Origin of the sequence: Gordonia sp. 852002-50816_SCH5313054-c, from assembly GCF_001665925.1 — a bacterium.
Classification (GTDB): domain Bacteria; phylum Actinomycetota; class Actinomycetes; order Mycobacteriales; family Mycobacteriaceae; genus Gordonia; species Gordonia jacobaea.
Genome location: NZ_LZTE01000047.1, coordinates 1 through 57,671 on the forward strand (window position 1 = coordinate 1; position 57,671 = coordinate 57,671).

Genomic DNA, 57,671 nt, shown 5'->3' on the forward strand with positions numbered 1-57,671 from the left:
TGTTCTGGCTGCTCGGGAGTCTTGCTGCGGCAACATGGCATTCGGTCGTGTTGGTCGCGGTGGTGGGGGTCAGCGGGGGAGGTAGGCCACGGCGAAGGTGCGGCGGTAGGGCAGCACCGTGCCCCAGTCGCGGGCGGGGTAGGCCGCGCGGAGTCGGAGCTTGAGTTGTTCGCTGAACTCGTCACGCAGTTCGTCGGGAAGCGCCTCGAGGAAGGGACGCGCGCCGGTGCCGGAGATCCAGTCGAAGACCGGGTCGTCGCCCTTGTCCTTGAGTATGTGCAGATACGTCGACTCCCACGCGTTGACCTCGTAGCCGCGCTCGGCGAAGAAGTTCAGGTAGAAGTCGGGCTCGAGCCAGGGGAGTCTGCGGACGTCGCCGAGGTACTGCGCGTACGGCTCCTCCTCAGCGAGTTCGTTGAGGCTGCGATAGGTGGCGGCACCGGTGTTGTTGGGAACCTGGATTGCGAAGGCGCCACCGTCGTTGAGGTGGGGCAGTAGCCGCTCGATCGCGACTTCCTGATCGGGGACCCACTGGAACACCGCGTTCGACAAGAACAGGTCGACGGGTTCGGGAGGTGTCCACTCGGTGAGGTCGGCGACGTCGTAGTTGGCCAGCCCGTCCATGTTCTCTCGGATGGCCTCGGCGATCATCTCTGTCGAGGCGTCGATCCCGAGGACCAGGGCTTCGGGCCAGCGTTCGCGTAGGTGCTTGGTGTGCTGCCCAGGCCCGCATCCGAGATCGACGATGGTCGACGGATTGGTCGGCACCTCGGCGATCAGATCGAGGAAGGGGCGGGCACGAGCGTCGGAGAATTGTAGGTATCGACTCGGATCCCAGACCGGCATGCAACCAACTCTATGCAATTCACAGCGATCATGGCAGTGGGTAACCTGGGAGGAGTGTCAGAGACTCTCGTGAACGATGGTGACAACGCACTGGTGACGGCCGCATCGGCTGCCGCAGACGTCGTCGAAATTTCTACCGATGGCGCCTGCCTGGGGAATCCCGGGCCGGGCGGATGGGGTGCGGTTCTGCGATACCGCGGTCATGAGAAGGAAATCTCCGGCGCTGAACCCGATACCACCAATAACAAGATGGAATTGACGGCAGCGATCGAGGGACTCGCGGCACTGACCAAGCCGTCGAAGGTGATCCTCTACACCGACTCGAGTTACGTGCGAAACGGCATCACCAAGTGGGTGAGTGGCTGGCAGCGCAACGGCTGGAAAACAGCAGACAAGAAGCCCGTGAAGAATGCAGACCTGTGGCGCCGCCTCATCGAGGAGGAGAAGGTGCACGAGGTGACCTGGAAATGGGTGAAAGGTCATGCGGGAGACCACTACAACGAGATCGCCGACACGCTCGCAACATCTGCCGCAAAGAAACTCGCTGGGCGTGAGTGATGAGTTCGGCCGCCTCGCATACTGATTCGACGATCTCGGTCGCCGTCCTCCCCGAGCGCGATCAATACATCGCCGCGGCACTCGACGACGCCGACGCGACGCAGACCGACCTCGACGCCGCACGGGTTCTGATCTGGCTGGGAGGCGCGGCGGGGTTCCCCGATCTCCCCGACACAGTCGAATGGGTAGCACTGAAGACGGCGGGGATCGAAGAGTTCGTCGCCGCGGGTGTTCTCGACGACAAGCGCGTGTGGACGAATGCGTCCGGCTTCTATGCCGAGAACGTCGCCGAGCACGCACTCGCGCTCTTGCTGGCCGGTCTTCGGCAGATCAACACCTCGGTGCGGTGGGGCTGGGACAAAGACCACATCGACCCCGCGGTGCGCACACTGCGCGGGGCGACCGTGGCGATCATCGGTGCGGGTGGCATCGCGAGATCGCTGATTCCTCGTCTGAAGGCCTGTGGCGCTTCGGTTCTCGCGGTCAATCATTCGGGACGCGAGGTCGACGGCGCCGAGCGCACGTTGCCGTCGTCGCGGATGGATGAGGTGTGGTCGTCGTGCGATCACGTGGTCCTCGCCGCCCCGTCGACTCCCGAAACCCATCACCTGATCAACGGAAAGGTGTTGGCGCAGTTGCCTTCCCATGCGTGGGTGGTCAACATCGCACGCGGACCTCTCGTCGACCAACAGGCGCTGTACTGGGCGCTCAAGGGGCATGAGATCGCGGGCGCTGCACTTGACGTGACCGATCCCGAACCGCCTGCGCGAAACGATCCGCTGTGGTCGCTATCGAACGTGATCATCACACCGCACATCGCCAACCCATCGTCGGGTCTCACTCGCGAGCTCGCGCCGTGGATCGCGGAGAACATCCGCCGGTTCCGCGCAGGAGACGATCTTGTGTCCACCGTGGCGGCTGGTCGCGATTACTGAGTCCCCCATCGTCGTCTGCGGTGTGTCGGGGTGTGGGAAGAGCACGGTCGGCGCGGCGCTTGCTGCACGGTTGAAGGCGCCGTTCGTCGACGCCGATGACCTTCATCCGGCCGCGAACATCGCGAAAATGGCTGCGGGACATCCACTCACCGACGCCGATAGGATGCCCTGGCTCGAGGTGGTCGGTACCTGGCTCGCCGAGCATGACGACGGCGTTGCCGCCTGTTCGGCACTGCGTCGCAGCTATCGGGATCGACTGCGCCGTAAGGCGCCCGGAGTGTTCTTCGTGATGCTCGCCCTCGACCGTCACGCTGCACTGACACGCGTACGCGGGCGGCGAGACCACTTCATGCCCGCGGCGCTCATCGACTCGCAGTTCGCCGCACTCGAACCACTCGGACCCGACGAGCAGGGGATGACCGTCGACGCCACGCTGCCGCTCGAGGTGATCGTCGATCAGGTGTTGCGTTAGAGCGCGCTCTAAGGCCTAGCGTTGCTGTCATGAGTACAGATCACCTCATGAGCAGGGCGTTGGCCACGTTGAACGAACTCGACGGTCCGCTGTCGGTCGAGGTCATCCACCGCCTGGTCGAAGCGGACGAGATCGACGAACCGCTGACCATTGCCCAGGCGGCGGAGATGCTCGACGTCTCGGCGCACACACTGCGGTACTACGAGCGGATCGGACTCGTCTCCGTGCCCCGCGATGCGTCGGGAAACCGGCGCTACGACGCCGACGCCGTGCGGAGGCTGGTCTTCCTGACACGAATGAGGCTGTCGGGCATGGCCATTCGTGACCTCCAGCACTACGTCGAACTGGTCGACGAGGGCGAAGACACCGTCCCGGAGCGGCTCGAGATGTTGCTGGAACATCGCGACACGATTCGACGCCAGATCTCAGAACTCACGCTCTCGCTGGCAGCAACCGAATACAAGATCGCCACCTACGGCGGAAGGACTCAGCCATGACCGCATCAACAGACTCGACAACCGCGAACCGCAGGCGCATCGGCTCCCTTGAGGTCTCACCGCTCGGATTGGGTTGTATGGGAATGAGTTTCGCCTACGGCGAGGCCGATCAGGACGAGGCGAGGTCGACGCTGCATCACGCTCTCGACGTCGGGGTCAACCTGCTCGACACCGCAGACGTCTACGGTGCGGGAGCCAACGAAGAACTTCTCGCGGGAGTTCTGGCCGACCGCAGAGACGACGTGGTGCTCGCGACCAAGTTCGGCATCGTGCTCGACCCCGAAACCGGTTATCCCAACGGCGAAGTCGACGGTTCGCCTGCGTATGTGCGGTCGGCGGTCGACGCCTCGCTGCGACGTCTCGGCGTCGACACCATCGACCTCTACTACCTGCATCGTGTCGACCCGAAGCTGCCTATCGAGGAGACTGTCGGGGCGATGGCAGAGTTGGTGGCCGCCGGAAAGGTTCGGGAACTCGGGATCAGCGAGGCCAACGCCGACACCCTGCGTCGCGCAGCGGCGGTGCATCCCATTGCCGCGCTGCAATCGGAGTGGTCGTTGTTCAGCCGGGACGTCGAATCGTCGGATGTTGTCGCCGCACGCGAACTCGGCGTCACGATGGTCCCCTACAGTCCGCTCGGCCGCGGCATGTTGACGGGATCTGCTGCGGCAGTGCAGGTTTCCGACGGTGACTTCCGTTTGACGCTCCCGCGGTGGCAGGCCGAGAACCTCGACCACAACCTCGCGCTGGTCGACGAGATACGTGCAGTGGCAAGCGAGGTCGACGCCACCCCGGGGCAGGTCGCGTTGGCGTGGCTGCTCGCTCAGGGTGGCGACGTCGTGCCGATCCCCGGCACCAAGCGCACTCGCTACCTCGACGAGAACCTCGGCGCGCTGTCGGTGGAGCTGAGTTCGGATCAGCTCGAGCGATTGTCGACGCTGCGCCCCGCGGGCGACCGCTACCCCGACATGGACTGGGTGGCGGGCAGGTCGTCGTAGTCCGTGCCGCACTCCTGCGCCAAAATCTAGAACGTGTTGCAGTTCTGTGGCATTGTCGGGAGTCGTGATCCTGGACAGATTCCGACTCGACGACACCGTCGCGGTCATCACGGGCGCGGGCCGCGGCCTCGGAGCGGCGATCGCTATCGCGTACGCCGAGGCGGGCGCCGACGTGGTGATCTCAGCACGCAGCGAAAGCGAACTGGAGAAGGTGGCCGCGCAGGTCGCCGACCTGGGCAGGCGTGCGCGCGTCGTCGTCGCCGACCTCTCCAATCCAGACGCTGCGGCAGCCCTCGCGCAGACCGCCGTCGACGCGTTCGGACGGCTCGACACCGTCGTGAACAACGTCGGCGGCGCGATGCCACGACCGCTGCTCGACACCTCGCCAAAGAATCTGAGCGACGCCTTCGGTTTCAATGTGGCCAATGCTCATGCGCTGGTGACGGCCGCGGTTCCGCTGGTGTTGGAGACGGCCGGCTCGGGATCGATCATCAACATCACCTCTGCGATGGGGCGGCTGCCGGGCCGTGCGTACGCGGCGTACGGAACGGCCAAGGCCGCGCTCGCGCACTACACGCGGCTCGCGGCGATGGACCTCAATCCGCGTATCCGGGTCAACGCCATCGCGCCTGGGGCGATCCTGACGTCGGCCCTCGATATCGTGGCGGCCGACGACACGATCCGGGCGGCAATCGAGAACTCGACACCGATGCATCGGCTCGGCGAGCCCGAAGACATCGCCGCCGCGGCCGTCTACCTCGCGTCGCCTGCCGGTGCCTACGTGACCGGAAAGGTTCTCGAGGTCGACGGCGGAATCATCGCTCCGAACCTCGATCTCCCGATCCCCGATATGTAGGACGGGTTCGCCTTACGACGGCCGTTCGTTGCGGGATGCACGCTCGACGATGGTCGCGATGCGAGCGGACTTGGTCTCGGGTTTGCGTGCCATCGCGATCTGGGTGAGCGCCAGCTTCCGCGCACTCGGCGGAAACGCGTCCCAGTGCTCGCGCGCCTGCGGCGTCGCGTCGAGTGCCGCGGTCAGCTCGGGGTGCTCAACACCCGCCTCCGCGTCGTCGAGGAGATTCCAGAGGCCGCGCGCCTTGGCGTCGTCGATCACGGCCTGGCCGGCGGGTTGCATGCGGCCGGCGGCGCGGAGTTCGGTCACCCGCTTCTTGTTCGACGCCGACCACGCGCTGGAGCGGCCCCGGCGCGTGAACCACATTCCGCGACGCTGCTCGTCGAGTGTGCGGGTGTGGCCGTCGATCCATCCCCAGCACAGCGCCTCGCGGACGGTTTCGTCGTAGTCGAGGGCGACGCGGCCGGAGTCCTTGCGCCAGAACACCAACCAGATTCCCGACGACGAATCGTGGTTGTCCGCGAGCCAGTTCCGCCAGTCGTCGATGGTGTCGAAGACGTGCGTAGGGGCGTCCGCTTTGGCCATGTCCACACGGTAGTCGCGGCCGCTGACGTGGGTACTGTTGTCTCATGGATCAGTTCTTGCACTTCATGGGCAATAACTGGTGGCTGATTTTCCCGATTGGCGGAGTTATCGGCGGTTGGGCCGGGTCGGTCGCCCGCTACAACGAGAAGCGTCGACGCGACAAGATCGAACTCGCCCGGGTCAAGGCGAGTGCGCAGACCGAGCAACTACGACTCACCCAGGCCGACAAGTCAGCCATCACCAAGGTGCTCGAGAAGCACGACGCGATAGATCAGCGATGGTTCGATTTTGAACTCGACCTGGCGACACTGATCGAGTTCCCCATGATGACCGACATGCGCGAGCCGCTGACGCTGGCGTTTCATCGCGCGAAGATCCGCGCCGACGATCTGCGCCCGGCGTCGGCCGACCAGAAGCTCGACCCGCTCGAGTTCGAGCGCTACCGCGACGCCGTCGGCGACTACGCAGCGGCCTTCGACGCGGCCGAACGCGAGGCGCGGCGTCGCAAACAGTCCGACTTCTCGCCCATCGAGCGCGAGTCGCTCGACCGCGCGCGCAAGCTGATCTCCGTCGCCGCAGACGCCGCCGCCACACCCGCGGAACGCCAGGCCGCCTACCGCAAGGCCCGCCAGGAGCTCGACGGACTCATCGACGTCCCGGATGTCGCCGCCGCCCAGATCGAGCAGCGAATCGCGGGCGAGCTGGAGCGCTGAGCGGGCGCTGCGTCGAGGAAACACGTGTTTCTGACAGATGCGCGCGGAACTTCGCGCGCATGTGTCAGACGCGCGTGTTTCTTTCGGCCCGGCTGTCGGTTGTGCACAGGCCCGGAATCGGGTGGATCCAGATCGGCGTTGTCGACGTCGGATATGCATGGACACTTTCCCGGTCAACGAACACGGATTGATACTGCGACGCACGGCGCTCGACGCGGGCGCCTCCGATCGACAACTCACGCGAGCCGTCGACGCGGGCACTCTCGTGCGGGTGTGGCCCGGCGCCTACGTGCTGCCCGACAAGAGCCGCACGCCGGAGGTCAAGCATCGGCTGAAGGCGGTCGCGGCAACGCTGCTGTCCGAATCCGACGTGCCGCTGAGCCATCAGTCGGCGGGAGTGCTCCACGGGATGTCGCTGTTGTTCCCCGACCTGTCGCGGGTCCACCTGACCACCGGGCACAAGACCGGCGGGCGCATCGAAACCCAGCGACATCTGCACTCCGGTCGTCTGGGGCCCGACGACGTCACGGCGATCGACGGCATCACGGTGACGTCGCTGGAGGTCACCGCCGTCGACATCGCGTGCAGCGGCAACTTCTTCCAGGCACTGGCCGTGCTCGACTCCGCGCTCCGGCTCGGTGCTGACCGCGAGAGGATGTCGGCGCTCCTCGATTCTCGACGTCGTGGTGTCGCCGTCGCACGAAGGGCGCTTGCGTTCGCGAGCCCACTGGCCGACAACGCGGGCGAGTCGTGGGGCAGAGGTCAGATGATCGTCGCCGAACTGCCGGTCCCGCGTCTGCAGCGAGAATACTTCGACGCCGACGGCCGATTCGTCGCCAAGGTCGACTACGACTGGGAGGGCAAGCTCGTCGGCGAGTTCGACGGTATGCGCAAGTACACCAAGGATCTGGGCGACGACGAGACCGCGCTCGACGTGATGAAGCGCGAGAAGGCCCGCGAAGATGGCGTCAGGCGCCTCGGGCCGATGGTGATCCGATGGGTCTGGGCCGATCTGCGACAAAACCGCATGGTGCCGATGGTGCGAGAGTGGCTGGAGCGCTTGGAGATTGGCGGAATGGGTAGCGCTCAAGCCTCCGAGTCGACGGCCCCGGCGAACTGGCTGCGGTACAGCCGGCAGTACGCGCCCTGAGCGGCGAGGAGCTCGTCGTGGTTGCCCTGCTCGACGATGTGCCCATCCTCCATCACCACAATGACGTCGGCATCGCGGATGGTCGAAAGGCGGTGCGCGATAACGAAACTCGTACGGTCGGTGCGCAGTGCCGCCATCGCCTTCTGGATGAGCAGCTCGGTGCGGGTGTCGACGGAGCTGGTGGCCTCGTCGAGAATCAGGATGGTCGGGCGTGCGAGGAAGGCGCGCGCGATCGTGATGAGCTGTCGCTCACCGGCACTCACGCCGCCGCCCTCGTCGTCGAGCATCGTCTCGTAGCCGTCGGGCAGGATGCGGACGAAGTGGTCGACGTGGCTCATGCGCGCGGCCTCGAGGACCTCCTCGCGCGACGCGGTGGGGTCGCCGTAGGCGATGTTGTCGTAGATGGTTCCGCCGAACAGCCACGAATCCTGCAGCACCATTCCGGTGCGTTCGCGTAGGTCGTCGCGGGTCATCTGACGGGATTCGACGCCGTCGACGGTGATGGTTCCGGAGTCGACGTCGTAGAAGCGCATGATGAGGTTGACCAGGGTGGTCTTGCCCGCGCCGGTCGGCCCGACGATGGCGACCATGTGGCCGGGACGCGCGACGAGTGAGAGGCCGTCGATGAGCGGCTTGTCGGCGACGTAGCGGAACGAGACGTCGTCGAATTCGATGAGCCCACGGTCGTGCTCAGGCGTCTTGGGGTTCTTCGGGTCGGGGGTCTGCTCGTCGGCGTCGAGGATGTCGAAGATGCGCTCGGCCGACGCGACGCCGCTCTGCAGCAGGTTGACCATCGACCCGATCTGCGTGAGTGGCTGCGTGAACTGTCGCGAGTACTGGATGAACGCCTGCACCTCGCCGAGGCTCAACGCACCCGATGCCACGCGCAGTCCGCCGACGACCGCGACCGCCACGTAGTTGAGGTTGCCGAGGAACATGATCGTCGGCATGACGGTGCTCGAGATGAATTGTGCACGCCAACTCGACTGGTAGAGCTTCTCGTTGCGCTCGTCGAATTCCGATTCGACGTCGGCCTGGCGGTTGAACGCGGTCACCAGTTCGTGCCCGGTGAACGCCTCTTCGACCTGTGCGTTGAGCTTGCCGGTCGACGACCACTGCGCGAGGAAGTGCGGCTTGGAGCGTTTGGCGATCAGCGCGGTTGCACCCGCGGCGAGCGGCACGGTGACGAGCGCGATGAGCGCCAGCAGTGGCGAGATCCAGAGCATCATCACCAGGATCGCGATCACCATCAGGATGGAGTTCAGCAACTGGGAGATGGTCTGCTGCAACGTCTGTGACAGATTGTCGAGGTCGTTGGTGACGCGACTGAGCAGATCGCCGCGTGCGGTGGTGTCGTAGTAGCTCAGCGGGAGGCGGTGGATCTTGGCCTCGACCTCTGCGCGCAGATGCTTGACGGTTCCGACGACGACGATGTTGAGCAGATACGCGCCAGCCACGACAACAGCGACGAGCCGATGTAGAGCGCCAGCACGATCAGCAACACGCGGCCGACGTCGCCGAAGTCGATGCCCACGCCCGGGGTGACGTTCATCGAGTTCACCATGTCGGCGAGGGTGCCGTTGCCGCGCTCACGCAGCCCCTCGACGGCCTGCGCCTTGGTCGTTCCCGCGGGGAGCATCTTGCCGACGACGCCGTCGAAGATGATGTTGGTGGCGTCGCCGAGCACTCGCGGTGCGAACGCCGTGAGGATCACCGATCCGATGATCGACAACACGACGACGCTCATCGACGTCCGGTAGGAGAACAGCAGTCCGATCAGCCGCTTGATCGACGGACCGAACGATCGCGCCTTCGCCACGACCGGCCCCGCAGCCATCGGGCCGCGGCCGGGCCCCGGGGATGCGGGGGCGCCGCCGCCAGCGCGGGTCATGCCGACTCTCCGATCGCGAGCTGCGACTCCGCGATCTCGCGGTACGTCTCGGAGGTCGCGAGAAGTTCGTCGTGTGTGCCGATCCCGACGATCCGACCGCGATCGAGCACGACGATCTGCTCGGCGTCGACGATGGTCGAGATGCGTTGGGCGACGATGATGACGGCGGACTCCGACGTCGCGGGCGCGAGTGCGGCGCGGAGGCGGGCGTCCGTGGCGACGTCGAGTGCCGAGAACGCGTCGTCGAAGAGGTAGACCGACGGTTTGCGCACCAACGCGCGGGCTATTGCGAGGCGCTGACGTTGACCACCCGACACGGTGGTGCCGCCCTGGGAGATCGGGGTGTCGAGGCCGTCGGGCATGCGCTCGACGAAGTCGGCGGCCTGCGCGATCCGCAACGCCTCCCATATCTCGTCGTCGGTGGCGTCGGGTTTGCCGTTGCGAATGTTCGACGCGACGGTCCCCGAGAACAGGTACGGGCGCTGCGGGACGAGGCCGATGGCGTCGCGCAGGGCGTTGGGGTCGAGGCGTCGGACATCGGTATCGCCGACACGAACCTCACCGGCGGTGACGTCGATGAGTCGGGGCACCAGACCGACGAGCGTGGTCTTGCCGGAGCCGGTCGAGCCGACGATGGCGGTCGTGGTGCCGGGTTCGACGCGAAAGCTGATGTCGGACAACACGGGATCGTCGGCGCCCGGATAGCGGAACTGAGCCCCCCGGAACTCCACAGTCGACGGTTGCGCGGCGAAGGGCACCGGGTTTTGCGGTGCTCCGACGGAGGTCTCGGTGTCGAGGACCTCGCAGATGCGCTCGGCACAGACCGTCGCGCGTGGCGCCATCATTGCGAGGAACGACGCCATCATCACCGACATCAGGATCTGCATGACGTAGGTGATCATCGCGGTCAGCGCACCGATCTCGATGCTGCCGTCGGACACCAGGTGGCCGCCGAACCAGATGATCGCGACGATCGTGACGTTCGTGATCAGCATGACGGCGGGGAACATCAACGCCTGCATGCGGCCGACACGCAGCGTGGCCTGGGCGAGGCTGTCGTTCGCGGTGGCGAAGCGGTCGATCTCGTAGCGTTCGCGCACAAACGCCCGGACCACTCGGATGCCCGTGATCTGTTCACGCAGAACACGATTGACCGCGTCGATACGCTCCTGCATCGCGCGGAAGCCGGGAATCATGCGCGCGATGATGACCCCCATCGCGACCGCGAGAACGGGCACCGCCACGACGAGCACCCACGACAACTGCGACCCCACTTTGATGCCCATGATGATGCCGCCGATGCACATGATGGGCGCCATCACCAGGATGGTGGTGCTCATGACGATCAACAACTGCACCTGCTGGACGTCGTTGGTGGTGCGGGTGATCAACGACGGCGCGCCGAACGTCCCCATCTCCCTGGCCGAGTAGGTGTTGATCCGGTGCAGCAGGTCGTGCCGGATGTCGCGTCCGGTCGCGAGCGCTGCCCGCGAGCCGAAGTACTGGGCGATGATGGTGCACACGATCTGGGCGATCGTGATGACGAGCATGACCGCACCGATGCGCAGGATGTACGACGTGTCGCCCTTCGCGACGCCGTTGTCGATGATGTCGGCGTTCAGCGTCGGCAGGTACAACATGGCCACCGTCGCGACGAGCTGCAGTATCACGACGGCGAGCATGTGCCAGGGGTACCGCGAGAGGTATGTCCTGATCAGGCGGGTCAGCATGTGGCGCTCACTCACACGACGCTAGCAAGGTGTGCCGACACGGTGCGAGGGAAATACCCCGGGGGCTCGCGTCAGGCGGACGTCAATGCGACTGCCGCTTCACCGGTGTAGGTGAGGTAGGTGAAGGACTCCTGGAAGTACAGGTTCACCACGTCGGCGTCGTGCGAGTCGTAGCCGATCGAGACATCCTGGCCGATCGTCAGCTCGAAATCGCCTCCACGCGTGGACAATACGAACGCTCCGGTGATCGCGGGCGCCCACACGATCTCGCCGTCGATCAGACGCTGAATGTGCTGGCGGACCGGGTAACCGTGATTCGACGTCTCGTTGACGAGGTTGTACACATCGGCTGCGAGTGCGATGGAGTACGGCCCGTCGATCGACGCGAGCTTGAGCGTCGAGAGCGCCGCGCTGAACGCCTCGGGGTAGTCACGCACGTCCTCGGGCAGCGGGATGGGGGTTGCGGTGGCCTCGGCGCGGATGCCCGAGATGCCTGCGGCGGCGTAGCCCTCGAAGATCGCGCGGTCTTCGGCCAGCGCGAGTTCGCGCGCGGCGTCGACCACCGGATCCCAATCCGAATCCTCCGCGCCGCGGTCGACGTCGTCGATGGCCTCGCGCGTGACGGTGAACGGCACCTTGAGTTCGATCAGCGGCTGAACGCTGCGCTTGAACGCCTGGATGCCGTCAGCGGGGGCGTCGATCTTGGTGCGGTGTCCGCGCGTGACCGACGACGCCTCGAGTCCGAGCGGTCCCTTGACGTCGACGAGTCGACGGCCCGCGATGTTGCGCTTGAACGACCGAGCCGCCTCTTCTTCGATGGCCTCCCAGGCGGACGCGGAGATGGGGGCGAGTTCGCGATGCAGATTGTTCATGGTGCGTCTCCTGGTAGTCGGTGTTGGTGGCGGGTTGTGTTGTCAGGCAGAAGGTGCGGAGGAGTCACGAGGGGCGCAGTGATCCGATTCCCAGCGACCCGTCGCCGGGGTCAGTCGGCTCGGGTGGTGGAACCGGCGATGCGGCGTCGAGCGTGACCGGCGCGGGTGCGTCGTGGGGAGCGTCGTCGTCGGAATCCGACTCAGCGGCGGGTGGGGCATCGGGGAGGTCGTCGAAGAAGTCGACGGTCGGGGTGAAGAACTGTGCCCCGGTGACGGCGGTGGTGAAGTCGAGCAGCCTGTCGTAGTTTCCGGCGGGATCGCCGATGAACATCTTGCGCAGCATTTCCTCGGTGACGTCGGGTGCCGAGGAGTACGCGATGTAGAAGGTGCCGGAGTCGCCGATGCCGGAGGCCTCGCCGTAGGGCATGTTGTCGCGGACGACGTCGATCTGCTCACCGTTGACGTCGTTGACCACATTGAGTGCGATGTGCGAGTTGGTCGGTTTCACGTCGTCGGACATCTCGATGTTGTCGAGTTTGGTTCGCCCGATCGCCGCCTCCTGGTCTTCGACGGAGATCGAATCCCATTCCTTGAAGTCGGTGACGTAGCGCTGGATGGCGACGTAGCTACCGCCCGCGTACGCGGGGTCTTCGTCGCCGACCGTGATCGCGTCGATCGCGGCCTGGCCGACGGGATTCTCGGTGCCGTCGACGAAGCCGATGAGGTCGCGTAGGTCGAAGTAGCGGAAGCCGTGCACCTCGTCGACGACGGTCACGGCGTCGCCGAGTTCACTCATCAGCATGCGGCCGAGCTCGTAGCAGAGGTCCATCGCGTCGGCCTTGAGGTGGAGCAGGAGGTCGGCGGGAGTCGCTGGGGCGGTGTGGACATCGCCCGCGTACTCGACGAAGGGTCGAAGCGACTTGGGGCGGTTGCCCGCGAACAAGCGGTCCCACGCGTCCGAGCCGATCGACACGATGCCCGCAAGTGCCTGCTCGGGCGCTCGGGACGATACGGAGTTGATGCGTGACCCGAGGACGTCGAACATTCCTCGGACAGCGTCCTCGCCACCCGCGTTGATCGTCAGGACGAGGAACAACGCGTGCTTTGTCTTGCGTGTCAGAATCGTCTGCGGTACGGGCACGGTTTTCACTCTAGTGCAGCGCGCAATGCGCGCCGGTGAAAGTGTGTCCTCACAAAACTCAGGTCAGGCACGCCTGGTCGTGTACGACAGTTGTCGGTTCAGCCGCGCGCGACCGCTCGTCCGGCGGCGCGGCCGGAGAAGATGCAACCGCCGAGGAATGTTCCCTCGAGCGCGTTGTATCCGTGCACGCCACCGCCGCCGAATCCGGCGACCTCGCCCGCGGCGTACAGTCCGTCGAAGACCGAACCATCTGGTCGCATCACGGCCGACTCGAGGTTGGTCTCCAGACCGCCCAACGTCTTTCGCGTCAGGATGTTCAGTCGCACCCCGATCAGCGGCCCGTGTTCAGGGTCGAGGATCTTGTGGGGCTTGGCCACGCGCACGATCTTGTCGCCGAGGAACTGGCGAGCGTTGGTGATCGCCATCAGCTGCGCGTCCTTGGAGAATTTGTTGTCGATCTCGTTGTCGCGGGCGGAGATCACGCGCTCGACATGCTGCAGATCGAGCTTGGGGCCGCGAGTGATCTCGTTCATGCCTGCGACGAGTTCTGCGAGATTGTCGGCGACGACGAAGTCGCTGCCGTTCTTCAGAAAGGCCTCGACAGGACCGGGCGCGCCCTTCGCGAAACGACTCTTCGCGGCGAACTTCAGGTCTTTGTCCGTGATGTCGGGGTTCTGCTCCGAACCCGACAGCGCGAACTCCTTCTCGACGATCGACTGCGTCAGGATGAACCACGAGTAGTCGTGGCCGGTCGCGAGGATCTCGCGCATCGTCGAATTGGTGTCGAAGCCGGGGAAGTTCGGCGGCTTGAGTCGATTGCCGTTGGCGTCGAGCCAGAGCGACGACGGCCCGGGAATGATGCGGATGGCATGGTCGGGCCAGATGGGATCCCAGTTGTGGATGCCCTCGGTGTAGTGCCACATGCGGTCGCGATTGACGAGGCTTGCGCCCGCCTCCTCGGCGATGCCGAGCATGCGGCCGTCGACGTAGGCGGGGACGCCGGAGATCATCGTCTTCGGTGCGGGCCCGAGACGTTCCGTCGGCCAGTTCTTGCGAATCAGTTCGTGGTTGTGGCCGATGCCGCCGGTCGTCACGATGACCGCACCGCCGCGGATCTCGAAGTCGCTGATCTCGTCTCGGTTCGACGCCTCGCCGCGCCCGGCGGCCGTCGGAGCGAGCTTTGACCCGCGCACACCGACAGCGGTGCCGTCTTCGACGACTATCTCGTCGACGCGATGTCGGAAGCGGAACTCGACGAGTCCGCGACGCTCGGCGTCGAGCACGGGCTCGGCGAAGATCCGGACCACCTCGGGTCCGGTGCCCCAGGTCAGGTGGAAGCGGGGCACCGAATTGCCGTGGCCGTCGGCGAAACCGCCGCCGCGTTCGGCCCAGCCGACGACCGGCGTGATGCGCAGGCCGAGGTCATGCAGGTACTGACGCTTCTCGGTGGCTGCGAAGTCGACGTAGGCACGAGCCCACTGTCGAGGCCAGTAGTCCTCGTCGTCGCGGTCGAAGCCCGCAGAACCCATCCAGTCCTGAAGGGCGAGTTCCGCTGAATCGTGGATGCCGAGTCGACGCTGCTCGGGAGTGTCGACGAGGAAGAGTCCGCCCAGCGACCAGAACGCCTGCCCACCGAGGTTGTTGCGGTTCTCCTGGTCGACGACGATCACCCGACGACCCGCCTTGGTGAGTTCATAGGTCGCGACGAGTCCGGCAAGGCCGGACCCGACAACGATGGCGTCGGCTTGTCCTGCATCCACGTGCGCTGTGTTCACGAGAGCCTTCCTCGATATGTCCTGCTTGTGGGATCGACCCTATCCCCGGAGCCCTCGGTGAGGTAGCGCCGACGGGTATCGAGATGTGACGACCGACATGTGACAATTGGGCGCCCTGTGACCTAGTTGACGCAGCGCAGGTATGGACCGCGCGTGTGACGTGGGTAATGATCATCTGCGTGTCTCAACCGACGGTCAAGGGTCGATGTACCTTTTGCTGCTGCGTTATGCAGCCGTTACACTCTGTCGCGTTGGGGACCAACTCAGTCGGTATGGCCGCTGACCCCCATTTCCTGCCCGTATGAACGAGGCCCGTCCGGGTCAAGATCGTAAGGACTCTTCTCATATGTTGACTCGTGCGCGCAAGCGCCTCGTTGCCGCTGTGGGCGCCATGGCGGCGCTCGGCGGCCTGACCATGGCCGTGGCCCCGGAAGCCCACGCGGCCGGCCAGACCGAATACGTGTACTCCGCATCGATGCACAAGAACATCCCGGTTCGCATCGTCGACGGTGGTGGCGGCGGCCCCAAGCCCACCCTCTACCTGCTCGACGGTCTGCGGGCTCCCAACAACACCAGCGGTTGGCTGCAGAACAACACCGGCGCCGACCGCTTCATGGCCGGCAAGGGCACCAACCTGGTCATCCCCTTCGGCGGTGGCGGCAGCTTCTACACAGACTGGGAGCGTCCCGACCCCAAGCTGGGCGTGAACAAGTGGGAAACGTTCCTGACACGCGAACTGCCCGCGTACATGAAGAAGAACCACAACTCCGACAACCGTCGTAACGGCATCGCCGGTCTGTCGATGTCGGGAACGTCGGCGCTGAACCTCGCGTCGCGGCACCCGGGCTTCTACAAGGCGGTCGCGTCCTACAGCGGCTACCCGACCGTCACCTTCCCCGGCTTCACGCAGGGCATCCAGGCGTCGGTCGCGACCATGGGCGGCGACCCCAACAACATGTGGGGCTTCTACCCGGCAGGCCAGTGGTTCCAGAACGACCCGTTCCTGAGTGCCAACAACCTGGCCGGCGACTACGTGTACCTGTCGTCGGGCACCGGACTCGGTAGCAAGTTCGACAGCTCGATCAACCCGACGAGCGCGAACTTCAACCCGGTCAAGTTCTCGCAGATGGTTCCGCTCGAGGTTGCCGCATCGGTCAGCACGCGGCTCTACATCCCGCGCGTCGCAGCGGTCCCGGGCGTCAAGCTCACCACGCACGTGACCCCGGACGGCGACCACTGGTGGGACTACTGGCAGGAGAACTTCCGCCAGTCGTGGAACACCACCTTCCGCCCCGCGTTCTTCTGAGCCGCGGCCAGGTAGCTGAACGACTGAACAACTGAACACGACGAGGGCCGGCGATCGGATCGATCGCCGGCCCTCGTCGTGTGTGGGTGCTGCGTTGGGTGGTGCGGTGTGCGGGTGAGTGGTTTCGACTCGGCTGCTCGCTTCGCTCGCGGCCGCTCAACCAGCGGTAAAGGCGGCTCACCCAGCGGGGTGTGGCCGCTCAACCAGCGAGAGAAGTGGCCCCGGCTCAACCAGCGAGGGTGAGCCGGCCCGACCAGCGGCGAGCTAGCTGCGGCCTACTCGCCCGAGTCCTGCGTGCCGCGGCGGCGGAAGGCGCGGGCCTCGTCGAGCGCGGAGCGCGGGGTGTCGGATGAGTCGTCATCGACTGCGGGCACCTGGCGGGTCGGCTGGTCGTCGCCCTCCGGGGCGTCGGAGGCCGTGGGACCTTCGACGCGCGGGATGCGCTGAGTCGGGCGGTCCCACATGTACGCGTCGTCGTCCTCGTCGGCGTTCGCTTCCGTCCCGGTCGCACCGATCGACGTCGTCGCGGCGTCGTCCGTGTCGTCGGCCGCGGCGTGGCGGTTGCGGCCAGCGAGGCCTGCACCCGCGGCTGTTCCGGCGAGGGCGGTCGTTGTCGCGGCGCTGCTGCGGTCGGACTCGCGTTTGTCGAAGAAGCCCGGTTCGTCGTCGTAGACGTCGGGGTTCTCGAGGTTCTTGTCGGCGCTGTTACGTGTCCGCCAGATGATCAGAAGCCATGCGAGAAGTAGCAGTGCTCCGACGATGCCGAGGATGAGCGGCAACCAGAATCCGCCGAGCTTGAGCAGATTCATGTAGTGGCCAGCGCGATCGGCCTGCGCGTTGACGGTGCCGTCCGCCCACTGGAACGTGGCCTTCAGGGCGTCGAGCTTGAAATCGCGGACCGGTGCGGGCGTTCCGTCGCTCTGGTCGGGCGACTTGAAGTACTGGCGCTGGTCCTCGCGGCCGTTGACGATGGTGCCGGTCTCGGGCTCGACGAAGACGTGGCGCGTCGCCGATGCGTAGCGGTGCATCGTGATCTTGTCGTCGGGCTTCACGCCGCGCCCGGTGATTCCCCACCACTTCGCGGGCATCGTGAGCATCGTGCCCAGCGCGGCCTCACCCTGTGCGTTGGGCAGCGACGAGAGGTCGGTCTCGGGAACCTCGGAGACGAACTCGTAGGTCTTGACCCCGTTGAAGGTCTTCTCGCCGACGTACTTGGCAGGCTGATCCTGGCGGGTGTTGAGGTCGTAGTACAGGTACGACCGCTTCTTGACGTTGAAGCCGAACTTGTACTGGAACCCCTTACGGTCGGGCAACTGGACCGACACGTCCTTGACGTTCACGCCCTCCGGTGCGGCCTCGAGCTGCAGAGCGCTGACGGTGCCGTTGGGCACCGATGTCTTGCGGTTGACCGAAACCCTGTCGATGGTTGCGGTGAGCAGGCCGTCGTCGCATTTCAGGTCGCCGTCGGCGCGCGGGGCCGGTGGGTCCGTCTCCTTGCCGTCGGCGTCGCGGATGCGGTCGATCTGGACGGTTTGCGCCGACTGCAGAGTGGCCTGTCGCTTGTCCGAAGGCTCGATGATCACGCTTCGACGCTGCTGCGTCAGGTGTGCGTCAAGCGTGCGGGCCTTGGGCTGTGAGACCGAGCAGCGATCGAAGATGACCGCCGGGAATCGTTCGCCGGCCGATCCGTCGGCAGGAACCGTCGAGGCAACAGACGTGATATCGAGATCGAGTGGCACCACCCGCAACTGAGGCACCAGGAACGCCGGGATGGCGATCGCCGCGGTGATGCAAGCAACCCCGAGGAATGCCAGCAGCGCCAGCCAAACTCGTCTCATTCTCGACTCCTGTGCGGTTCGGCCTGGCCCGTCGTGTCGACGAGCAGGCCACGGTCAACGCTCTCACCCTAATGGTCGGCCAACGGGAATCAGCCCATGCCGGTGCGATCGGCACGCCTGTCCCGTTCGGCTTCTTTCATGATTCCGGCCATGTAGCCGTAGATCTCCGCGTCCGACATCGCCTTCCAGCGCGGTGCCAGCAGCTTCATGTACTTCTCGACGTAGAGCAGTTGCTTTCCGACGAGCACCAACTCGCGCGGCAACCGGGCGTCGTGTGCCCGTGCGACCGCCGCGAGTTGTCGCCCGAGGTCGGTGTAGCTCATGTCGCCGAGATCCGTGGTCGACAGCGGTGTGGTGATCTTGCGGATGTCAGCCCCACCCTGCGTCGTCGAACCGGGGTTACGCACAGCTCCCAGCAGGAAGATGGCGCGACCCGCCGATTCGTAGTCGTTGCGGACGATGAGGTCGACGACGAGCTGACGCAGGATGCGTCGGGTGCGTGGTGTGAAGCGTCCGACGATGCCGAAGTCGAGCAGCACCAGCCGACCGTCTGCGTCGACGAGGACGTTGCCCGCGTGGAGGTCGCCGTGGAACAAGCCGCCGTGGAACGCCGACTCGAGCAGCGACAGCAACAGGTTTCGGCACAGCGCGACCCCATCATGCCCGGCGGCGCGCACAGCGGCGACGTCGTCGATGCGGGTGGCGTAGATGCGTTCCATCGTCATGACGCGCGCGGTGGTCAGGTCGTCGTAGACGTGGGGAACGCGGACGCGATCGCCGAACTGTCCCGGTTTGAGACATTCGTACCATTCGCGCATGGCGTCGGCCTCATTGCGGAAATCGAGCTCGGCGTCGAGACCGTCGGCAAAATCCTCGACGACGTGTCGCGCCGACAACATCCGGCCGTACTCCGAGATCTCGGCGAGGCTCGCGAGTCGTTCGAGGATCGCGACGTCGGGTGCGAGGCGCTCGGCGATTCCGGGACGTTGGATTTTGACGACGACCTCGTCGCCGTTGTGCAGCCTCGCGGTGTGGACCTGGGCGATGGATGCCGATGCGATCGGCTCGGGGTCGAACTCGGCGAAGACGTCCTCGGGGGCGCGGCCGATCTCGTCGATGAAGACCTGTCGGATCTCACCGGGGTCGGCGGGCGGCACGCTGTCGAGGAGCGACTCGAACTCGGACGCCAACGTCTCGGTGAAAACACCGGGACTCGACGCGATGAGTTGTCCGAGCTTTACGTAGGTGGGGCCGAGATGCTCGAAGGTCGCGCGCACCTGCGCCGCTGCGCGCTTCCCGCTCGGTGCGCGCAGATGCACTGCGTCGAATGCGGTGTCAAGGAGGAATCTGCCGACGCCCAGCGTTGCGTGGGCGGTGGTCACACCGAGGCGCGTGACCTCGGCGATCGGCGACGCCGGGCGTAGACGCGCGTGGCGACCGTCGTCAACTGTGCTGTCCATATTCCCCCCCTGCTCGTCGTGCTTGCGGGTTCCCGCGTCGCGCCCAGTGTAGGAGGTCGGTGTCGGGAATCGGACAAGGCGTACGAACGGCCCAGGTGTCGGGTCGCGCCTCAGCCGTGCTCGGGCTCCCCTGAAACGCGGTGGTCGGCGTGGTTGAGAGCCTCGGCGATGACCCTGCCGACGTGCCCGTCGCGTAGACGATAGATGATTCGACGCCCCTCGCGTCTGGTGTCGACGAGCCCGGTGAAGCGCAGTTTTGCCAGATGCTGACTGACCGCAGTCCGCGACGCTCCGACGGCCTCGGTCAGAGCCGTGACGTCACGCTCCTCGTCGCGCAACAGCCACAGGATGTGCAGCCGAGTGGGGTCGGACAGCATGGTGAAGAGCGCTGTTGCGGTACCGAGGAGCTCGGGGTCGGGGCTGACCCGGTGCTCGAGGCTCGGGGCAGGGGTGGCTGCCTGTTTCATCGGCGGTGATCACCGTTCGTCGGCGGTTGCGGTTGCTCGGTTCATCGTAAGTGAGATCCGCGGGTGGATTCGTAGGTTCGCCGGTCGTGTGTTCGCTGTTCGGGTGGCAGTCGCTGGTCGCCAGCTGTACGCGGCGCCGACAAGTCCGAGCAGCGCGAGCGCCGACAGTGCGAGTGCACACACCACTTGCCCGCTGGTCGAGGCGCCGAGACCGGCGAGTGGATAGGTCACCAGGAACGCGGCATGCGAGAGCGAGAACTGGGCGGTGAACACCTCGTCCCGGTCGGCGTCGGTGCTGTGATCGCGCAGCACACGTGCGGTGCCGGTCGAGATGATCGACGTCGCGGCACCAAGCACTGCCCAGAGTGCGAGCAATGTGATGTACGACGACGCGCCCAACCAGACAGCCATCGCCCCGACGCCGATCACGCAGGCGAGGGCGCAGGCCAGCATCGGCCGCGAGGTTCCCGCGCATCGGAAGATCGTCGGGCCGAGGAGCGCGGCGGCGATCGACCCCGCGCCGAACACGGCGAGCGCCACCGCGACCGCCGTCGCGGAACCTCCGAGGTCGGCGCGGACGAAGACCACTGTCCCAACCATGACAAGCGCTGTGGCCGCTGCGACGACGACGTTGATCCACAACACCCCGCGAAACGAACCGCGCGCCAGCATGATCCGACAACCCGCGAGGGTTCGCCTGGCGAAGCTCTCGGCGGTGGAGGTGGGCCTTTCTTTGATGCTGCGGCGGCACGAGATGACGAGGACGGCGGACGCGGCGAAGCCGAGCGCGGTGCCGACGAACAAAGTCGAGTACGACACGACGGTCAGCAGCGCCGCTGCGATCAGCGGGCTGCCGACGGATTCGAGGTCGTAGGCGATCCGCGATGCCGCGACGGCCGACGAATAGTCGTCCCGGTCGTCGACCACACGCGCAACGGTTGCCGAGAAGGTCGGCGTGAAGGTCGCCGATGCGGTCTGCAAAGCGAACACCAGGAGATAGATCTGCCAGACGTGGCCGACCCATGGCAGACAGCAGGCTATTGCGACACGTACGACGTCTGCGCCGACGAGCACTCGCGAGGCCGGTAGGGCGGTGACGAGCGCGCGCATCACCGGGGCCATCACGACGTACGCGACCATCTTCACCGCGAGTGCCGTGCCAAGAACCCGACCGGCGTCGGGGCCCACGAGGTCGTAGGCGAGCAGACCCAACGCAACGGTGAGCAGGCCGGTGCCCAGCAGCGACACCACCTGCGCGCCGTAGAGCCGACGGAAAGTCGGATAGCTGAATGCCCGCACGGGGCGATATTAGCTATATGTGCGCATCTGCGCACATATATTCGTGCGATATATACCCTAGGGGGGTATAAAGAGGATATGGAAACGCACGGGCACGCGGCCAAGGGCGCAGAACCAGGTAGCGACGAACACATGGGCCACGAGCACATGGACCACGGCGGCATGGACCACGGGGATATGGCGCACGGGCACATGGACCACGTCGCGATGTTCCGACGGTTGTTCTGGATCATGTGCGTGATCGCGATCCCGGTCGTTGTGGCTTCGCCGATGTTTGGGTCGATCGTCGGCTACACCGTCCCCGACAACGCGGTGCGCCTGATCTCGCCGGTGCTCGGCACGGTCATGTACCTCTGGGGCGGACGGCCGTTCCTGACCGGTGCCGTGAGCGAACTACGTTCGCGCACACCCGGAATGATGACCCTCATCGCGCTGGCGATCACGGTCGCATTCGTCGCGTCGTGGGGTGCGTCGCTTCACCTGCTCCCTCACGATCTCGACTTCTGGTGGGAGCTGGCACTTCTCATCGTCATCATGCTGCTCGGGCACTGGATAGAGATGCGCTCGATCGCGCAGACCACGTCGGCACTCGATTCGCTCGCATCACTGATGCCGGACGAAGCCGAGCGCGTCGTCGGCGATCCAGGTGGTGGGCAGACCGAGACGGTCGCCCCGGCCGACCTCGTCGAGGGCGACGTGGTGATCGTGCGTCCAGGGGGCAGGGTGCCCGCGGACGGTGTAATCATCGACGGCACAGCAGAACTCGACGAGTCGATGATCACCGGAGAGTCTGATCTCGTCACCCGCAAGGTCGGCGACAAGGTGGTCGCAGGAACGGTCACCGCAGACTCGGCGATCACGGTGAGGGTCAGAGCTGTCGGCGACGACACGACGCTCGCGGGCATCCAGCGCCTTGTCGCGCAGGCGCAGAATTCGACGTCGCGTGCGCAACGACTCGCCGATCGTGCTGCGGGCTGGCTCTTTTGGTTCGCGCTTGGCGCCGCGGCGCTGACCGCCATCATCTGGACGGCGATCGGACAACCCGAGGACGCAGTCATCCGCACGATCACGGTGCTGGTCATCGCGTGCCCGCACGCACTCGGACTCGCGATACCGCTGGTGGTCTCGATCGCCACCGAACGTGCCGCCCGGATGGGTGTGCTCGTCACCAATCGGATCGCGCTCGAAACCCTTCGGCAAATCGACGTCGTCTGCTTCGACAAGACCGGAACGCTTACCCGTGGACGGCCCGAGGTGACCGATATCGTTGCGCGCGAGGGGTATTCGAAGGAGGAGCTTCTCGGTCTCGCAGCGTCGGCCGAAATGCACAGCGAGCACCCGCTCGCCCACGCCATCGTGCGTGCCGCGCAGGACGAGGGTGTGCGCACCGCGTCGTCGAAGGATTTCAGTACGCACGCCGCAACGGGTGTGCGCGCTGTCGTCGACGGTCGGCAGGTGTCCGTCGGAGGTCCGAGGCTCGTCGAAAATGTGTCTGTCCCAGATGATCTCGCCTCGGCTGCACGGGATGTTCGGGGAAACACGGTGCTGTACATCATGATCGATGACGAGGTAGTCGGCGTGATCGCACTCGCCGACGAGCCGCGTCCCGAATCGGCCCAGGCGGTCGCCGAACTCCGTGACCGCGGCATCGAGTCGGTGATGATCACCGGCGATGCCCGAGACGTCGCCGACCGGGTGGCCAAGGCGGTGGGCATCACCGAGGTACACGCGCAGGTGCGGCCGGAAGACAAGGAGCAGATCGTCTCCGAACTGCAGAAGCAGGGCCACACCGTGGCTTTCGTGGGTGACGGCGTCAACGACGCCCCAGCCCTCGCGCGCGCCGACGTCGGTATCGCAATCGGCGCGGGTACCGATGTGGCGATCGGGTCGGCCGGCGTCGTGCTCGCCGGAGACGACCCGCGGACCGTCGTGTCGGCGATCGAACTCTCACGCAAGGCGTACCGCAAGATGAAGCAGAACCTCTGGTGGGCCGCCGGGTACAACCTCATCTCTGTGCCGCTCGCGGCGGGCATCCTCGCGCCGATCGGCTTCGTGCTCCCGATGGCGGTCGGAGCCCTGCTGATGTCGTTGTCGACGATCATCGTCGCGCTCAACGCCCAACTCCTGCGTCGAGCCGATCTACACGAACCGCGAATCTCGGCGTAGTCTTCGTGGAGGGTTTTCGACTGTGGGTCGAAAACGCTCAGGGTCGACAACATCGATTCGGCGAAGGAGCACGCACATGGGGCTCGGTCTGGCACGTGCCGATCTCGTCGTGGTCGGGGCGGGGGTCGCGGGACTCACCGCCGCACTGCACGCAGCAGAGCTCGGGCTGCGCGTGGTGATCTGCAACAAAGGTGCTGCGTACAGCCCTGAATCGCTTCAAAATGCCGGATCGCTTGAACATGCGGGACCGGTCGAACACAGCACGTCGACGTACTACGCGCAGGGCGGCGTCGCGGTGGTCGCACCCGACGATGTCGACGACAGCGTCGAATTGCACCTGCACGACACCCTGGCCGCCGGTGCAGGACTCGGCGATGCCGAGATCTCACGGGAGATCCTCGCGGACGGATGGTCTGCGGTGTCGCGCCTGCTCGGATGGGGTGCGCAGTTCGATCGCGATGCCTCGGGGAGATTCACCCGTACGCGTGAGGGCGGGCACAGCGTGCGTCGGATCATCCATTCCGGCGGCGACGCCACGGGCGCGCAGATTCAGCTGGCACTGTCGGAGGCGGTCTCCTCCGTAATTCGACGCGGCGATGTGCGCGTTCTCGACGACTGCACTGTCACCCGCGTACTCACCGTGAACGGACGCGCCGTTGGCGTCGCGTACCTCGGCGCGGACGGACCGGGAGTGGTGCATGCCCCGACGGTGTTGCTCGCGACGGGCGGCAGCGGACACCTCTTTGCCGCGACCACCAACCCGGCGGGCGCCACGGCAGACGGCCTCGCGCTCGCACTACGCGCGGGTGCCGACGTTGCCGACCTCGAGTTCGTGCAGTTCCACCCGACGATGCTGTACACGCCGGGAGCGCGAGGTCGGCGCACGCTGGTCACGGAAGCCATCCGAGGCGAGGGCGGACGTCTCGTCGACGCCGACGGAATGTCGGTGACCGAGGGCGTCCATCCGCTCGGCGACCTGGCACCGCGCGACGTCGTCGCCAACGCCGTGACGGCGGCGATGGAACGCACCGGACATCCGTGCGTGTACCTCGACATCTCGGCAATCGACGACTTCGTCACACGGTTTCCGACGGTCACCGCCGGACTGCGCGCGGCCGGCCTCGACCCAGCGGACGGGCGCATCCCGGTGGTGCCGGGCGCCCACTACCAGTGCGGTGGCGTCGTCACCGACGCGCACGGGCGCACGACGGTCGCAGGTCTACTCGCGGCAGGCGAGGTAGCCCGCACCGGGCTGCACGGCGCCAACCGGCTCGCATCCAATTCATTGCTCGAAGGGCTGGTGATGGGTGTCCGTGCTGCCGATGTCGCAGCGCTGACCAGCACCGACGTCGCCGTGGCGATCGGGTCACTCGGCGACGAGGCCGGTGTCGAGCAGGTGGTGGACCGAGATGTGCTGCAGGATGCGATGTCGCGTTTCGTCGGGTTGCGCCGCGACGCGGAGGGACTCGGGCGAGTCGCGGCGATGCTCGACGATGCGAGTCCACGCGTCCTCGCGACGCGGCGCGACGTCGAAGATGCGGCGTTGACACTTGCCGCGCGCGCCGTCGTGACGGCCGCCTTGGCGCGGACCAGCTCACGCGGGTGCCATGTGCGTACCGACGAGCAATACCCGGGTGCGGATCATCACGGGACCGGCGAACAGCGCTCGCGACCCTTCCGATTGGTCGACGGCAACATCTGCGCCGTCGGGGTAGAAGTGCCGGCGCTGACTTCCGTAGACTGACGCCGGGGAGAGGGTCGGTCGACGCACCGCACGGCCGTGATGACAGTCGATTCGACTGTGACGTGCCGGGTAATCGCGAGTAGCGTCGTCGCCACACGTAAGCAGCGCGTATTCGGGCCGATGGGAGGACCGTATGGACGGCCAGGGTTGCTGGTCAACGGTTGTGTGCTCCGCGGAGGAACGTCGCGCGCTCGGTTTGAGCGGGTCGTCGGAATGGTTGCTGCAGTGTCGGCTGGCGGCCGGACACGCGGGTAACCACGCCACGGATGCGAGTGCTCGACCGCGAAGCGACAGACGTCTCTGGCTCGAGTGGAACGACTTCGACGACCGCGCTCAATCGCTCATCGAGCGCAACCCGTGCCCGGTCCCGTCGCCCGAGGGAGCGCGCTGCGTCTTCTTCAACGGACATGGCGGACCACACTTCTATGCCCGGTCGAACGGGCATGCCCCGAGCCCTCGTCCCGGCAGCGGTGGTCCCCGGCGCGCGCCCGGTGGCGATGCCCGGGAGCCCGTCGGTACACCCGATCAGCCGCAGCGCAGCGGCCCGTCGACCGGCGATCTCCCGATCGCCGCGGGTAACGCCGGGTCGCATCGCCTCGACGATCCGCGCGGGTCGTCGCTCCGCGAGGCCCCGCCCGCACAGCATCCCGTCTCGTCACATTCGGGGTCGGGGCAGTCGGCTGCGGCACACGCCTACCGCGGTGGACGGCGGTCGACCAACGCTGAACCACCCTCGACGCCTGTCTACCAAGCCAACAGGCACCAGGCTCTCGACGTCGCTGGTCAGCGGTCCGTCGAGCAGCCCCAACCGCCGTCACCTCAACCCCCGTCACCCCAACCACCGTCACCTCGACCCCCGACGCCGCAGCGCGTCGATCCGTTGCAGGGTGGTCACCCGACATCCGGGGCGCAGGCCGATCCGGTGAGTGACGCGCTACACGAGGTTGCCGCGGCGTTGTCGAAGCTCGCCGACGCTCTCCATCACGCGCGCTCCTGAGACGTCTCTCGTCTTCCGCTCTCAGCTGTTGGCTATCCAGATACCCTAGGGGGGTACCGTTTATTGTCATTTCCTGGTATACCGGTAAGGGGTATACGAGGAGAGTGACCATGACCGTAGACGCGACACCGGACGCCGGGGCCAACACAGACGCCGAGCACAACGCACACGGGTACATCACGCGCAAGGACGACTACCTCAAGCGTCTTCGACGCATCGAGGGTCAGGCGCGTGGGCTTCAACGCATGGTCGACGACGAGGAGTACTGCATCGACATCCTCACCCAGTTGTCGGCAATGACCAAGGCGCTGCAGGCCGTTGGGCTCGGTCTGCTCGAAGAGCACATGAACCACTGCGTGGTACACGCAGCGCAGGAGAGCGACGAGGCCGGCCGAGCCAAGGTCGACGAGGCAATGGCCGCGATCGCCCGGCTCGTCAAGTCCTGATGCAGCCGGCCACTACGACGATCAACCATTACGAAAGGTAACCGAACACAATGACCACGAGCACCTACACCGTCACCGGGATGACCTGCGGGCACTGCGTCGCATCGGTTCGCGAGGAGATCGGCGAGATCCCCGGCGTGAACAATGTCGACGTGACTTTGGAGACGGGCGTCGTCGAGATCTCCAGCGATCGCGAACTTGCTCGCGACGAGGTTTCCGACGCCGTGTCCGAAGCCGGATACGAGCTGGTCTGACATGTCGACGACGTACACGACGCACGGTGAGGGGCCGGCCACCGTCGTCGACCTCGACATCACCGGCATGACGTGTGCGTCGTGTGCGAATCGTATCGAGCGCAAGCTCAACAAACTCGACGGCGTCCACGCCACGGTGAACTTCGCGACGGAAAGGGCGACGGTCGACGGCACGGCCGACGTCGACACCCTCGTCGCCACGGTTAAGGACGCCGGATACACGGCCACACCCGTGCGCCCGAAAACTGTTGGTGGGTCACCTGATTCGGGGCTGGGTGACGGGATCGAGCCCGATGGGGTCGATTCGAGTCCTGCTGCCGTCGAGTTGCGGGGATTACGTCAACGACTTGTCATCTCGGCGCTGCTGTCGATACCGGTCATCGTCCTCGCGATGGTGCCGGCGTGGCAGTTCACCAACTGGCAGTGGCTGTCGCTGACTCTTGCTGCACCCGTGATCATCTGGGGCGGCTATCCGTTCCATCTCGCCGCGTGGCGCAATCTGCGGCATGGCACTGCAACCATGGATACGCTGGTGTCGATGGGCACTCTTGCCGCCTTCGGGTGGTCTTTGTACGCCTTGTTCTTCGGTATGGCCGGAATGCCGGGCATGACACACGGATTCGAGCTACTCCCCGATCGCGGAGCGGGAGCGTCGTTCATCTACCTGGAGGCCGCAGCGGGCGTCACAACGTTCATCCTCGCCGGTCGCTACGCGGAGAAGCGTGCCAAAATCCGTGCGGGGGATGCACTTCGGGCTCTGATGAACCTCGGCGCGAAGGATGTCGTGATCCGACGTTCGGGCGGTGAGGTCAGGGTCCCGATCGCAGAGCTCGCCGTCGGAGACGAGTTCGTTGTTCGTCCCGGCGAGAAGATCGCCACCGACGGAGTGGTCGTCGAGGGTGCCTCCGCTGTCGACATGTCCATGCTCACAGGCGAATCCGTGCCCGTCGAGGTGACCGTCGACGACAACGTCGTCGGCGCGACGATCAATACGAGCGGTCGACTCGTGGTTCGTGCGACCCACGTCGGTTCCGACACCGCGCTGGCACAGATGGCCAGGATGGTCGAGGCAGCGCAGGCGGGTAAGGCACAGGTTCAACGACTCGCTGACCGGATCTCCGGCGTGTTCGTGCCCGCAGTCATGCTGATCGCCCTTGCCGCACTGATCTTCTGGTGGGTCGACGGCTCGGTGCTGACCGCGTTCACCGCAGCCGTCTCGGTTCTGATCATCGCGTGCCCCTGTGCGCTCGGACTGGCGACACCGACTGCTTTGATGGTCGGCACCGGACGTGGTGCGCAACTTGGAATCCTGTTGTCGGGTCCCGAAGTGCTCGAGAAGACTCGACGCATCGACACCGTCGTGCTGGACAAGACCGGCACCGTGACCACCGGGGAGATGCGTGTCGACGCCATACACCCTGCAGCCGGGGTCACCTCGGAAGAGGTCACCACTCTCGCCGCAGCGGTGGAGAAGGGTTCTGAACATCCGATCGGTCACGCGATCGTCGTTGCCGCTCAGGATCTTCCGGTACCCGAGGTCGATGAATTCGACGCCGCTCACGGTGTCGGTGTGTCAGGCAGGGTCGGAGCCAGCAGCTTGGCCGTCAGTGGGCCCGCGCATCTCGACGTCGAACTCGACGAAGGACTTCGCAGTGCCATCGACGATGCACAGGCCGCGGGAGCGACTCCCGTCGTCGTGCTGCGCGACGGTGCGCCCATCGGTGTCATCGTGGTGTCGGACACGGTGAAACCGGGCGCCGCCGAAGCGATTTCGCGCATGAAGAAGGCGGGACTGCGACCGGTTCTGTTGACCGGAGACAACGCAGGCGCCGCCCGGCACGTCGCCGGCATCGTCGGTATCGGCACCGTGATCTCCGATGTGCGGCCCGAGGACAAGGTCGCCGAGGTCGTCCGCCTACAGCAGGCCGGCGCGACCGTGGCGATGGTCGGCGACGGCATCAACGACGCGCCGGCCCTCGCGCAGGCCGACCTCGGCATCGCGATGGGTACCGGTACCGATGTCGCGATCGCCGCCAGCGACGTGACCGTCGTCGACGGCGACCTGAACAAGGTGCTCGACGCGATCACGTTGTCGCGCGCGACATTACGGACGATCAAGCAGAACCTCTTCTGGGCGTTCGGCTACAACGTCGCCGCGATCCCGCTCGCCGCTGCCGCGCTGCTCAATCCGATGATCGCGGGCGCCGCGATGGCGCTCTCGTCGGTGTTCGTCGTGCTGAACAGCCTTCGCCTGCGGCGGTTTACGCCGCGGCGGTGATCTCGACAAGCTCGATCAGCGGGGAGCAGCTCGATTAGCGTGGGGTCGCTCGATCGGCGGGTGGGCGGCTCGATCGGCGGTGGGGTCAGCGGCGCGCGGCGGCGTGGCGGCCGGCGCGGCGTCCGAAGTACGAGCCCTCGCCTAGCTGTGTTCCGCTGGCGTAGCCCTTGCTGTCCTGTGCGATGTTCGCGGCGCACGCGCCCGCTGCGTAGAGTCCGGGAATCGCGGTCCCGGATGCGTCGAGCACCTCGCCGTCGACCGAGGTCGCCATGCCGCCGAGGGTGAACCCCGCGTACATCGCCTTTCCCAGACTCATGTCGAAGACCGCCCACGGGCCCTTGTCTTGCGGCGCAAGGTATTCGGGCGCCTTGTGGAAGTCCGGGTCCTCGCCGCGTGCGGCGTTCTCGTTGTACCGATCAAGGCTCGCCTGCAGCCTCCCGGTCGGAATGCCGAGTGCCTGTTCGGCTTCGGCAATCGTCTCGTAGCCGTCGACAAACGGCACCAGCGGCATGCGTGGTCGCTTCATGTGTGCTTCGTCGACGATCAGATACGCGGTCGAATCCGGTTGTTCGAGAACAAAACTCGACGTCCGCGAGTGGTAGGAGTCTTCCGCCACGAACCGATCGCCATTCTTGTTCACCGCGATCCCGGTCAGCAGAATGGCCGGCGGGTAGACAGGTGCAGTGCAGAATGCCTGATCCATGTGCTTGAGTTCGGCGCCCACCGAGACACCCATGCGGAGTCCGAGGCCGTCGTCGTAGGTGTTGCCGAGGACGTACGGCTTTTCGGTGAGCCACGGCACGTTCTCCGCGACCATGTCGGAGTTCATCACGAACCCGCCCGCGGCGATGACGACTCCCTGCGCCCTGATCACCCCGTCGCCACTGCCGGGGCTGTGCCACGCGACTCCGGCGACAGCGCCGTCGTCGACGACGAGTTGCCGAGCGCCGGTCTCGTAGCGCACCTCCACTCCGAGGTCGGCGAGACGTTTGACCAGCAACTCGACGATCATCGCGGCCCCGCCCGTGTCGCCGGGGACCGGAACCTTGTGCCCACGCGGGGCGGGAACGGCCATGGTGTTGAACGGCCACACCTTCTCGTTGCCGGTGTACATCAGACCCTGCGTCTCGGGCTGGACGACGGCCTTCTCCGGGTAGTAACTGCGCTCGAACTGAAAGCCGAGAGCTTCGAGCCAATCGAAATGCTCGACGCTGTCGACGCAGTACGCATGGATCTTGTCCGGCTCGGGGTCGCTGGAGACCGCGGTGATGTACCGCTCCATCTCTTCGGCGGAATCGTCGTGCCCGGTGGCTTTCTGGACCGCCGTACCGCCGCCGAGGTAGAAGTGTCCGCCCGCCAGTGCCGTCGTGCCGCCGGCCGCCGCCGCACGCTCGAGAACCAGAACGCGTGCTCCATTCGACGCCGCCTCCACCGCGGCGCATCCGCCCGCGATGCCCAGTCCGATCACCACGACGTCGACCTCGTCGCTGAACTGCGTCACCGCGCCGAGGGGGAGGGTGTCGGGAATCCGTGTGCCGTCAGCCATGCGGCTTAGCGTAGACCACAAACTAGAACGTGTTCTAGTGATTGAGGGTCGCGTGCGTTTGCCTTCTCCTCAGGCTTTGGAGGTATCAAGGGGTGTGTCCTCTGGACGAACCCTTACCAGACCCGACGTCGACGACAATCGTCGACCGTCGACGCATGACGGCCCCGCAGCGGTCGCCGGGCTGATCGCCGTCGGCGCAGGCCTCGCCGTTGGCGAGTTGTGTGCGGTTCCGATCTCGGAGAACAGTTCGCCGTTCTTCGCCGTCGGGTCGACGGTCGTCGACCACACGCCGCAGGCGGTCCGTGAGTGGGCGATCGGGGTGTTCGGCACCTCGGACAAGACGGCGTTGTTCACCGGGATGGCACTGATCATCGTCGTCCTCGCAGCGGCGACGGGGGTGCTCGAGCGGCGTCGACCTCCCTTCGGCTGCATCGTGATCGGAGTGTTCGCCGTGCTCGGGGTGGTCGCGGCGCTCAACCGGTCGGGTTCGAGCGGCGCCTACGTCATTCCGTCGCTGCTCGCCGGAGTCGTCGGTATCGGGGTGCTGCGACTGCTCCTGCGACAACTCGACGCCCCGCAAGCCACCAACGGCGACGAGCAACAGGACGACGAGCGACAGTCCGGGGTCCCACGGCGCTTCGTCCTGACGGCTGCGGGAATCGCGGTCGCCGCCATCGCGGTGGGCGCCATCGGCCGCAAACTGCTTGCCGACGCCGCGCGCACCGTCGCCGATCGCGCGGGCATCAAGCTGCCCGCGCCCGCCTCACCCGCGCCGCCGATCCCCGCGGGCGTCGATATCGGTGTGCAGGGAGCGACGTCGTACGTCACCGACAACGCGTCGTTCTATCGCATCGATACCGCCCTGCAGGTGCCTCAACTGACCACCACGGACTGGAAGCTGCGGGTGCACGGCCTCGTCGACGAGGAGTTCACCCTCACCTGGGACGAACTGCTCGCCATGCCCATGACTGAACGCGTCGTGACGTTGACCTGCGTGTCCAACGAGGTCGGCGGCGACCTCATCGGCAATGCCCGCTGGCTCGGCGTGCCGATGAAGGCCATCCTCGACAGGGCCGGAGTGCGCCCTGGCGCCGACATGTTGCTCTCGACGAGCTCAGACGGATGGACCGCGGGCACCCCGGTGTCGGCGATCACCGACAAGCGTGACGCGCTGCTGGCAGTCGCTATGAACGGCGAGCCGCTTCCCATCGAACACGGATTCCCTGTGCGACAAGTGATTCCGGGGCTCTACGGGTATGTGTCGGCGACGAAGTGGGTGACCGACTGGGAACTCACTCGGTTCGCCGACGCTCAGGCGTACTGGACGACGCGCGGTTGGTCGGCGCTTGGTCCGATCAAACTCGCGTCGCGCATCGACCGTCCAGCGGGCGGCTCGGTCAAGCCCGGAGAGGTGATCATCGCCGGGACGGCGTGGGCGCAGCACACGGGTATCTCCGCTGTACAGGTCCGCGTCGACCGCGGGCCCTGGCAGGACGCGCAATTGGCAACCGAGTACAGCATCGACACCTGGCGCCAGTGGAAGTTCACCTGGCAGGCGACGAGCGGCCAGCACACCGTCGAATGCCGTGCCATCGACAAGAACGGGAAGACGCAGACCGAGACCGAGGCCGACCCGGTTCCCGACGGCGCGACCGGACTCGATTCTCGCGACTACACCGTCGGCTGATGAGAGCACGGAGTGGTGCCGCCGTGGGCGTGAGGCTATTGCCGGGGTTACCCTTCGACGCAGCACACGTTGAGGGGTGGGTCACATGCGCGGGGTTGTCACTTCTGGACTCGCTGTGTGCGCCGCGGCCCTACTGCTGACCCCCGGCACCGCCGGTGCGGCTTCGCAGGGCGCGCAGGGTCCCGTCCGGCTCCCCACGGTTCAATTGCCCGGGTCCTGGTACGAGCCGACGCCGATCCGGGACAAACCCAGCTGGCTCCCGGAGGGTCTCGGAGAAGACTCGACGGTGCTCCTCATCCCCGGCACCAGCGACTTCACACCGATCAGCTCGACGGTGATCGGCGGCGCAGGCTCCCCGATGGGAGGCGACCAGTACGGCCGCACGGTCGACGTCGGGTTCTACGACGCACCCCATGGCGCGGGCTCCTACAATCCGAAAATCCCTGTCGTGCAATACCCTGCGGCATTCGGAGTCGTAGTCGGCAATAAGAAGTTCGATCTCACCGGCAACGGCACCTACAACGATTCGGTCTACATCGGTACCGCCGACGGGGTCGCTGACGCCGAGCGGGCATGGGTTGATCGCGGTAAATCGGGCACCATCGTTCTCAATGGCTACTCGCAGAGCGGGCCCATCGCGATGAACGTCGCCTACAAACTCCACCAGAAGTACTTGGCGGGAGACGCGGATGCGATCCCGGATGCCAACGTTGTCGTGGTGGTCGGCGCCGACTCGCGATTTCCCAACACCGGCATCGAAACGGTCATACCCAGCGTCATTCCCGGTGCCTACACGAACGGTCCGCGCGACGAATCGAGTACCGGCGACATTCGGGTCATTTCCTACTGCGTGCGCGGAGACTCGGTGTGCGGCTTGGGAAATCCCCTCGCGCACCCGTTGACCTCCGCCTTGTACTTCTTGCCCGGCGCTACGATCCACGGCCAAAAGGGCAATCTGGTGAACCAGTACCGGGTGGTCTCGACCAAAGAAGTCGGCGCCACCACCTACGTGGTCCTCGACGGCGGCAATCCGCAGGGGATCTTTCTGCGCAGCTTGGGCATACCCGTTCCACCAGAATTCGACGACGCGCTCGACACTCTTGTCCCCGTACCGGAGCCGGGCGAGGCGTCGAAGAATGCAGGCGAGAAGCTGCCGACACCGCGCGAGATCCAGGTTGCTCTGTACGACGCGTTGGGGCTGCAGGTACCGGTCACCGACCCCGACGCCCTCGCTGCACAGGGCAAGACGTGGCAGCCGCCGCAGAACACCAGTGCGACGCCGACCCCTGCTCCCACATCCGGTGACCAGCTCCCCGCAGCCGCCGACACCGCGCCCGCAGCGGTCCCCGAGGACCCCGTCGGCGACTTGGTTGCCCATTTAGTTCGGTGGGCAGCCGGCAACGTCAAGCAAAAGTGAGCAATTCAACGGCGTGATCTGCGTCTGCTGAGGTCATGCTATGTTCGTCGCACCGAATTTCGAGCGGGCGCGGCGTGCGGATGACCACCTCATTGACGAACGCGCCCCGACGAGGCGCCAAACGCAGTGGCCGGAGGAGTAAACCCGCGGATCACCGTGCGCTCGTACCCAAACAGATCGAGCACTGACGAAGACCAGTGCCGAAGAAGACAGAGAAGAAACTGACAACATGAGCGTGGGAGTCGTGCGCGAAACGGCCGAGGGTGAGCGTCGCGTGGCGCTCGTCCCGAAGGTCGTTGCGACGCTGGTAGGTAAGGGAGTGCCGGTAACCGTCGAATCGGGCGCCGGTGTGGAGGCGTTGATCCCCGACGACGCATACGTCGAGGCAGGAGCGACGATCGGCGATCCGTACGCGGCGGATGTGGTGCTTCGTGTGTCACCGCCGAGCGACGCCGAGATCGCCAAGCTGCGGCGCGGCCAGAAGCTGATCGGCTTCCTCGCGCCGCGCAATGCCGACACCAAGGTCGGAGCGCTGAAGGAAGCGGGCGTCGAGGCGTACGCCGTCGAGGCGATTCCGCGCATCTCGCGTGCGCAGGTCATGGACGCACTGAGCTCGCAGGCCAACGTGAGCGGCTACAAGTCGGTCGTCGTGGCAGCCGACAAGTCGACGCGATTCTTCCCGATGCTCACCACCGCGGCGGGCACGGTCAAGCCCGCAACCGTACTGGTGCTCGGCGTGGGTGTCGCCGGGCTGCAGGCGCTGGCAACGGCCAAGCGCCTCGGCGGCCGCACCACCGGCTACGACGTGCGACCCGAGGTGGCCGAGCAGGTCCGTTCGGTCGGCGCGCAGTGGCTCGATCTGGGAATCGACGCCGCCGGTGAAGGCGGATACGCCCGTGAACTCACCGACGACGAGCGTGCCAAGCAGCAGCAGGCGCTCGAAGACGCGATCAAGGGTTTCGACATCGTCATCACCACCGCGCTGGTTCCGGGCCGCCCGGCGCCTCGCCTGGTCACCGCCGCCGCAGTCGAGGGAATGAAGCCCGGCAGCGTCGTCGTCGATCTTGCAGGTGAAACCGGTGGCAACTGTGAGTTGACCGAACCGGGTCAGACCGTCGTCAAACACGACGTCACCATCACGTCTCCGCTGAACCTGCCCGCGACGATGCCCGAGCATGCCAGCGAGCTGTACTCGAAGAACCTGCAGGCGCTGATCGAGCTCATGCTCGACGAGAACGGCGCCATCACACCCGATTTCGACGATGAGGTCATCGCATCCGCATGCGTGACCGGGTCGACGTCGACCAGTTCGGAGGTGAAGGCCTGATGTACACCGGTCTCATGGCGAACATCGCCATTCTCGTTCTCGCGGGATTCGTCGGCTTCGCGGTCATCTCGAAGGTGCCCAACACGCTGCACACCCCACTTATGTCCGGTACCAACGCTATCCACGGCATCGTTGTGCTCGGCGCGCTGGTCGTGCTGGGTTCGCTTCCGGCAGATGCCAATTGGGGTACCCGGATCATCGCGTTCGTCGCGCTGATCTTCGGCACGCTCAACGTGGTCGGCGGATTCCTCGTCACCGACCGCATGCTCGGAATGTTCAAGGGTAAGAAGGAGTCTGCCAAGTGAGCGCCATCCTCGCCTCGACGGTGCTGGCGAGCGAGTCGACGGGACAGGTCTCCGAAGGCCTGGGCTACGGCGTCACGGCTCTTTACATCGTCTCCTTCTCGCTGTTCATCTACGGCCTGATGGGCCTGACCGGCCCCAAGACCGCTGTGCGCGGAAACTGGATCGCCGCAACGGGTATGGGCATCGCGATCGTCGCGACCCTGCTCAGCGTCTACAACGACGCAGGCGACGTCGGTGTCCCGACTGTCAACTGGGTGCTGATCGCCATCGGTCTCGCGATCGGTGTCGCACTTGGTATCCCGCCCGCGCTCAAGACCAAGATGACGGCGATGCCGCAGTTGGTCGCGCTCTTCAACGGCGTCGGCGGTGGAACCGTCGCGCTCATCGCATGGGCCGAATACATCGAGTACGACGGCTTCACCCAGGTGCCGCACGAGCCGAACGTGGCCGTGATCGTCGGATCGCTCTTCGCGGCGATCATCGGTTCGATCTCCTTCTGGGGCTCGCTGGTCGCCTTCGCGAAGCTGCAGGAACTGCTCAACAAGAACCTCGAGAAGAAGCTCGTCGCAGCCGCCAAGCTGTTCCAGGTCGCCAACGTCGTGCTGGCGATCGTGGCCGTCGCGGTGGCCGTGGTCATCGGTGTGAAGGCGAGCTCGACCAACGCGACTCCGTGGTACTGGATCGTCATCCTGCTCGTGGTCGCGGGCCTGATGGGTCTGTTCGTGGTGTTCCCCATCGGCGGCGCCGACATGCCCGTCGTCATCTCGTTGCTCAACGCACTCACCGGATTGTCCGCTGCCGCTGCGGGTCTCGCGCTGAACAACCAGGCGATGATCGTGGCAGGCATGATCGTCGGCGCGTCGGGTTCGATCCTGACGATGCTGATGGCCAAGGCCATGAACCGTTCCATTCCCGCAATCATCTTCGGGTCCTTCGGTGGCGGCGACGCCGGTGCCGCGGGTGTCGCGGGTGGTGCGGGCGGCACGGTCAAGGCCACGTCGGCTGCCGACGCCGCGATCCAGATGGCGTACGCCAACCAGGTCGTCGTCGTTCCGGGCTACGGTCTCGCCGTCGCCCAGGCGCAGCACACGGTCAAGGAAATGGCAGACCTGTTGGAGGACAAGGGCGTCGAGGTCAAGTACGCGATTCACCCGGTCGCCGGTCGTATGCCCGGCCACATGAACGTGCTGCTGGCCGAGGCCGACGTGCCGTACGACTCGATGAAGGAGATGGACGACATCAACGGCGAGTTCACTCGCACCGACGTCACCATCGTCATCGGCGCCAACGACGTGACCAATCCGGCGGCGCGCAACGACCCGTCGTCGCCGATTCACGGAATGCCGATCCTCAACGTCGACCAGTCCCGATCGGTCATCGTTCTCAAGCGTTCGATGAGTTCGGGCTACGCCGGTATCGACAATCCGCTGTTCACCGCGGAGCAGACGTCGATGCTGTTCGGCGACGCGAAGAAGTCGGTCGCCGAGGTCATCGAGGAGCTCAAGGCGCTGTAGCAGCCTCATGAAGTGCTTTACGATTTGGTAGCAGCGGGCGGCACAATGTGCCGCCCGCTGCTATGTGTATGTGATGGCAGTCGACGCTTCCCGAGTTCGCACGGTGATTTCGCACGTTGTTTTCGCGCTCGGAGTGCTGTGTCTGCTCGGCGGGTTGTTCTCGGGTGTGGTCAACCGCGAGGCCGTCAACAGCGCCCGGTTCGCCGCGCATGTCGACTCGATCCGGCAGGATCCCGCGGTCGCGCGGCAACTCGGGCTGCTCGTGTCCGGCAAGATCATCTCGGCGTCGCCGGAACTCGTCGCGCTGCGTCCGCTGGTGGAATCGGTGTCGATCTCGGCGGTGTCGAGTCCCGCGGCGGGGCCCGCGGTGCGAGGACTCACCGCGTCGATCCATAGGTCGATAACCCAGGGTGACAGCAATCTGTTCGTGTTGCGTCTGGCCGATCTCGGGGCGGTTACCGTCGCCGCGCTGCGGACGGTGGCACCCGACGTCGCTGCTCGACTACCCGACAACATGGATGTCACGCTCTCGGCGATCGGTGCGAGTGAATGGGATTCGGGCATCCTCGATTACGTCAGATGGGTACGAGTCCTCGCGTGGTTGTTGCCGCTGCTGGGCCTACTGCTGATTGTGGGTGCGGCGTTCATCCGACCTCCGCCCGCGGCTACGGGTCGGGCCTCGCGCATCGCCGCGGTCACCGACTCCCTTGGTGCTGCGATCATCTGGCTCGCGGCACTCGTCGCCGCAATCCTGCTCGCCTGCACCATCATTACCGCCTTCATTCCGACCGACACCCTCGACGGCGCCCTCACGGTAGCGGTCTGGCGCGAGGTCGACGGCAGGCTGTGGATCATCGCTGCGGTTGCGGCGCTCATCGGGCTGGCCGTGCGCGCGGCGTCGAGTCTCGCTCCGGTCGACGATCTCGACAGACTCGCAGAGCGTCTGCGCGAGTGGGTGATACGACGACCGTCGACCCCGGCGGCCATTGCCGCGCGTGGCGGAGTGCTGGTGTTGCTGGGCGTGCTGGCGGTGGTGCGACCGCTGACCTTCGTCACTGTCGTCGCTGTGCTGCTCGGAGCATTCGCGCTCATCGCAGGCGCGGGGGAGTTGCTGCGGGCAGCGAATCGGCAACTGCAGCACAGCGATCGGCGCCAGATCGTCGGCCGGTTGGCGATTCCGGCGGTGGCGATAGTCGGCGTAGCGGTCCTGCTCGCGACTGTCGGCGTACTGTCATGGCCGCAGCCGACCCCGGCCTTGAGTTCCGCTGTCGCCGAGAATGATCCGAACGCGTGCAACGGTCACGTCGAGTTGTGCGACCGGCCATACAACGACGTGGCGTTTCCCGCGACGCACAATTCGATGTCGGCGGCCGACGGCAATCGATGGTTTCTCGCGGAACAGGAAACCGGCGTCATGGGGCAACTCGACGACGGCGTCCGCGTGTTCCTCATCGACAGTTGGAACGGTCAGATGTCGAACAAGCCGCCGATCATCGCCAACACTCAGGACAGCCGCGCGCAGGCACTGGCAGCGGCAGAGCAGCTGTACGGCGCGCAGACCGTGCAGAGTGCCTTGAGGGTGCGCGACGCCCTCGATCTGACTCCCGTCGGACCGGTCAAGCCCTACCTGTGTCACGAGCTGTGCGAACTCGGTTCGACGGAGTGGCTGCCGCTGATGATCAAGGTGCGCGAGTGGATGGACGCCCACCCCAATGAGGTGGTCACATTCTTCGTGCAGGACATGGTCGCACCCGCCGACGTGGAGACCTTGCTGCGGCAGGCGGGACTCTACGACCGGCTCTACACCCCGACCATGGGCCAGCCGTGGCCGACGCTGCGGCAGATGATCGACAGCCGTCACAACCTGGTCTGGCTGCACGAGAACGTCGGTGGCGGCGCCGAGCGCCCCTGGCTGCTCGACGGCAAGGAGTGGACCCAGGACACACCGTATGAATTCCGGACGACAGCCGAGTTCAACTGCGATCGGAACAGAGGGTCGACCACAGCGCCACTGTTTCTGGTGAACCACTGGATGAGCAACTTCACCAGCAGGATCCGCGACGCCGGTGTGGTCAATCGCGAGGAGTTCTTGTTCAACCGGCTCGAGCAGTGCCGCGCAGAGCGGAACATGATTCCGAATTTCGTCGCGGTGAACAACTATCGGGTCGGAGACCTGTTCGCGTCGGTAAACCGGCTCAACGGGGTGAGCTAGCTCTTACTACTGCTGAGTCTCGCTGTTATCGACTTGGGATCGCAGGGAGACCCAGTACTGGACAAGTCAACCTAGAGTTACACGAGTGACTCATGTGGCCAGAGTGAAACGGATTCGACGCGGCGTCGTCGCGGTCGTCGCTGCGGCAGCGGTCGGCGGTGTGGTCGGTTCGTTGCCGGTGGTGCACCACGCGCAGGTGCAACCGACCGTGACCGCCATCGATCCGGCGTCGCTCTACAACTCCGCCCAGCAGAAGTTCGCGTCCGGTGACGTGGCTGGCGGACTCGAGTCGCTCAAACAGTCGCTGATCGTCGCGCCCGCAGACGCCGATTCACTTGCGCTGCAGTCGGTATGGTCCGATCAGGTCGACGATGCCGCCACCGGGAAGGCGGCACTGAGCCGACTCTCGATGATCAATCCGACGCTCGCGACGAGCGTCCGCAACATCACTGCCGGCGTCTCCGCCGCGGCCGCGATCGTCCCGTCCACCTCGCCCGCTCCCGCGTCGGGGCAGCAGGCGATTGTGATACTCGGCTACGGGCTCGGCGCCGACGGCACGATGGCACCCGAACTGGTGAAGCGGCTGACGGCGGGCAAAGCCCAAGCCGACGCAGCCCCGTCGCTCCCGATCGTCGTCACCGGTGGCGTGCCGAAGAAGGGCATCACCGAGGCGTCGGCGATGAAGAAGTGGCTTGTCGCCAATGGCGTCGATGCGTCGCGGGTGACGACGGAGGACAAGTCGGTGTCCACGGTGTCGAACGCACAGAACACGGCCGCAATTCTCGGTGCGCGGGGGATTGCCGACATCGTGCTGGTCACCTCACCGAATCACATTCGGCGAGCTGCGGCCGACTTCGCTGCAGTGGGACTGAAGGTGAGCGGATCTGTCACGACGCCGACCGATATGGCGAAGTATCTCAAACCCTTGACGAAAGATCAGCAGAAAGGCATTCGCCTCGAAGCGACTCGCGCCGCAAGAATTCCCACCACTAAGAATTCAGAATTACCGATCCCGAATATCCCAGGTCTGCCGAATGATCTTCCGGACACAGGACCAGGCCTTATCCCTGAAATCGGCGGCAAGATTCTTGATCAGCTTCTACAGACCGGGTCGAAAAGTTGAACAGCGCAACGACTTTCGACGATGGCGTGAACTGAATCACAATCAAAATCGGGCTGTGTAAGTCTCACAAGAATTTTATGCCTCAGGGCATCTCTAATTAACTCTGCATCTGTACGTTCGTTTCATGGCAACTACCCCGGCAGATTCTCGACGGATAGACACGGCCCAACAATCACGCGACCGATGGCGATGTGTTCTGAAATATGACGTACCGGCATCGCTGGTTGTTTTCCTTGTGGCACTGCCACTTTCGCTCGGCATCGCAGTAGCCTCCGGTGCGCCCGTCATGGCGGGGCTGATCGCGGCGGTGGTCGGTGGTGTGGTGGCGGGAGCGATCGGAGGTAGCCCGCTTCAGGTGTCGGGGCCTGCGGCGGGACTGACAGTGGTGGTGGCAGAACTCGTCGCCAACTTCGGTTGGAAGGTGACGTGTGCGATCACCGTTGGCGCGGGAATCCTGCAGATTCTGTTCGGTGTCAGCCGGATCGCGACCGCCGCGCTCGGCATTGCGCCGGTGGTGGTGCACGCGATGCTCGCCGGAATCGGAATCACCATTGCGCTGCAACAGATCCATGTACTGCTCGGCGGTAAATCGCAGAGTTCTGCACTTGCCAACATCAGCGAACTGCCCGAGCGGATCGGCGACATAAGCTGGGCAGACGTCACGATCGGAGTGATCGTCATCGTGGTGATGGTTGGCTGGAAGTATCTTCCCGCACGTGCACGCAAGATTCCGGGACCGCTCGCGGCGATCGCGCTCGCGACCGTGTTGGCAGCTGTGCTCAACCTCGACGTCGAGCGGGTACGTCTCGACGGCAACTTCTTCGACGCCATCTCGCTGCCTGAACTGCCCCATGGCAATTGGGGTGGATTCGTTCTCGGCGTGCTCACCGTCGCACTGATCGCCAGTGTCGAATCCCTGCTTTCTGCCGTTGCCGTCGACAAGATGCACGACGGTCCGCGCAGCAGATTCAATCGCGAACTCATCGGGCAGGGCAGCGCGAACATGACGTCCGGACTCCTGGGCGGGCTTCCGGTCACCGGCGTGATCGTGCGGAGCACCGCGAATGTCGCTGCCGGAGCGCGTACTCGGTGGTCGGCGGTTCTGCACGGCGTGTGGGTCTTCGTCTTCGCGGTGTTCCTGACGGCACTGGTCGAGCAGATCCCGCTGGCTGCGCTCGCCGGGCTCCTCGTGGTGATCGGCATGCAACTGGTGAAGTTGGCGCACATGAAAACCGCCCTGCGCACCGGCGATCTGTGGGTGTACGGCGTGACCGTTGTCAGCGTCGTCTTCCTGAACCTTCTCGAGGGTGTGGCAATCGGCCTTGCCCTCGCTGTGGCACTTGTCCTGTGGCGGGTCATCCGAGTCGAGATCAAGTCAGGACCGGTGGCGACCGGCGAATCGGACGAGTGGCTGATCGCGGTACGGGGATCGCTGAGCTTCCTGTCAATGCCGCGATTCAACAGCACTTTGAGCAAGGTTCCCGACGACGTCCCGGTCACATTGGAATTCGACGTCGACTTCCTCGACCACGCGGCGTCGGAGATGATCTCCGACTGGGTGCGTGCGCGCGAGGCCACGGGCAACGAGGTCACGATCGTCGAGCGCGGTCGAGCTCGAATCGAGCATGCACCGCTCGCTCCGCCCCGTCGACACACCGGCGGCATCGTCGGTCTTACCCCCTGGCGCAGCCAACGGATCCCGGTCGACGACAAGGCGGTCGCCGACGTCCCGGCATCGCTGCGGTCGATCATGGCGGGCGTCACCGACTATCACCGCGAACACGCCGACGTGCTGCGTGGCCACCTGCAGGATGTTGTCGACTACCAGCAGCCGGACGCCTTCTTCCTCACCTGTGCCGACTCGCGCATCATGCCGAATATCATCACCTCGAGCGGTCCTGGCGACCTGTTCACGGTGCGCAACGTCGGCAATATCGTCGGAGGGCCCAACGGCGGCGCCGAATCCATCGAGGCCGCACTGGATTTCGCGATCAACGAGGTCGGCGTAACCGCCGTGGTGGTCTGCGGACACTCATCGTGTGGTGCGATGCGAGCGGTGCTCGACCAGAGTCGTGGCCGCGAATCGTCCTCGGATGCGGCGTCGAGTTCGCCGATCCGCTCGTGGCTGGCCCAGGCCGAACCGAGTAGGACAGCACTGCAACTCGGGCATCCCGCTGGAAGGTCGGCCGCCAGAATGGGTTTCAACGATGTGGACCAACTCGCGGTGGTGAATGTCGCCAAGCAGGTGGAGATTCTGAGTCGCCATCACCTCGTCGGGCGGGCAGCGGCCGAGGCGCGCCTGCGAATCATCGGACTCTACTTCGATATTCGTACCGCACAGGTCTACGAGGTCACCCAGACCGGTATCCACCTCGCAGGCGTCGGCCATCACGTGAGTGGCTTGCTGGACCGCGAAGGCGCTAGAACATCACCGAGCGAAAGTGTGTGATCAGCCGTCCGGCGTCGTCGAGTACATGAAAGGCGATGCCGGGCGGCTGGCCGCGGTTCACGATGTCATGGCCCTCGAAGGGCAGGTTCAGCGTCGACGAGACGCCGGGTGCTACGCACAGCGGGCGGTCGGCGAATCGGGTGACCGCCGGTGTGTGTGCGTGTCCACACAGGAACGCGACGATGTTGGGATGCGTGTCGACGAGGGCCGCGATGCGCTCCTCGCCGGTCTGGCGGATGCTGTCCATGAACGGCATCTCCAACGTGACCGGCGGATGGTGGAATGCGACGAACACCGGGGTGTCGGGTCCGTGCGCGGCGATCTCCGCAGACATCCACGCGAGCGTGTCGTCGTCGATGTAGCCGTCGTTGCGGCCCGGGATGGAACTGTCGACCACTACGAACAAGACGCCGTCGACGAGGCTCGACGAGTTGATCGGCGCAGATGATTCGGCCCGCAGAATGCCTGCGTTGAACGCGACGCGCTCGTCGTGGTTGCCCTCGGTGATGAGGATGGGCAGCGGGCTGTCGATGACGAGGGATGCCTCGCGGTACTCGCTCGGGCTGCCTTCGTCGGCTACGTCACCGGTGATCAGGAGGACATTGATGCCGTCCGCGCGCGCGTTGATATAGCTCAACGTCGATTCGATTCGGGCGCGATTGAATCGGGTGCCGTTGAAATGCAGGTCGCTGATGTGCGCGACAACGAACACTGGCTCTCCCGGGGTTGGACACCACTGAACATAGCCAACAGAGTTCCCGATCGCGAAGCGAGGTCGGTGGGCGTGGCGAGAGACTCACTTATGGCGCCCATATGACCGATGACGGCGATCGTGTGCAACGTGGCATTCGGTGCAAAGTTCGCATTCAGGGCCGCGTCGCCATTCAGTGCAGCGTATGTGCGAACAACTTCCGAAGCTCGGCGAAGTGGTACTCGGAGGCGTCGTGGTTGTACGACGCGGTGTCGGCCATCGTGTAGCCGTGCTCTGCGCCCGGATACACGGTCGCGGAGTGAGTAACTCCCGCGGTGATGAGAGCGTGCTCGAACTGGGCGATCGCTTCGGAGGGAAGCGAACGATCGCGGTCGGCGTGCACGGCGAGCACCTGGGCGTCGACGTCCGCGAGGCGCAGATGCGGACTGCCTGACGACTGTGTGACCAACCCGCCCGTGTGGAACATGCCGAGAGCTGCGACGTCGTCGGGCCGGGTCGCCGCGGCCAGCAGGGCGAGTCTGCCGCCCGCGCAGTACCCCGTCACGCCGATCGGGCCTTTCGAGACGCCGGGTGTGGCCTTCAACGCGTCGATATATGCGGAGAGGTCGGGTTCGGCGAGATCGTCGGTCAGAGCATGCACGCGCGGCATGGCCACGCTGAAGAACTCTTTGCGCGCGTCGGCGTCGAGGAGCTCGTCCTCCGGCGATGTTTCCTCCGCGGTGCCCCAGCGGTAGAAGACATTCGGAACCAGCACGACGTAGCCCCACGACGCGATGCGGTCGGCCATGCGGCGGGTCTGTGGGCGCAACCCGATGGCGTCGATGATGAAAAGCACGCCGGGGTAATCGGTTTCCGGGTTTTCACCGGCGGGATCGTCACCGGCGGGTCGGACGAGGTATGCCTCCGCGTCGCCGTCGGCGGCCGCGACGGTGATGTGCTTCCCGACGGTGTCGTGGGTGATGGTCATCTTCGGTGTCCTCTCGCTGGTGCGGGTGGGCCTGTCATCCGGTGTTTGTCAGAAGTTGTTTGCCAGAGGTTGTTTGTCAGAGGGTTTTGTCAGAGGTCGCCCGGAAGCTTGTCGCGGCGGATTCCGCGCCAGCTCGGGTGGCGGAGGTGGCCGGTGCTGGTCCAGTCCATGAACCTGACCTCGCCGACGATCTTCGGTAGCACCCAGGTCGCGGTGGACGCGACGGGGCGGTCGAGCTTCTCCAGGAACGGACTTCGTGAGATCTCCAGTGGCTTGAGTTCTTCTGCAAGGCTTTTCAACGACGCCTCGGTGAATCCGGTGCCCACCCTGCCTACGTAGCGCAGGCCGGTCTCTTCTGGCAGCCCGACCAGCAGTGACCCGATGGCACCCTCACGATTGCCGCGACCGAGTCGGTAACCGCCGATGACGACCTCGATGTCGCTCCAGTTCTTCTGCTTGCGCCACTGGCTACTTCGTCGTCCCTGTTGATATGTCGACGTCTTGCGTTTGGCGATGACGCCCTCGAGTCCGTGGTCGCGACTATGGCGCACGGCAGCCGAGCCGGGAGCGGGTAGCAGCGGCGGAATCTCCACGTACGCAGACTCTTTGAATGCGGGCGCGAGAGCCTCCAGGAGTTGTCGACGCTCCGACCACGGTTTACGCAATAGCGATGTGCCGTTGAGGTAGAGGATGTCGAAGAGGTACAGCTTGAGCGAGTACGTCTCCGTGGTATTGCTGCGTGAGGCAAGCAGGGTGAAGTTGGTATGCCCGGCGGAGTCAACGGCAACGACCTCGCCGTCGAGGACGACGTCGATGAGGCCGAGTTCGTCTGCCGCCGAGCGCAATTCGGGGAAGTCGTCGGTCATGTCGATTCCCGATCGCGAGGTGAGGCGGAAGTCTCCATCGATGGAGCGCAACAGAATTCGATACCCATCCCACTTGCCCTCGAACGCCCAGTCCCTGCCGTCGAGACGTTCGACAGGTTCGTCGGTGGCCAGCATCGGGCGCGGGTGTGTGAGGCTGTCGGGGAGGATGGGCCGCGGCTCGTCGCTCATCAGGTGCGCGAGCCAGTTCTTGTCGCCGGTCTTGATGAGCGCGTAGCGGCCCTGGATTCGCTCGCCGTGAAGGCGGACGATGACCTCCGACTCGCGCCACTTCTCGGTCTCGTATGTGCCGTGATCCCAGATCTCCACGTGCCCGGCGCCGTACTCCCCGCCGGGGATGTCGCCGGAGAAGTCCGCGTAGTCGAGAGGGTGATCCTCGGTGTGTACGGCCAGCCGGTTCTGACCCGAATCGGTCGGCAGGTTCTTCGGCACGGCCCAGGAGACGAGCACTCCGTCGCGCTCGAGCCGGAAGTCGTAGTGCAGGCGGCGAGCGTGATGTTCCTGGATCACGAAGATCGGTCCTGCCGACGCCGCGCTCACCGTGTCGTCGGAGTCCTCGGGGTCGCTCTCGTCGTCGCTGTCGGACGACTGGGCGCGGCGTCGACGATGCTCCTCATCGCCGAAGGGTTCCGGGGTTTTCGACGCATCGCGCTTGGCACGGTAGGTGCTCAGGTCGACGACCGGGCGCGCGCCGGCGTCCTCGACTTGCTCCTCGGAGTCGTCTGCGGAGTCCGCGGAGCCGCTGGTGGTTGTCGTCGCGTCGTCGGTGTCTGGTGAGTAGGGGTCGTCGAGGCCGTCGAGCAGATCGCCGTCGGCGGCGCGCTCGAGCACCTCGCCGAAGTGCAACTGTGTCAGTCCCGGACCGGCGAGTTCGTCCCACGTCCGCGGTGCGGCGACCCAGGGCTCTTCGCGACCGCGCATGGAGTACGGCGCCAGCGTCGTCTTCGACGCGCTGTTCTGGCTCCAATCGATGAAGACACGGCCGGCGCGTTCGGATTTCGACATCGTGGCGGTGATCGTCTTCGGATGTGCCGCCGCGAGCGTCGAGGCGATCTCACGTGCAACGGTGCGTGCGGAATCCGGCGCGACGGGTCGGTCGAAACGCGCGTAGACGTGAATTCCCTTGCCGCCGCTGGTCACCGGATACGACGCAAGGCCCGCGCCGTCGAGCATCTCGTGCATCATGAGGGCCACCTGCGCGCATTCGTCGAGTGACACGTCGGGGCCCGGGTCGAGGTCGAGGACGAGTCGATTCGCGCGGATCTCGCCGAGTCCCTTGGGGCCGGACTTCTCCGGATCGGCCTGCATGCCGGGCGGCGGGACGAGCCACTGGGGTGTGTGGAGTTCGAGCGCGGCCATCTGTGCCAGCCATACGAGAACGGCTGCAGAATCGGCCATCGCGTAGGTGATGGTGCGTCCGCTGTGTGCGACGGCGTGGCGGGGAATCCACTCCGGAACGCTGCTCGGTAGATCTTTCTCGAAGAAGGGCGTCGACTCGACGCCATTGGGCCAGCGTTTGCGGGTGATCAGCCTGCCGCGCAGATGCGGAAGCATGACGTCGGCAATGCGGGTGTAGTAGTCGACGACGTCGACCTTGCGCGTGCCGGTCGCGGGATACAGCACCTTGCCCAAGTTGGTGAGAGCGATCGTGTGACCGTCGATCTCCAGGCTCTGGGAGGGCGCCATGAGTTCATTGTGCCCAGAATCTGGTCGCGTGCCCATATCCGGTGTCGGTACGCGGCCACTTTGCGACGTGACCGATGGCACAATGGTGCCCATGCGCTCGATCTGGAAGGGCGATCTGAGCTTTGGCCTGGTCAACGTGCCCGTCAAGGTGTATTCGGCGACGGAGAGTCACGACCGCAAGTCGTATCAGGTCGATTCGTCCGACGGCGCCCGCATCCGTTATCGCAGGGTGCGGGAGGGAACCGATACCGAGGTCGACTACTCCGACATCGCCAACGCCTATGAAACCGACAGTGGCGAGTCGGTGATCCTGACGAAGGACGACCTTGCGAGTCTGCCGGTGCAGAAGAGCCCGGAGATTTCGATCGTCGAGTTCGTACCCGTCGACCAGGTCGACCCGATCTACTTCGACAAGCCCTACTATCTCGAGCCGTCGTCGAAGTCTCCGAAGGCATACGTGCTGCTGGCGAAGGCGTTGCAGGAGACCGACCGGTTGGCGATCGCGTCGTTCACCCTGCGCAACCGCACGCGCATGGCGGCGCTGAGGGTCATCGAACCCGGCGTGATGACCCTGCAGACGCTGCTGTGGCCCGACGAGGTGCGCAAGCCCGACTTCGACTTCCTCGGCGACGACGTGCAGATCCGCGACCAGGAATTGAAGATGGCGTCGTCGTTGATCGACTCGATGGCCACCGACTACGACCCGGACGAGTTCTCCGACACCTACCAGGACGAACTGTCGAAGCTGATCGAGGCGAAAGCCGAAGGCGGCGAGGCATTTCCGGAGAGTGATGAGAAGGAAGAAGCCGCCGACGAGGACTCCGACGTCGCGGATCTTCTTGCCGCACTGCGTGCTTCGGTGAAGGACAAGGGAGACGCGAGCGGCGGTTCATCGGACGCTGCCGACAAGCCGCCCGCAAAGAAAGCCGCGGCGAAGAAGGCGCCGGCAAAGAAGGCTGCCGCCAAGAAAACTGCAGCCAAGAGCACCGCAGCCAAGAAGACAACAGCCGACAAGACAACGGCCGAGAAGTCCACAGCAGCCAAGAAGACGACCCGAAAGCGAGCGGCAAGTTGAGCGACGTACTGGATTTGCTCATCGTGGGAGCAGGGTTGGCGGGGATCGACGCCGCCTACCGTGTGACGGAGCGAAATCCGGGCTTGCGGTATCGGATCGTCGAACAGCGTGAACGTATCGGTGGCACGTGGGATCTGTTCCGCTATCCGGGAGTGCGGTCGGACTCCGACATCTTCACGCTCAGCTTTCCGTTCCGACCGTGGCGCGGAACCAAGACCATGGCGTCGGGTGCCGAGATTCGTGACTATCTCGAAGACACCGCCCGCGACACCGGGATCTACGATCAGATCGACTTCGGCGTCACGGTCACCGCAGCCGACTTCGACACCGCGTCCGACACCTGGACTGTCACGACCAATGCGGGCGGCGAAACCCGCACGTACACAACGCGATTCCTCTATCTGTGCACCGGCTACTACCGATACGACGAGGCCTACACCCCCGACTTCGCCGGCACCGAGGACTTCTCCGGAACCATCGTGCATCCGCAGTTCTGGCCCGAGGATCTCGACTACGCGGGCAAGAACGTCGTCGTGATCGGCAGTGGCGCAACGGCTGTCACCCTCATCCCGAGTATGGCCGACCGCGCCGGTCATGTGACGATGCTGCAGCGTTCGCCGACGTACCTGTTCCCCGTCGGCTGGCAGGAGCCGACGACGCCCTGGATTCAGCGGTTGCTGCCGAGGCAGTGGGCACACGACGTGATCCGGTACCGCAACGCACTTGTCACGCTGTCGATCTACCTGTTCGCGCGGCGGTTTCCGCGTACGTCGCGAAAGCTGCTGCGGCAGATCGCGATCCGCAACCTGCCCAAGGGATACGACGTCGACACGCACTTCCGTCCGCGGTACAACCCGTGGGATGAGCGATTGTGCATCATCCCCGACGCCGACTTCTACAAGGCTCTCGGCTCCGACCATGCCGACGTGGTCACCGACCAGATCGACCGGTTCACGCCCGGCGGGATCAAGCTGGTGTCGGGCGAGGAGCTGCCCGCCGACATCATCGTGACCGCGACCGGACTCGAACTGCTCGCCTTCGGCGGCGCGCAGCTGTCGATCGACGGCGTCGAATTCAAGCCGCACGAGAAGTTCGCCTATCGCGGGTACATGCTCAACGACGTACCGAATCTGGTGTGGTCCATTGGCTACACCAACGCGTCGTGGACGTTGCGCGTCGATCTGACCAGTAAGGCGGTCGGTGATCTGATCGCGTACATGCGGGCGCACGGATACACGTCTGCGGCGCCGACCGTCGGGTCGGCGACGCTGCCGGAGCACATGTTGTTTGCACTGGATGCGGGCTATGTCCGACGCGGCGCCGTCGCTCTCCCCAAGTCGTCGGATCAAGCGCCGTGGCAGGTCCGGCACAACCTGGTACTCGATGCCATCGATTCGCGTCGCTACGAGGTCACCGAAGCGATGGAGTTCCACACCGTCGGCGAGTCGGCGGCGAAAAGCGCTGGCTGAACGGGTGCGCTGACGGGCATCCTCGGGAGGTGACCATCACCGCCAGCGAGTCCCGGCTGCCGCGCGCTCTACGGCCATTGGCCGGCGCGCAGTTCCGTCGGCTCGTGGCTGGCCTCATCTTGGCGTTGTTCTCCGACGGCGTCTGGGCCATCGCGCTGGTATGGCAGATCATCGAACTCGGTGGCGGCCCGACGCAGGTCGCGTGGGCGTCGGGTGTGTCGGCGGTGGGCATGATCGTCTCGACGCTCGCGGGCGGAGTGCTCGCCGACCGGGTCTCGCAACGATCGATCATCGTGGCGCTCGAAGTGGTCAAGATGGGTGTGTTCGGACTCGTCGGAGTGCTGTCGATCTTCGGGGTGCTCACCCTGCCGATGGTGGTGATCGCCGCGTTGCTCGGTGGAGTCACCACCGGTATGTACTACCCGGCCTACTCGGCGCTGCTTCCGCGGATCGTCTCGGCATCGGAGTTGCAGGCCGCCAACGGAATCGAAGGGTTCTCCCGGCCCGTCGTCTTTCAGGCGATCGGCCCGATGGTTGCTGGATTGATCGTGTCGGTTGCCGCGCCGGGACCCGCGGTCGTCGTTGCCGCGGTCGCGAGTATCTGTTCCGGCGCGTGCTATCTCACGATGAAACCGCTACCTCAGCGTCGAGAAGCGTTGCGGGGCAACCCGGCACGATCGGCGGTCACCGATCTGGTCGAGGGCTTCGGATACGTCCTGCGGACTCCGTGGCTATGGGCCACGTTGTTCTTCGCGACGCTGCTGGTGCTGGCAACGATGGGTCCGATCGAGGTGCTCGTTCCCTTCGCGCTGCGCGAACGCGTAGACGGTGGCGCGGGAGACCATGCGCTCGTCCTCGCCGCTTACGGGGCGGGAGCGGCGATCGGTTCGGCGTACTTCGCGTCGATCAGGATGCCTCGGCGATACCTCACCGTCATGTTCGTCATCTGGGGTCTGTCGAGCCTGTCGCTTGTTGTCATGGGCGTCGCCGAGCACACCTGGCTGTTCATCGTCGCCGGTGCATTGCTGGGATTCGGATTCGACGCCCCGTCGGTGCTGTGGGGAACATTGCTGCAGCGGCGGGTGCCGCCTGAGCTGTTGGGTCGGATCGCGAGTCTCGACTTCTTCGTATCCGTCATTCTGATGCCGGTGTCGATGGCGATCGCCGCACCGCTGAGCAACGCCATCGGGCTCACCGCGGTGTTCGTGATCGGCGGCATCCTGCCTGTTCCAGCCGCAATCGCCTTCTACGTCGCCGCGCGACTCTGGCGCGACGAGATCGAGCATCCGTTGGACGACGCTGTGGTGGTGACGGCCCCGAGCGAGTCCTGAGTGGGATTGCGACAATGGATGCCATGCGCGAGATTGTGACCCTGGCTGCCGCCGCCACCTGGCGTACCCCGGTGATCGCGTGGCAGGGGCTACGAGCCAAGCGGAGCGTCGTCCGATTGCCGCAGGCCGAGGGCGACTTCGGGACCGTCGGCGACGCGTCGGATCCGAATTGTCTGCGCCTCGTGGTCCTCGGCGACAGTCTCGCCGGCGGCGTCGGGGTCGACAACCACCTCGACACCCTCGCCGGCGGAGTCGCGACACGGCTCGCCACCAGAGAGGGCCGCTCGGTGCAGTGGGTTGTTGCCGCACGAACTGGTTTCACCGCTGCGCAGGTGATAACACTGATCGACGACGCCGTGCTTGCACAGGCCGACGTCGTGGTCGTGTCCGTCGGGGCCAACGACGCGAAGAACATGCACACGGCCCGTCGGTGGCGTGACGAGCTGACTGCTTTGCTCAACGCCGTGTGCGCGGCGGCGGAGCGGGCCGAGATCGTGCTGCTGCCGGTGCCGATGCTGCAGATGTGCCCGGCGCTGCCGGGTGCGCTGGCCCAGACGCTGGGCATGCGTGCCGCGCAATTCGACGCGATCGCAGACGACGTGGTCGCCGGATCCGGGCGAGTCCGCAGAATCATGCGCTTCGAGCCGTCCGGCGACGGATTGTTCGCCGCCGACGGATTCCATCCCTCCGCGGCGTTCCACGCGATCTACGCCGAGCAGATCGACGCCGCGCTGAGCGCTACCGATGGAGATTCTCCGGCGCGTCGCTGAGTCCTCGGCGGCGTGCATTCTTTTTTCGAGCGAATCCCTCGTGCCTTCGATCTATCACTGATAGAGTTTGGTTCGTTGGAAGTTAACGACGATAGAAGAAATCCTCTTGGAAGGAATCGCGATGCTCGCGACCTCGATCGGACTCATCCTCAGTTGGGCCGGCGCGCTGATGATCATTGCAGTCGGCTGCGCTTACCTGGCGAGGAACGAGAAGAATGCGGCCGGTTTCGGACTGCCGACGCCTCCGGCTCCGGACGCACGGGGCTGGTGGCAGGTGAAGGGCATCCGCGACGTCGTGACCGGACTACTCGTCATCGTCTTCACCTTCGTCGCACTCGACTACCTCGGTGTTCTGGTCCTCGTGCTTGCCTTGATCCCGTTGGGGGACATGGTGATCGTGCTGACAAATCGGGGCAGTAAGGCAGCCGCCTACGGCATCCACGGCGCGACCGCACTTGCACTGATCGTCGCCGCAGTTCTGCTCTTTCTCTGATCCGACAGTCAATCAACAAGACAATGGAGACCACGATGACCACCACCGCACCCGTATTCCGCAGCGCCAGTGACGATGTCGTCGGCAACGAGCGCGCGTCGATGCACCTGCTGTTCGACGCATCCGACACCGCAGGCGCGCTGAGCTCACTCGAAGTTCGCCTCGACGCGGGTGTCGACGGCGCCGCGCCTCACTTTCACCGGCAGTCGTCCGAGATGTTCTACGTCATCGAGGGTGGCCTGCGCCTGATGGCCGGTAATGAGATCGTGACAGTCGAAGCTGGTGCGGCAGTGTCGATTCCGCGACTCATGCCGCATGCCTTCGGTGCGGTGCCCGACGCTGCGGCACGCGTCCTGATCGTCCTCACGCCCGGCGTCGAACGATTCGAGTACTTCCGACTGCTTTCGCGAATCCAGGCGGGCGAGGCCACATTCGAGGAGTTGGCGGCTGCGCAGGAACCGTACGACAACCATTTCGTCGACGCGCCCGAGTGGTGGAGTGACCGCCACAGCTCACGTGGTTGAGGAGTCGGTGTCCGGCGGCGCGATGAGATGGCGACGAGCGCCGTCGACGACGAGGTCGGTGAGAGTGCGCAGCAACGACGACCCGAGCTTCCAGTACTGCCAGTAGAGCGGCACGTCGACGTGGAGGTCGGTGAAGGTGACCACCCGGCCGCTGTCGAGAGCATCGGCGATCTGCGCCAGAGGGACTGCACCCCAACCCATTCCGGCCTCGATGGCACGGTGGTACTCGGTCGAGGCAGGGATGTAGACGGCGGGCGGATCGAGTCGCTGTCCCGACATCATTCGGAGCACTCTGCGTTGCAGCTCGTCGTTGCGATCGAACTGCACCATCGGGGCCTTGGCGAGGGATTCGTCGTCGACGCCGTTGGGCATCCAGGTGTCGAGGAACTGCCCGGTGGCGACGGGTAGATAGCGCATGATGCCCAGCGGTCGCAGTGTGGTCCCCCGGATGGGCAGGGGATCGGAGGTGATGGCGCCCATCACCTCGCCGGTCACCAAGCGCGAGCTGTTGACTGCTTCGTCGTCGCGGATCACTTCGACGGCAACAGGGTTCTCGCGGTGGAAGCGCGCGAGCGTGGGGAGGAGCCAGGTCGCGAGCGAGTCGGCGTTGGCTGCAATCGGGAGATGGACGCGCGGGCGGTCGGTGAGTGAGGCGGTCACGGCGTCGTCGAGGTCGCCGGTCAGTTCGAGCTGAGCCTCGAGGGCGAGCAGATTCCACTGCTTGGCCATCCGTGCGAGAACCTCGCCGTCGCGCGTCGCGGTGATCGGCTTGGTGCGACGGACCAGGATGCGTCCGACGGAGACCTCGAGCGCCTTGATGCGTTGGCTGACCGCCGACGGTGTGATGTGCAGTTGCTCGGCCGCGGCGTCGAACGTGCCCGCGTCGAGTACCGCTGACAGCGTGCGTAGTGCGTCCGATCCGAGATCCACATAAGAGAGTCTAATGTTTCGACAGAAACATTCGCTGTACTTGTCAGCGACGTGCTCTTACGTTCGTGTCATGACGACATATCTCCTCGCGGCCATGATGGGGTTGCTCACCGGAGCGGGCTTGATCGTGGCCATCGGGCCGCAGAACATCTTCGTGCTGCAGCAGGGTGTGCGCCGTGTGCATGTGAATCCGGTGATCGCGGTGTGTGCGCTCTCCGACGTGGTGCTGATCGTCGCGGGGGTCGCGGGACTCGGCGCGTTGGTGTCTGCGCATCCTTCCGTGGTCACCGTCGCGAAGATCGCGGGCGGGGCGTACGTCATTGTCTTGGGTCTGCTGGCTGCGCGACGGTGTCTTCGGTCGAGCGAGGCCATCACGGCCAACGCCGACGAGGTGCGCACCGCGTCGCGCTGGGTGGCGATCGGGTCGGCGCTCGCGCTCACGTGGCTCAATCCGCACGTGTATCTCGATACGGTGCTCACGATGGGGGCGATCGCCAACAGTCACGGAAATGCGAAGTGGGCGTTCGCGATCGGCGCGTGCGCGGCGAGCGTGCTGTGGTTCACGCTGATCGGCCGCGGCGGGAGCAGGCTCGCCCCGCTGTTTGCCAAACCCCGGGCGTGGAAGATTCTCGACGGCATCGTGGCCGTGATCATGGTGGGCATGGGCGCTGCGCTGCTGTTCTCGGCGTGAGGTGGTCTTTTTCCGTTGATTGAGCCGGCCGCGAGCGGGCGTGGCCCCTTCTCGCTGATTGAGCCGGCCGCGAGCGGAGCGAGCTGCCGAGTCGAAATCACTTTGGTGGTCTCGACAAGCTCGACCAGCGGGTTCAGCTCGACCAGCGGGTGCGGTTTGACCAGCGGGTGGGCCGTTTCCGCTGATTGAGCTGGCCGCGAGCGCAGCGAGCTGCCGAGTCGAAATCACCAGCGGGTATGGCTCGACCAGCGGGGCTCAGGCCAGCCCGAGGCGGTAGGCGTAGGCGACGACGGCCGCGCGGTCGCGGCATCCCGTCTTGGCGAGGATGTGGTTGATGTGCGTCTTGACGGTGCTCACCCCCAGGACGAGTGTTCGGGCGATCTGTTGATTCGACAGCCCCTCCGCGATCAGCGTGATGACCTCCGACTCGCGTTCGGTGAGGCCGTCGGGGTTGAGCGCGCGTGGATTGCTCTGGTTTGGCGTCGCCGATGTCCGAGACAGCAAGGCGCGCATCGCCTTTTCGTCGAGCAGTGAGCGGCCTGCCGCTGCCGAGAGCAGCGCTGACTCGATCGCCGTGGGGTCGGCGTCCTTGTTCAGGAAGCCGACGGCACCGGCGTCGAGTGCCTCGACGATCGTCGCGTCGTCGTCGTAGGTGGTCAATGCAACCGCGCGGGTCGTGGCCCCGGACGCGACGAGTCGTCGAATTCCTTCGATCCCACCGATTCCCGGCATCCGGAGGTCGGTGAGAAGCACGTCGGGAGTCTGCTCGGCCACCAACGCGAGAGCGTCCTCGGCCGACGACGCAACGCCGACCACGTCGAGAGAGTCGAACAATCCGAGCATCGAGCGCAACCCTTCGCGCACGACCGTCTGATCGTCGGCGATCACCACCCGTACTGTCATGAACCCACCTGTACCGTCATGAACCAAACCGGACCGTCAGATCGAAACCCTGTGCGGTCGTGCCGTATTCCAGCGATCCACCTGCCGCTGTGATGCGTTCGGCCAACCCGGTCAGCCCGTTGCCGCCGCTGGTGTGGCCACGATCGACGAAGGTCGACGGGTCGCCAACCGAGCGCACCCGAACGAGTTGCGGTGTGAACTCGATACGTATGGGTGCGCCTGCGGCGTGACGCATCGAGTTGGTGAGCCCCTCCATCAGCACCGCGCGCACGTCGTCGTGCCAGATCGCTGGCACAACGTCGACATCGCCGGACACTTCGACGTCGAGCCCCGCACCGGTTCGCAACTGCGCCAAGGTCTTCGGTAGCCAGTGGTCGAGTGGCTCCGACTCTCGCGTTGCGCTGTCGCGCAGTGATTCGACGGCGGTCTTCGCCTCACTGAGGCCATCACGCGCCAACGCGGTTGCGGTGCGCAGCTTTTCGGTCAGTTCCGCAGACGCGGACTCGCGCTCAGCCTGCAGAGTGGCGCCCTGCAGTGTGACGATGAGGCCCGAGAGTGTATGCGCGAGAACGTCGTGGAGTTGTGCGGAGATCTGGCGTTGCTGCTCGGCCAAGGCCGCCCGGGAGCGTTCGGCGGCAATGATCTCGCGTTGGGTTGCGGCAAGCTCTGCGGCTTCGCGTTGACGGCGCCGCAACTGCATGAAGGCGAAAACCGCTGCCGCACTGGCGACATTGATGCAGACAGCCCAGGCGTTGTGGGTCTGCCACCACATCAGTATTCCCAGCGCGGTCAGCGATGGCGATGCGATGAGCGCCGACACGAGGACCGTCGTTTGCGACATCGCCGCCGCGGCAACGCCGATATAGGGCAGCCAGACCGTCGCGCCACCGTGAAATGCGAACGCTGCGACAACCGACGCCGCCACCGTGGCGATGGCGTGCAGGGCCGAGGCCTGAGTGCTCCAGCTCCGCGCATTCTTGTCGCGCAGCACCGAACGCAATAGCAACACCACCAAGACACAGGTGGCTATCCAGCCGATGGCGGTCGCCCAGATCGGCTGCTTGCCGGTGTCGGCGAACGCTGAGACCAGCACCGAGACCGCGACGATCCCGCGGATCAGCAGGCGGTCCGTCGCCACCGGATCTTGACTCGTTGTCACATGGCAACCGTAATGTCGACGTCGGAGATCAGGGGCGTAGGAGTAGCACGATCCACCCGATCTCCACCCGGGTTCCACCCTCGGGTTGATGTTTCGCCTGCTTCGCGAGCCGATGCTCAAAGCATGAACATTGCAAGCACAGCAGTCATCACCGTCCTGGTCGTCGTCTTCATCCTGTACCGCCAGACGCGGGAACAACCACTCAAGGACAACTTGTTCAAGCTGCCGTTGATCATCGGGATCATCGGCGTCTTCGAAACCGCGCAGTATCTCGGCGGCGGACACCATGTCACTGTCGGCGCGACGGTGGCGGTCCTCGTCGGCTTCGTCGTCGCGGCGATTCTGGCGGTGCCGCGAGCGCACAGCATGCAGGTCTACCGCAATCCGGCAGGCGTGATGGTCCGCAAGGGAGGTGCGCTGACCATCGTGCTCTGGGTGGTCGCGATCGCGGCACATGTCGCCATCAGCCTGGTGGTGCCCGCCTTCTTCGGCGACGGCATACAGCACGGAATGGGCGGACTCGACGGCGCGAGCATCATGATCTACCTCGCGATCAGCCTCGGCGCGCAGGCCGCGGTCACCAGCGGCAAGGTCGCCGAGCATCACCGGACACACAGCGCGATGTCGCGGTGAGCGGGTGGTCTCGACAAGCTCGACCAGCGGGGGACGCTCGACCTGGGGGTGGTCTCGACAAGCTCGACCAGCGGGTGCAGCTCGACCAGCGGGTGCAGCTCTACCAGCGAGGGGACGCTCGACCTGCGGGGCGCCTCAGCTCCGACCCGCCGAGACGGCTTCGCGCGTCTCGGCGGGTTCGTCGTCGATCGGGATCTTGCGGATCTCGGTGCCCTCGATGTCGACGTTGGGCAGGATGCGGTTGAGCCAGCGGGGAATCTTCCACGCCCAGTCGCCCATCATCGTGATCACGGCGGGCACGACGGCCATGCGGATGATGAAGGCGTCGAAGAAGACCGCGGCGGCCAGTGCGAAGCCCATCATCTTCGCGATCGTGTCGGGCGCGAGCATGAAGGCGGAGAACACCGAGATCATGATGACCGCAGCGGACGCGACCACGCGCGCTCCGTGCTGGTAGCCGACGATCACCGAATCCTTCGCCGACAACCCGTGCACGTACTCCTCGCGCATTCGTGTCACGAGGAAGACCTGGTAGTCCATCGCGAGTCCGAACACCACGCCGATCAGGAAGATCGGCAGGAACGAGATGA

At 65.3% G+C, this 57,671-nt stretch carries 49 protein-coding genes and 1 pseudogene (1 of these 50 running past the window's edge); 31 read left to right on the top strand and 19 right to left on the bottom strand.

Features of this window, described 5'->3' with window-relative positions; all coding sequences use genetic code 11:
• Positions 1–69: 69 nt before the first annotated feature.
• Positions 70–846: a methyltransferase domain-containing protein gene (locus A5788_RS11220; RefSeq protein WP_064864049.1), complete on the bottom strand. Its 777-nt coding sequence runs from the start codon at positions 844–846 to the stop codon at positions 70–72.
• A gap of 69 nt (positions 847–915) precedes the next feature.
• On the opposite strand from A5788_RS11220, the gene rnhA reads away from it, so the two are divergent.
• The 6 genes from rnhA (at position 916) to A5788_RS11250 (ending at position 5,162) form a co-directional block, all read left to right on the top strand.
• Positions 916–1,404 (top strand): ribonuclease HI, encoded by a 489-nt coding sequence (gene rnhA / locus A5788_RS11225; protein WP_049699485.1) that lies wholly within the window; start codon positions 916–918, stop codon positions 1,402–1,404.
• Positions 1,404–2,339, top strand: a complete 936-nt coding sequence (locus A5788_RS11230; RefSeq protein ID WP_064864051.1) for a D-isomer specific 2-hydroxyacid dehydrogenase family protein — start codon at positions 1,404–1,406, stop codon at positions 2,337–2,339. Before rnhA ends, A5788_RS11230 begins: the two co-directional genes overlap by 1 nt.
• Positions 2,305–2,811 (top strand): gluconokinase, encoded by a 507-nt coding sequence (locus tag A5788_RS11235; protein WP_231894139.1) that lies wholly within the window; start codon positions 2,305–2,307, stop codon positions 2,809–2,811. The genes A5788_RS11230 and A5788_RS11235 overlap by 35 nt, the downstream gene beginning before the upstream one ends.
• Before the next feature lie 29 nt (positions 2,812–2,840).
• Entirely contained in the window at positions 2,841–3,308 is a 468-nt protein-coding gene (locus A5788_RS11240; RefSeq protein ID WP_064864053.1) for a MerR family transcriptional regulator, read from the top strand.
• The gene (locus tag A5788_RS11245) at positions 3,305–4,306 is read left to right on the top strand and encodes an aldo/keto reductase (RefSeq protein ID WP_064864054.1); all 1,002 of its coding nucleotides are present in this window, start codon (positions 3,305–3,307) and stop codon (positions 4,304–4,306) included. Before A5788_RS11240 ends, A5788_RS11245 begins: the two co-directional genes overlap by 4 nt.
• A gap of 64 nt (positions 4,307–4,370) precedes the next feature.
• Positions 4,371–5,162 (top strand): SDR family oxidoreductase, encoded by a 792-nt coding sequence (locus A5788_RS11250; protein ID WP_064864056.1) that lies wholly within the window; start codon positions 4,371–4,373, stop codon positions 5,160–5,162.
• A gap of 12 nt (positions 5,163–5,174) precedes the next feature.
• Here the strand turns inward: A5788_RS11250 and A5788_RS11255 are convergent, their stop codons facing one another.
• Positions 5,175–5,747, bottom strand: a complete 573-nt coding sequence (locus A5788_RS11255) for a YdeI/OmpD-associated family protein (RefSeq protein WP_064864058.1) — start codon at positions 5,745–5,747, stop codon at positions 5,175–5,177.
• Positions 5,748–5,791: 44 nt separating this feature from the next.
• Here A5788_RS11255 and A5788_RS11260 point away from each other — a divergent pair, with 44 nt between their 5' ends.
• Positions 5,792–6,460: a hypothetical protein gene (locus A5788_RS11260; RefSeq protein WP_064864060.1), complete on the top strand. Its 669-nt coding sequence runs from the start codon at positions 5,792–5,794 to the stop codon at positions 6,458–6,460.
• A 157-nt stretch (positions 6,461–6,617) separates the two neighbouring features.
• Positions 6,618–7,610, top strand: coding sequence for a type IV toxin-antitoxin system AbiEi family antitoxin domain-containing protein (locus tag A5788_RS11265; RefSeq protein ID WP_064864062.1), 993 nt, complete (start codon positions 6,618–6,620; stop codon positions 7,608–7,610).
• Here A5788_RS11265 and A5788_RS11270 read toward each other — a convergent pair.
• The 5 genes and pseudogenes from A5788_RS11270 to A5788_RS11290 form a co-directional block, all read right to left on the bottom strand.
• A pseudogene (locus A5788_RS11270) lies at positions 7,547–9,501 on the bottom strand (ABC transporter ATP-binding protein). The gene A5788_RS11265 and the pseudogene A5788_RS11270 overlap by 64 nt on opposite strands.
• Complete coding sequence (locus A5788_RS11275) at positions 9,498–11,231, bottom strand: ABC transporter ATP-binding protein (RefSeq protein WP_064864064.1); 1,734 nt, start codon at positions 11,229–11,231, stop codon at positions 9,498–9,500. The pseudogene A5788_RS11270 and the gene A5788_RS11275 overlap by 4 nt, the downstream one beginning before the upstream one ends.
• A 71-nt stretch (positions 11,232–11,302) precedes the next feature.
• Entirely contained in the window at positions 11,303–12,103 is an 801-nt protein-coding gene (locus A5788_RS11280) for a family 1 encapsulin nanocompartment shell protein (protein ID WP_049699380.1), read from the bottom strand.
• Between the two features lie 64 nt (positions 12,104–12,167).
• Complete coding sequence (locus A5788_RS11285) at positions 12,168–13,244, bottom strand: Dyp-type peroxidase (protein WP_049699486.1); 1,077 nt, start codon at positions 13,242–13,244, stop codon at positions 12,168–12,170.
• Between the two features lie 98 nt (positions 13,245–13,342).
• Positions 13,343–15,019, bottom strand: a complete 1,677-nt coding sequence (locus tag A5788_RS11290; RefSeq protein ID WP_416259141.1) for an FAD-binding dehydrogenase — start codon at positions 15,017–15,019, stop codon at positions 13,343–13,345.
• Between the two features lie 346 nt (positions 15,020–15,365).
• Between A5788_RS11290 and A5788_RS11295 the strand changes: the two genes are divergently transcribed.
• Positions 15,366–16,325, top strand: coding sequence for an alpha/beta hydrolase (locus A5788_RS11295; protein ID WP_049699381.1), 960 nt, complete (start codon positions 15,366–15,368; stop codon positions 16,323–16,325).
• Positions 16,326–16,600: 275 nt separating this feature from the next.
• Here the strand turns inward: A5788_RS11295 and A5788_RS11300 are convergent, their stop codons facing one another.
• The 4 genes from A5788_RS11300 to A5788_RS11315 all read right to left on the bottom strand — a co-directional run bounded on the left by A5788_RS11300 (position 16,601) and on the right by A5788_RS11315 (position 21,389).
• Positions 16,601–18,163 carry a DUF3068 domain-containing protein gene (locus tag A5788_RS11300; RefSeq protein WP_064864066.1) on the bottom strand — a complete coding sequence of 521 codons (1,563 nt, stop codon included), beginning with the start codon at positions 18,161–18,163 and terminating at the stop codon, positions 16,601–16,603.
• An 89-nt stretch (positions 18,164–18,252) separates the two neighbouring features.
• On the bottom strand, positions 18,253–19,623 hold the full coding sequence (locus A5788_RS11305) for an ABC1 kinase family protein (RefSeq protein WP_064864068.1): 1,371 nt from the start codon (positions 19,621–19,623) through the stop codon (positions 18,253–18,255).
• 110 nt (positions 19,624–19,733) lie between these two features.
• Entirely contained in the window at positions 19,734–20,090 is a 357-nt protein-coding gene (locus A5788_RS11310) for an ArsR/SmtB family transcription factor (RefSeq protein WP_049699384.1), read from the bottom strand.
• A 9-nt stretch (positions 20,091–20,099) separates the two neighbouring features.
• Positions 20,100–21,389: an MFS transporter gene (locus A5788_RS11315; protein WP_231894138.1), complete on the bottom strand. Its 1,290-nt coding sequence runs from the start codon at positions 21,387–21,389 to the stop codon at positions 20,100–20,102.
• A 78-nt stretch (positions 21,390–21,467) separates the two neighbouring features.
• Here A5788_RS11315 and A5788_RS11320 point away from each other — a divergent pair, with 78 nt between their 5' ends.
• The 6 genes from A5788_RS11320 (at position 21,468) to A5788_RS11345 (ending at position 29,274) form a co-directional block, all read left to right on the top strand.
• Complete coding sequence (locus A5788_RS11320) at positions 21,468–23,555, top strand: heavy metal translocating P-type ATPase (RefSeq protein WP_064864070.1); 2,088 nt, start codon at positions 21,468–21,470, stop codon at positions 23,553–23,555.
• 76 nt (positions 23,556–23,631) lie between these two features.
• Positions 23,632–25,299 carry an L-aspartate oxidase gene (gene nadB / locus A5788_RS11325; protein ID WP_064864072.1) on the top strand — a complete coding sequence of 556 codons (1,668 nt, stop codon included), beginning with the start codon at positions 23,632–23,634 and terminating at the stop codon, positions 25,297–25,299.
• A gap of 133 nt (positions 25,300–25,432) precedes the next feature.
• Entirely contained in the window at positions 25,433–26,296 is an 864-nt protein-coding gene (locus A5788_RS11330) for a hypothetical protein (RefSeq protein WP_064864074.1), read from the top strand.
• A gap of 110 nt (positions 26,297–26,406) precedes the next feature.
• Positions 26,407–26,742, top strand: coding sequence for a metal-sensitive transcriptional regulator (locus A5788_RS11335; RefSeq protein ID WP_064864076.1), 336 nt, complete (start codon positions 26,407–26,409; stop codon positions 26,740–26,742).
• 50 nt (positions 26,743–26,792) lie between these two features.
• Positions 26,793–26,996 (top strand): heavy-metal-associated domain-containing protein, encoded by a 204-nt coding sequence (locus A5788_RS11340; RefSeq protein ID WP_005203212.1) that lies wholly within the window; start codon positions 26,793–26,795, stop codon positions 26,994–26,996.
• 1 nt (position 26,997) lies between these two features.
• The gene (locus A5788_RS11345; protein WP_064864078.1) at positions 26,998–29,274 is read left to right on the top strand and encodes a heavy metal translocating P-type ATPase; all 2,277 of its coding nucleotides are present in this window, start codon (positions 26,998–27,000) and stop codon (positions 29,272–29,274) included.
• Positions 29,275–29,359: 85 nt separating this feature from the next.
• On the opposite strand, the gene A5788_RS11350 is transcribed toward A5788_RS11345, so the two are convergent.
• Positions 29,360–30,820 (bottom strand): FAD-binding protein, encoded by a 1,461-nt coding sequence (locus A5788_RS11350; protein ID WP_064864080.1) that lies wholly within the window; start codon positions 30,818–30,820, stop codon positions 29,360–29,362.
• Between the two features lie 94 nt (positions 30,821–30,914).
• On the opposite strand from A5788_RS11350, the gene A5788_RS11355 reads away from it, so the two are divergent.
• The 8 genes from A5788_RS11355 to A5788_RS11390 all read left to right on the top strand — a co-directional run bounded on the left by A5788_RS11355 (position 30,915) and on the right by A5788_RS11390 (position 42,854).
• Entirely contained in the window at positions 30,915–32,507 is a 1,593-nt protein-coding gene (locus A5788_RS11355) for a molybdopterin-dependent oxidoreductase (RefSeq protein WP_064864082.1), read from the top strand.
• Between the two features lie 85 nt (positions 32,508–32,592).
• Positions 32,593–33,924, top strand: a complete 1,332-nt coding sequence (locus A5788_RS11360; RefSeq protein ID WP_064864084.1) for a PE-PPE domain-containing protein — start codon at positions 32,593–32,595, stop codon at positions 33,922–33,924.
• A 229-nt stretch (positions 33,925–34,153) separates the two neighbouring features.
• Entirely contained in the window at positions 34,154–35,251 is a 1,098-nt protein-coding gene (locus A5788_RS11365) for a Re/Si-specific NAD(P)(+) transhydrogenase subunit alpha (RefSeq protein ID WP_005203205.1), read from the top strand.
• Complete coding sequence (locus A5788_RS11370; protein ID WP_005177965.1) at positions 35,251–35,556, top strand: NAD(P) transhydrogenase subunit alpha; 306 nt, start codon at positions 35,251–35,253, stop codon at positions 35,554–35,556. The genes A5788_RS11365 and A5788_RS11370 overlap by 1 nt, the downstream gene beginning before the upstream one ends.
• Positions 35,553–37,070 (top strand): NAD(P)(+) transhydrogenase (Re/Si-specific) subunit beta, encoded by a 1,518-nt coding sequence (locus A5788_RS11375; protein ID WP_082937967.1) that lies wholly within the window; start codon positions 35,553–35,555, stop codon positions 37,068–37,070. The genes A5788_RS11370 and A5788_RS11375 overlap by 4 nt, the downstream gene beginning before the upstream one ends.
• A gap of 73 nt (positions 37,071–37,143) precedes the next feature.
• Positions 37,144–39,282 (top strand): DUF308 domain-containing protein, encoded by a 2,139-nt coding sequence (locus tag A5788_RS11380; RefSeq protein ID WP_064864086.1) that lies wholly within the window; start codon positions 37,144–37,146, stop codon positions 39,280–39,282.
• A gap of 85 nt (positions 39,283–39,367) precedes the next feature.
• Positions 39,368–40,405: a YdcF family protein gene (locus A5788_RS11385; protein WP_197494597.1), complete on the top strand. Its 1,038-nt coding sequence runs from the start codon at positions 39,368–39,370 to the stop codon at positions 40,403–40,405.
• Between the two features lie 124 nt (positions 40,406–40,529).
• Positions 40,530–42,854, top strand: coding sequence for a SulP family inorganic anion transporter (locus A5788_RS11390; RefSeq protein WP_197494598.1), 2,325 nt, complete (start codon positions 40,530–40,532; stop codon positions 42,852–42,854).
• Here A5788_RS11390 and A5788_RS11395 read toward each other — a convergent pair.
• The 3 genes from A5788_RS11395 to A5788_RS11405 form a co-directional block, all read right to left on the bottom strand.
• Complete coding sequence (locus A5788_RS11395; protein ID WP_049699395.1) at positions 42,826–43,566, bottom strand: metallophosphoesterase; 741 nt, start codon at positions 43,564–43,566, stop codon at positions 42,826–42,828. The genes A5788_RS11390 and A5788_RS11395 overlap by 29 nt on opposite strands.
• Before the next feature lie 172 nt (positions 43,567–43,738).
• A complete protein-coding gene (locus A5788_RS11400) occupies positions 43,739–44,533 on the bottom strand; it encodes a dienelactone hydrolase family protein (protein ID WP_064864089.1) in 795 nt (264 codons plus the stop codon).
• Between the two features lie 89 nt (positions 44,534–44,622).
• Positions 44,623–47,103: an ATP-dependent DNA ligase gene (locus A5788_RS11405; RefSeq protein ID WP_064864090.1), complete on the bottom strand. Its 2,481-nt coding sequence runs from the start codon at positions 47,101–47,103 to the stop codon at positions 44,623–44,625.
• A 91-nt stretch (positions 47,104–47,194) separates the two neighbouring features.
• Here A5788_RS11405 and ku point away from each other — a divergent pair, with 91 nt between their 5' ends.
• The 6 genes from ku (at position 47,195) to A5788_RS11435 (ending at position 52,765) form a co-directional block, all read left to right on the top strand.
• A complete protein-coding gene (ku, locus tag A5788_RS11410; protein WP_442902827.1) occupies positions 47,195–48,178 on the top strand; it encodes a non-homologous end joining protein Ku in 984 nt (327 codons plus the stop codon).
• Positions 48,175–49,647, top strand: coding sequence for a flavin-containing monooxygenase (locus tag A5788_RS11415; RefSeq protein WP_064864094.1), 1,473 nt, complete (start codon positions 48,175–48,177; stop codon positions 49,645–49,647). The genes ku and A5788_RS11415 overlap by 4 nt, the downstream gene beginning before the upstream one ends.
• Before the next feature lie 29 nt (positions 49,648–49,676).
• Positions 49,677–50,978 carry an MFS transporter gene (locus A5788_RS11420; protein WP_049699400.1) on the top strand — a complete coding sequence of 434 codons (1,302 nt, stop codon included), beginning with the start codon at positions 49,677–49,679 and terminating at the stop codon, positions 50,976–50,978.
• A gap of 23 nt (positions 50,979–51,001) precedes the next feature.
• Entirely contained in the window at positions 51,002–51,748 is a 747-nt protein-coding gene (locus tag A5788_RS11425; protein ID WP_231894311.1) for an SGNH/GDSL hydrolase family protein, read from the top strand.
• A 121-nt stretch (positions 51,749–51,869) separates the two neighbouring features.
• Positions 51,870–52,241 (top strand): DUF4267 domain-containing protein, encoded by a 372-nt coding sequence (locus tag A5788_RS11430; RefSeq protein ID WP_049699491.1) that lies wholly within the window; start codon positions 51,870–51,872, stop codon positions 52,239–52,241.
• Positions 52,242–52,276: 35 nt separating this feature from the next.
• Positions 52,277–52,765, top strand: a complete 489-nt coding sequence (locus A5788_RS11435; RefSeq protein WP_064864142.1) for a cupin domain-containing protein — start codon at positions 52,277–52,279, stop codon at positions 52,763–52,765.
• Here the strand turns inward: A5788_RS11435 and A5788_RS11440 are convergent.
• Complete coding sequence (locus A5788_RS11440) at positions 52,754–53,695, bottom strand: LysR family transcriptional regulator ArgP (RefSeq protein WP_064864098.1); 942 nt, start codon at positions 53,693–53,695, stop codon at positions 52,754–52,756. The two genes, A5788_RS11435 and A5788_RS11440, sit on opposite strands and share 12 nt — an antisense overlap.
• Before the next feature lie 70 nt (positions 53,696–53,765).
• Between A5788_RS11440 and A5788_RS11445 the strand changes: the two genes are divergently transcribed.
• A complete protein-coding gene (locus A5788_RS11445; protein WP_064864100.1) occupies positions 53,766–54,386 on the top strand; it encodes a LysE/ArgO family amino acid transporter in 621 nt (206 codons plus the stop codon).
• 255 nt (positions 54,387–54,641) lie between these two features.
• On the opposite strand, the gene A5788_RS11450 is transcribed toward A5788_RS11445, so the two are convergent.
• Complete coding sequence (locus tag A5788_RS11450) at positions 54,642–55,289, bottom strand: response regulator (RefSeq protein WP_064864102.1); 648 nt, start codon at positions 55,287–55,289, stop codon at positions 54,642–54,644.
• Positions 55,290–55,305: 16 nt separating this feature from the next.
• Positions 55,306–56,448 (bottom strand): sensor histidine kinase, encoded by a 1,143-nt coding sequence (locus A5788_RS11455; protein WP_064864104.1) that lies wholly within the window; start codon positions 56,446–56,448, stop codon positions 55,306–55,308.
• Between the two features lie 123 nt (positions 56,449–56,571).
• Here A5788_RS11455 and A5788_RS11460 point away from each other — a divergent pair, with 123 nt between their 5' ends.
• Positions 56,572–57,081 carry a hypothetical protein gene (locus tag A5788_RS11460; protein WP_064864105.1) on the top strand — a complete coding sequence of 170 codons (510 nt, stop codon included), beginning with the start codon at positions 56,572–56,574 and terminating at the stop codon, positions 57,079–57,081.
• Between the two features lie 135 nt (positions 57,082–57,216).
• On the opposite strand, the gene A5788_RS11465 is transcribed toward A5788_RS11460, so the two are convergent.
• Positions 57,217–57,671 carry the 3' portion of an MMPL family transporter gene (locus A5788_RS11465; RefSeq protein WP_064864107.1) on the bottom strand. The gene runs 1,786 nt beyond the window's last position, so only the last 455 of its 2,241 coding nucleotides appear in the window; its start codon lies beyond the right edge, outside the window — the gene reads right to left on this strand; it ends in the stop codon at positions 57,217–57,219.

Bases quoted from the DNA above. Each gene is read 5' to 3' on its own strand.
- A5788_RS11275 (WP_064864064.1), bottom strand. From the start codon at position 11,231: ATGCTGACCCGCCTGATCAGGACATACCTCTCGCGGTACCCCTGGCAC.
- A5788_RS11460 (WP_064864105.1), top strand. From the start codon at position 56,572: ATGAACATTGCAAGCACAGCAGTCATCACCGTCCTGGTCGTCGTCTTC.
- A5788_RS11220 (WP_064864049.1), bottom strand. From the start codon at position 846: ATGCCGGTCTGGGATCCGAGTCGATACCTACAATTCTCCGACGCTCGT.
- A5788_RS11260 (WP_064864060.1), top strand. From the start codon at position 5,792: ATGGATCAGTTCTTGCACTTCATGGGCAATAACTGGTGGCTGATTTTC.
- A5788_RS11335 (WP_064864076.1), top strand. From the start codon at position 26,407: ATGACCGTAGACGCGACACCGGACGCCGGGGCCAACACAGACGCCGAG.
- A5788_RS11350 (WP_064864080.1), bottom strand. From the start codon at position 30,820: ATGGCTGACGGCACACGGATTCCCGACACCCTCCCCCTCGGCGCGGTG.
- A5788_RS11310 (WP_049699384.1), bottom strand. From the start codon at position 20,090: ATGAAACAGGCAGCCACCCCTGCCCCGAGCCTCGAGCACCGGGTCAGC.
- A5788_RS11300 (WP_064864066.1), bottom strand. From the start codon at position 18,163: ATGAGACGAGTTTGGCTGGCGCTGCTGGCATTCCTCGGGGTTGCTTGC.
- A5788_RS11435 (WP_064864142.1), top strand. From the start codon at position 52,277: ATGACCACCACCGCACCCGTATTCCGCAGCGCCAGTGACGATGTCGTC.
- A5788_RS11340 (WP_005203212.1), top strand. From the start codon at position 26,793: ATGACCACGAGCACCTACACCGTCACCGGGATGACCTGCGGGCACTGC.
- A5788_RS11445 (WP_064864100.1), top strand. From the start codon at position 53,766: ATGACGACATATCTCCTCGCGGCCATGATGGGGTTGCTCACCGGAGCG.
- A5788_RS11450 (WP_064864102.1), bottom strand. From the start codon at position 55,289: ATGACAGTACGGGTGGTGATCGCCGACGATCAGACGGTCGTGCGCGAA.
- A5788_RS11405 (WP_064864090.1), bottom strand. From the start codon at position 47,103: ATGGCGCCCTCCCAGAGCCTGGAGATCGACGGTCACACGATCGCTCTC.
- A5788_RS11305 (WP_064864068.1), bottom strand. From the start codon at position 19,623: ATGGACAGCACAGTTGACGACGGTCGCCACGCGCGTCTACGCCCGGCG.
- A5788_RS11425 (WP_231894311.1), top strand. From the start codon at position 51,002: ATGCGCGAGATTGTGACCCTGGCTGCCGCCGCCACCTGGCGTACCCCG.
- A5788_RS11330 (WP_064864074.1), top strand. From the start codon at position 25,433: ATGGACGGCCAGGGTTGCTGGTCAACGGTTGTGTGCTCCGCGGAGGAA.
- A5788_RS11365 (WP_005203205.1), top strand. From the start codon at position 34,154: ATGAGCGTGGGAGTCGTGCGCGAAACGGCCGAGGGTGAGCGTCGCGTG.
- A5788_RS11400 (WP_064864089.1), bottom strand. From the start codon at position 44,533: ATGACCATCACCCACGACACCGTCGGGAAGCACATCACCGTCGCGGCC.
- A5788_RS11230 (WP_064864051.1), top strand. From the start codon at position 1,404: ATGAGTTCGGCCGCCTCGCATACTGATTCGACGATCTCGGTCGCCGTC.
- A5788_RS11390 (WP_197494598.1), top strand. From the start codon at position 40,530: ATGGCAACTACCCCGGCAGATTCTCGACGGATAGACACGGCCCAACAA.
- A5788_RS11430 (WP_049699491.1), top strand. From the start codon at position 51,870: ATGCTCGCGACCTCGATCGGACTCATCCTCAGTTGGGCCGGCGCGCTG.
- A5788_RS11245 (WP_064864054.1), top strand. From the start codon at position 3,305: ATGACCGCATCAACAGACTCGACAACCGCGAACCGCAGGCGCATCGGC.
- A5788_RS11265 (WP_064864062.1), top strand. From the start codon at position 6,618: ATGGACACTTTCCCGGTCAACGAACACGGATTGATACTGCGACGCACG.
- ku (WP_442902827.1), top strand. From the start codon at position 47,195: ATGCGCTCGATCTGGAAGGGCGATCTGAGCTTTGGCCTGGTCAACGTG.
- A5788_RS11240 (WP_064864053.1), top strand. From the start codon at position 2,841: ATGAGTACAGATCACCTCATGAGCAGGGCGTTGGCCACGTTGAACGAA.
- A5788_RS11345 (WP_064864078.1), top strand. From the start codon at position 26,998: ATGTCGACGACGTACACGACGCACGGTGAGGGGCCGGCCACCGTCGTC.
- A5788_RS11320 (WP_064864070.1), top strand. From the start codon at position 21,468: ATGGAAACGCACGGGCACGCGGCCAAGGGCGCAGAACCAGGTAGCGAC.
- A5788_RS11380 (WP_064864086.1), top strand. From the start codon at position 37,144: ATGGCAGTCGACGCTTCCCGAGTTCGCACGGTGATTTCGCACGTTGTT.
- A5788_RS11280 (WP_049699380.1), bottom strand. From the start codon at position 12,103: ATGAACAATCTGCATCGCGAACTCGCCCCCATCTCCGCGTCCGCCTGG.
- A5788_RS11295 (WP_049699381.1), top strand. From the start codon at position 15,366: ATGTTGACTCGTGCGCGCAAGCGCCTCGTTGCCGCTGTGGGCGCCATG.
- nadB (WP_064864072.1), top strand. From the start codon at position 23,632: ATGGGGCTCGGTCTGGCACGTGCCGATCTCGTCGTGGTCGGGGCGGGG.
- A5788_RS11360 (WP_064864084.1), top strand. From the start codon at position 32,593: ATGCGCGGGGTTGTCACTTCTGGACTCGCTGTGTGCGCCGCGGCCCTA.
- A5788_RS11370 (WP_005177965.1), top strand. From the start codon at position 35,251: ATGTACACCGGTCTCATGGCGAACATCGCCATTCTCGTTCTCGCGGGA.
- A5788_RS11255 (WP_064864058.1), bottom strand. From the start codon at position 5,747: ATGGCCAAAGCGGACGCCCCTACGCACGTCTTCGACACCATCGACGAC.